Annotated in this window: 61 protein-coding genes, 10 tRNA genes, 1 pseudogene and 1 riboswitch (1 of these 73 running past the window's edge); of the genes and pseudogenes, 21 read left to right on the forward strand and 51 right to left on the reverse strand. The window is 38.1% G+C overall.

Features of this window, described 5'->3' with window-relative positions:
• Positions 1–533 (reverse strand): annotated as a pseudogene (locus CD152_RS10675) (hypothetical protein); the annotation flags it as partial.
• A 92-nt stretch (positions 534–625) separates the two neighbouring features.
• On the opposite strand from CD152_RS10675, the gene CD152_RS10680 reads away from it, so the two are divergent.
• Positions 626–1,411, forward strand: a complete 786-nt coding sequence (locus CD152_RS10680; protein WP_101141747.1) for a putative hydro-lyase — start codon at positions 626–628, stop codon at positions 1,409–1,411.
• Between the two features lie 19 nt (positions 1,412–1,430).
• Here the strand turns inward: CD152_RS10680 and CD152_RS10685 are convergent, their stop codons facing one another.
• The 6 genes from CD152_RS10685 to CD152_RS10710 all read right to left on the reverse strand — a co-directional run bounded on the left by CD152_RS10685 (position 1,431) and on the right by CD152_RS10710 (position 5,229).
• The gene (locus CD152_RS10685; protein WP_101141745.1) at positions 1,431–1,619 is read right to left on the reverse strand and encodes a hypothetical protein; all 189 of its coding nucleotides are present in this window, start codon (positions 1,617–1,619) and stop codon (positions 1,431–1,433) included.
• Positions 1,620–1,721: 102 nt separating this feature from the next.
• On the reverse strand, positions 1,722–2,360 hold the full coding sequence (locus CD152_RS10690) for an ABC transporter ATP-binding protein (protein WP_103214774.1): 639 nt from the start codon (positions 2,358–2,360) through the stop codon (positions 1,722–1,724).
• Positions 2,357–3,130 (reverse strand): ABC transporter permease, encoded by a 774-nt coding sequence (locus CD152_RS10695; protein WP_101141741.1) that lies wholly within the window; start codon positions 3,128–3,130, stop codon positions 2,357–2,359. Before CD152_RS10695 ends, CD152_RS10690 begins: the two co-directional genes overlap by 4 nt.
• Positions 3,127–3,576, reverse strand: a complete 450-nt coding sequence (locus CD152_RS10700) for a nitrous oxide reductase accessory protein NosL (RefSeq protein WP_157821024.1) — start codon at positions 3,574–3,576, stop codon at positions 3,127–3,129. The genes CD152_RS10695 and CD152_RS10700 overlap by 4 nt, the downstream gene beginning before the upstream one ends.
• Complete coding sequence (locus CD152_RS10705) at positions 3,573–4,664, reverse strand: right-handed parallel beta-helix repeat-containing protein (RefSeq protein ID WP_101141737.1); 1,092 nt, start codon at positions 4,662–4,664, stop codon at positions 3,573–3,575. Before CD152_RS10705 ends, CD152_RS10700 begins: the two co-directional genes overlap by 4 nt.
• Complete coding sequence (locus tag CD152_RS10710; RefSeq protein ID WP_103214775.1) at positions 4,627–5,229, reverse strand: nitrous oxide reductase accessory protein NosL; 603 nt, start codon at positions 5,227–5,229, stop codon at positions 4,627–4,629. The genes CD152_RS10705 and CD152_RS10710 overlap by 38 nt, the downstream gene beginning before the upstream one ends.
• A 331-nt stretch (positions 5,230–5,560) precedes the next feature.
• On the opposite strand from CD152_RS10710, the gene CD152_RS10715 reads away from it, so the two are divergent.
• From CD152_RS10715 to arsC, 3 genes are read left to right on the forward strand one after another with little or no spacing between them, the layout of a single operon-like run.
• A complete protein-coding gene (locus tag CD152_RS10715) occupies positions 5,561–5,878 on the forward strand; it encodes an ArsR/SmtB family transcription factor (protein WP_099483765.1) in 318 nt (105 codons plus the stop codon).
• Positions 5,878–7,167: an arsenite efflux transporter membrane subunit ArsB gene (arsB, locus tag CD152_RS10720; RefSeq protein WP_103214776.1), complete on the forward strand. Its 1,290-nt coding sequence runs from the start codon at positions 5,878–5,880 to the stop codon at positions 7,165–7,167. The genes CD152_RS10715 and arsB overlap by 1 nt, the downstream gene beginning before the upstream one ends.
• A gap of 17 nt (positions 7,168–7,184) precedes the next feature.
• Complete coding sequence (gene arsC / locus CD152_RS10725) at positions 7,185–7,577, forward strand: arsenate reductase (thioredoxin) (protein WP_103214777.1); 393 nt, start codon at positions 7,185–7,187, stop codon at positions 7,575–7,577.
• Between the two features lie 287 nt (positions 7,578–7,864).
• Here the strand turns inward: arsC and CD152_RS10735 are convergent, their stop codons facing one another.
• From CD152_RS10735 to CD152_RS10745, 3 genes are all read right to left on the reverse strand, one after another.
• Positions 7,865–11,395: a S8 family serine peptidase gene (locus tag CD152_RS10735; protein ID WP_103214778.1), complete on the reverse strand. Its 3,531-nt coding sequence runs from the start codon at positions 11,393–11,395 to the stop codon at positions 7,865–7,867.
• A gap of 94 nt (positions 11,396–11,489) precedes the next feature.
• Positions 11,490–11,684, reverse strand: a complete 195-nt coding sequence (locus tag CD152_RS10740; protein WP_101140915.1) for a hypothetical protein — start codon at positions 11,682–11,684, stop codon at positions 11,490–11,492.
• A gap of 104 nt (positions 11,685–11,788) precedes the next feature.
• Entirely contained in the window at positions 11,789–12,499 is a 711-nt protein-coding gene (locus CD152_RS10745) for a transaldolase (protein WP_101140916.1), read from the reverse strand.
• Between the two features lie 134 nt (positions 12,500–12,633).
• On the opposite strand from CD152_RS10745, the gene CD152_RS10750 reads away from it, so the two are divergent.
• The 3 genes from CD152_RS10750 to CD152_RS10760 are packed head-to-tail and all read left to right on the forward strand — an operon-like array spanning position 12,634 to position 13,633.
• Positions 12,634–12,930: a hypothetical protein gene (locus CD152_RS10750; RefSeq protein WP_101140917.1), complete on the forward strand. Its 297-nt coding sequence runs from the start codon at positions 12,634–12,636 to the stop codon at positions 12,928–12,930.
• A 38-nt stretch (positions 12,931–12,968) separates the two neighbouring features.
• The gene (locus CD152_RS10755) at positions 12,969–13,304 is read left to right on the forward strand and encodes a fluoride efflux transporter FluC (RefSeq protein ID WP_101140918.1); all 336 of its coding nucleotides are present in this window, start codon (positions 12,969–12,971) and stop codon (positions 13,302–13,304) included.
• Positions 13,301–13,633 carry a fluoride efflux transporter FluC gene (locus tag CD152_RS10760; RefSeq protein WP_103214779.1) on the forward strand — a complete coding sequence of 111 codons (333 nt, stop codon included), beginning with the start codon at positions 13,301–13,303 and terminating at the stop codon, positions 13,631–13,633. Before CD152_RS10755 ends, CD152_RS10760 begins: the two co-directional genes overlap by 4 nt.
• Before the next feature lie 138 nt (positions 13,634–13,771).
• Here CD152_RS10760 and CD152_RS10765 read toward each other — a convergent pair whose 3' ends face one another.
• On the reverse strand, positions 13,772–14,686 hold the full coding sequence (locus tag CD152_RS10765) for a nuclease-related domain-containing protein (protein ID WP_169926206.1): 915 nt from the start codon (positions 14,684–14,686) through the stop codon (positions 13,772–13,774).
• A 217-nt stretch (positions 14,687–14,903) separates the two neighbouring features.
• Between CD152_RS10765 and CD152_RS12000 the strand changes: the two genes are divergently transcribed.
• Positions 14,904–15,074: a hypothetical protein gene (locus CD152_RS12000; protein ID WP_157819830.1), complete on the forward strand. Its 171-nt coding sequence runs from the start codon at positions 14,904–14,906 to the stop codon at positions 15,072–15,074.
• A gap of 41 nt (positions 15,075–15,115) precedes the next feature.
• Here the strand turns inward: CD152_RS12000 and metK are convergent, their stop codons facing one another.
• Complete coding sequence (gene metK / locus CD152_RS10770) at positions 15,116–16,306, reverse strand: methionine adenosyltransferase (protein ID WP_101140921.1); 1,191 nt, start codon at positions 16,304–16,306, stop codon at positions 15,116–15,118.
• 88 nt (positions 16,307–16,394) lie between these two features.
• Positions 16,395–16,505, reverse strand: a riboswitch (SAM riboswitch).
• Between the two features lie 187 nt (positions 16,506–16,692).
• Between metK and pckA the strand changes: the two genes are divergently transcribed.
• Positions 16,693–18,276, forward strand: coding sequence for a phosphoenolpyruvate carboxykinase (ATP) (pckA, locus tag CD152_RS10775; RefSeq protein WP_103214781.1), 1,584 nt, complete (start codon positions 16,693–16,695; stop codon positions 18,274–18,276).
• Positions 18,277–18,324: 48 nt separating this feature from the next.
• On the opposite strand, the gene CD152_RS10780 is transcribed toward pckA, so the two are convergent.
• Positions 18,325–19,083, reverse strand: a complete 759-nt coding sequence (locus CD152_RS10780; RefSeq protein WP_165980826.1) for an alpha/beta hydrolase family protein — start codon at positions 19,081–19,083, stop codon at positions 18,325–18,327.
• A complete protein-coding gene (gene ytkD / locus CD152_RS10785) occupies positions 19,061–19,540 on the reverse strand; it encodes an RNA deprotection pyrophosphohydrolase (protein ID WP_101143351.1) in 480 nt (159 codons plus the stop codon). Before ytkD ends, CD152_RS10780 begins: the two co-directional genes overlap by 23 nt.
• Positions 19,541–19,577: 37 nt before the next feature.
• On the opposite strand from ytkD, the gene CD152_RS10790 reads away from it, so the two are divergent.
• Together CD152_RS10790 and yidD are read left to right on the forward strand one after the other, a co-directional pair.
• Positions 19,578–20,336 (forward strand): hypothetical protein, encoded by a 759-nt coding sequence (locus CD152_RS10790; RefSeq protein WP_101143352.1) that lies wholly within the window; start codon positions 19,578–19,580, stop codon positions 20,334–20,336.
• A gap of 9 nt (positions 20,337–20,345) precedes the next feature.
• Entirely contained in the window at positions 20,346–20,570 is a 225-nt protein-coding gene (gene yidD / locus CD152_RS10795; RefSeq protein ID WP_041636114.1) for a membrane protein insertion efficiency factor YidD, read from the forward strand.
• Between the two features lie 35 nt (positions 20,571–20,605).
• On the opposite strand, the gene CD152_RS10800 is transcribed toward yidD, so the two are convergent.
• The 6 genes from CD152_RS10800 to CD152_RS10825 form a co-directional block, all read right to left on the reverse strand.
• A complete protein-coding gene (locus tag CD152_RS10800) occupies positions 20,606–21,565 on the reverse strand; it encodes an enolase C-terminal domain-like protein (protein WP_103214783.1) in 960 nt (319 codons plus the stop codon).
• On the reverse strand, positions 21,552–22,934 hold the full coding sequence (gene menE / locus CD152_RS10805; protein WP_165980827.1) for an o-succinylbenzoate--CoA ligase: 1,383 nt from the start codon (positions 22,932–22,934) through the stop codon (positions 21,552–21,554). Before menE ends, CD152_RS10800 begins: the two co-directional genes overlap by 14 nt.
• Positions 22,935–23,104: 170 nt before the next feature.
• Entirely contained in the window at positions 23,105–23,926 is an 822-nt protein-coding gene (menB, locus tag CD152_RS10810; protein ID WP_181451708.1) for a 1,4-dihydroxy-2-naphthoyl-CoA synthase, read from the reverse strand.
• Positions 23,916–24,704: a 2-succinyl-6-hydroxy-2,4-cyclohexadiene-1-carboxylate synthase gene (gene menH, locus CD152_RS10815; RefSeq protein WP_101140927.1), complete on the reverse strand. Its 789-nt coding sequence runs from the start codon at positions 24,702–24,704 to the stop codon at positions 23,916–23,918. The genes menB and menH overlap by 11 nt, the downstream gene beginning before the upstream one ends.
• Positions 24,691–26,343 carry a 2-succinyl-5-enolpyruvyl-6-hydroxy-3-cyclohexene-1-carboxylic-acid synthase gene (gene menD / locus CD152_RS10820; protein WP_012657412.1) on the reverse strand — a complete coding sequence of 551 codons (1,653 nt, stop codon included), beginning with the start codon at positions 26,341–26,343 and terminating at the stop codon, positions 24,691–24,693. Before menD ends, menH begins: the two co-directional genes overlap by 14 nt.
• Positions 26,336–27,610, reverse strand: coding sequence for an isochorismate synthase (locus CD152_RS10825; protein ID WP_157820991.1), 1,275 nt, complete (start codon positions 27,608–27,610; stop codon positions 26,336–26,338). The genes menD and CD152_RS10825 overlap by 8 nt, the downstream gene beginning before the upstream one ends.
• Positions 27,611–27,752: 142 nt before the next feature.
• Between CD152_RS10825 and CD152_RS10830 the strand changes: the two genes are divergently transcribed.
• On the forward strand, positions 27,753–28,673 hold the full coding sequence (locus CD152_RS10830; RefSeq protein ID WP_101143355.1) for a 1,4-dihydroxy-2-naphthoate polyprenyltransferase: 921 nt from the start codon (positions 27,753–27,755) through the stop codon (positions 28,671–28,673).
• A gap of 71 nt (positions 28,674–28,744) precedes the next feature.
• Here CD152_RS10830 and CD152_RS10835 read toward each other — a convergent pair whose 3' ends face one another.
• From CD152_RS10835 to CD152_RS10895, 13 genes are all read right to left on the reverse strand, one after another.
• Positions 28,745–29,008 (reverse strand): hypothetical protein, encoded by a 264-nt coding sequence (locus CD152_RS10835; RefSeq protein WP_103214785.1) that lies wholly within the window; start codon positions 29,006–29,008, stop codon positions 28,745–28,747.
• A 14-nt stretch (positions 29,009–29,022) separates the two neighbouring features.
• Entirely contained in the window at positions 29,023–29,484 is a 462-nt protein-coding gene (locus CD152_RS10840) for a PH domain-containing protein (protein ID WP_086039060.1), read from the reverse strand.
• 112 nt (positions 29,485–29,596) lie between these two features.
• Positions 29,597–29,685, reverse strand: a tRNA-Ser gene (locus CD152_RS10845).
• Between the two features lie 40 nt (positions 29,686–29,725).
• Positions 29,726–29,797 (reverse strand) — tRNA-Glu (locus CD152_RS10850).
• Positions 29,798–29,872: transfer RNA gene (locus CD152_RS10855), tRNA-Asn, on the reverse strand.
• Positions 29,873–29,876: 4 nt separating this feature from the next.
• Positions 29,877–29,950 (reverse strand) — tRNA-Gly (locus CD152_RS10860).
• Positions 29,951–29,957: 7 nt separating this feature from the next.
• Positions 29,958–30,033: transfer RNA gene (locus CD152_RS10865), tRNA-His, on the reverse strand.
• Between the two features lie 22 nt (positions 30,034–30,055).
• Positions 30,056–30,128 (reverse strand) — tRNA-Phe (locus CD152_RS10870).
• 5 nt (positions 30,129–30,133) lie between these two features.
• Positions 30,134–30,209 (reverse strand) — tRNA-Asp (locus CD152_RS10875).
• An 8-nt stretch (positions 30,210–30,217) separates the two neighbouring features.
• A tRNA-Met gene (locus tag CD152_RS10880) sits at positions 30,218–30,291 on the reverse strand.
• A gap of 209 nt (positions 30,292–30,500) precedes the next feature.
• A tRNA-Ser gene (locus tag CD152_RS10885) sits at positions 30,501–30,588 on the reverse strand.
• Position 30,589: 1 nt separating this feature from the next.
• Positions 30,590–30,664 (reverse strand) — tRNA-Asn (locus CD152_RS10890).
• Between the two features lie 85 nt (positions 30,665–30,749).
• Positions 30,750–31,295: a competence protein ComK gene (locus CD152_RS10895; RefSeq protein WP_157820992.1), complete on the reverse strand. Its 546-nt coding sequence runs from the start codon at positions 31,293–31,295 to the stop codon at positions 30,750–30,752.
• A 258-nt stretch (positions 31,296–31,553) separates the two neighbouring features.
• On the opposite strand from CD152_RS10895, the gene CD152_RS10900 reads away from it, so the two are divergent.
• The gene (locus CD152_RS10900; RefSeq protein ID WP_041636143.1) at positions 31,554–31,760 is read left to right on the forward strand and encodes an IDEAL domain-containing protein; all 207 of its coding nucleotides are present in this window, start codon (positions 31,554–31,556) and stop codon (positions 31,758–31,760) included.
• A gap of 64 nt (positions 31,761–31,824) precedes the next feature.
• On the opposite strand, the gene CD152_RS10905 is transcribed toward CD152_RS10900, so the two are convergent.
• The 4 genes from CD152_RS10905 to hemE are packed head-to-tail and all read right to left on the reverse strand — an operon-like array spanning position 31,825 to position 36,193.
• The gene (locus CD152_RS10905; protein WP_101140934.1) at positions 31,825–32,814 is read right to left on the reverse strand and encodes a lipoate--protein ligase; all 990 of its coding nucleotides are present in this window, start codon (positions 32,812–32,814) and stop codon (positions 31,825–31,827) included.
• 12 nt (positions 32,815–32,826) lie between these two features.
• The gene (gene hemY / locus CD152_RS10910; protein ID WP_169926207.1) at positions 32,827–34,197 is read right to left on the reverse strand and encodes a protoporphyrinogen oxidase; all 1,371 of its coding nucleotides are present in this window, start codon (positions 34,195–34,197) and stop codon (positions 32,827–32,829) included.
• A 14-nt stretch (positions 34,198–34,211) separates the two neighbouring features.
• On the reverse strand, positions 34,212–35,132 hold the full coding sequence (gene hemH / locus CD152_RS10915) for a ferrochelatase (protein WP_101140936.1): 921 nt from the start codon (positions 35,130–35,132) through the stop codon (positions 34,212–34,214).
• A 14-nt stretch (positions 35,133–35,146) separates the two neighbouring features.
• A complete protein-coding gene (gene hemE / locus CD152_RS10920; protein ID WP_101140937.1) occupies positions 35,147–36,193 on the reverse strand; it encodes a uroporphyrinogen decarboxylase in 1,047 nt (348 codons plus the stop codon).
• A gap of 134 nt (positions 36,194–36,327) precedes the next feature.
• Here hemE and CD152_RS10925 point away from each other — a divergent pair, with 134 nt between their 5' ends.
• A complete protein-coding gene (locus tag CD152_RS10925; protein ID WP_101140938.1) occupies positions 36,328–36,822 on the forward strand; it encodes a hypothetical protein in 495 nt (164 codons plus the stop codon).
• Between the two features lie 58 nt (positions 36,823–36,880).
• On the opposite strand, the gene CD152_RS10930 is transcribed toward CD152_RS10925, so the two are convergent.
• Together CD152_RS10930 and CD152_RS10935 are read right to left on the reverse strand one after the other, a co-directional pair.
• Positions 36,881–38,092 carry an ABC transporter permease gene (locus CD152_RS10930; protein ID WP_101140939.1) on the reverse strand — a complete coding sequence of 404 codons (1,212 nt, stop codon included), beginning with the start codon at positions 38,090–38,092 and terminating at the stop codon, positions 36,881–36,883.
• Complete coding sequence (locus CD152_RS10935) at positions 38,085–38,819, reverse strand: ABC transporter ATP-binding protein (RefSeq protein ID WP_165980829.1); 735 nt, start codon at positions 38,817–38,819, stop codon at positions 38,085–38,087. The genes CD152_RS10930 and CD152_RS10935 overlap by 8 nt, the downstream gene beginning before the upstream one ends.
• A 132-nt stretch (positions 38,820–38,951) precedes the next feature.
• Between CD152_RS10935 and CD152_RS10940 the strand changes: the two genes are divergently transcribed.
• The 5 genes from CD152_RS10940 to CD152_RS10960 all read left to right on the forward strand — a co-directional run bounded on the left by CD152_RS10940 (position 38,952) and on the right by CD152_RS10960 (position 42,114).
• Entirely contained in the window at positions 38,952–39,368 is a 417-nt protein-coding gene (locus CD152_RS10940; RefSeq protein ID WP_012657457.1) for an HIT family protein, read from the forward strand.
• 61 nt (positions 39,369–39,429) lie between these two features.
• Complete coding sequence (locus CD152_RS10945; protein ID WP_086039065.1) at positions 39,430–39,786, forward strand: YtxH domain-containing protein; 357 nt, start codon at positions 39,430–39,432, stop codon at positions 39,784–39,786.
• A 173-nt stretch (positions 39,787–39,959) separates the two neighbouring features.
• A complete protein-coding gene (locus CD152_RS10950) occupies positions 39,960–40,511 on the forward strand; it encodes an HTH-type transcriptional regulator Hpr (RefSeq protein WP_232237445.1) in 552 nt (183 codons plus the stop codon).
• Between the two features lie 34 nt (positions 40,512–40,545).
• Positions 40,546–41,121, forward strand: a complete 576-nt coding sequence (locus CD152_RS10955) for a DUF3267 domain-containing protein (RefSeq protein ID WP_086039067.1) — start codon at positions 40,546–40,548, stop codon at positions 41,119–41,121.
• 81 nt (positions 41,122–41,202) lie between these two features.
• On the forward strand, positions 41,203–42,114 hold the full coding sequence (locus tag CD152_RS10960) for a peptidylprolyl isomerase (protein ID WP_012657461.1): 912 nt from the start codon (positions 41,203–41,205) through the stop codon (positions 42,112–42,114).
• Positions 42,115–42,147: 33 nt separating this feature from the next.
• Here the strand turns inward: CD152_RS10960 and yhaM are convergent, their stop codons facing one another.
• From yhaM to CD152_RS11000, 8 genes are all read right to left on the reverse strand, one after another.
• Positions 42,148–43,089, reverse strand: coding sequence for a 3'-5' exoribonuclease YhaM (gene yhaM, locus CD152_RS10965; protein ID WP_103214786.1), 942 nt, complete (start codon positions 43,087–43,089; stop codon positions 42,148–42,150).
• Positions 43,090–46,011, reverse strand: coding sequence for an ATP-binding protein (locus tag CD152_RS10970; RefSeq protein WP_103214787.1), 2,922 nt, complete (start codon positions 46,009–46,011; stop codon positions 43,090–43,092). It abuts the gene before it with no gap.
• The gene (locus CD152_RS10975) at positions 46,001–47,185 is read right to left on the reverse strand and encodes a metallophosphoesterase family protein (protein WP_086039071.1); all 1,185 of its coding nucleotides are present in this window, start codon (positions 47,183–47,185) and stop codon (positions 46,001–46,003) included. Before CD152_RS10975 ends, CD152_RS10970 begins: the two co-directional genes overlap by 11 nt.
• 160 nt (positions 47,186–47,345) lie before the next feature.
• Entirely contained in the window at positions 47,346–48,815 is a 1,470-nt protein-coding gene (locus CD152_RS10980) for a coproporphyrinogen III oxidase (RefSeq protein WP_103214788.1), read from the reverse strand.
• A 90-nt stretch (positions 48,816–48,905) separates the two neighbouring features.
• Positions 48,906–49,262 carry a YlbF/YmcA family competence regulator gene (locus CD152_RS10985; RefSeq protein WP_041636153.1) on the reverse strand — a complete coding sequence of 119 codons (357 nt, stop codon included), beginning with the start codon at positions 49,260–49,262 and terminating at the stop codon, positions 48,906–48,908.
• Between the two features lie 54 nt (positions 49,263–49,316).
• Positions 49,317–50,447, reverse strand: coding sequence for a DUF445 family protein (locus CD152_RS10990; RefSeq protein ID WP_101140943.1), 1,131 nt, complete (start codon positions 50,445–50,447; stop codon positions 49,317–49,319).
• 134 nt (positions 50,448–50,581) lie between these two features.
• Positions 50,582–51,046, reverse strand: a complete 465-nt coding sequence (gene xdrA / locus CD152_RS10995; RefSeq protein ID WP_012657468.1) for an XRE family transcriptional regulator XdrA — start codon at positions 51,044–51,046, stop codon at positions 50,582–50,584.
• A 176-nt stretch (positions 51,047–51,222) separates the two neighbouring features.
• Entirely contained in the window at positions 51,223–52,518 is a 1,296-nt protein-coding gene (locus CD152_RS11000) for a dicarboxylate/amino acid:cation symporter (RefSeq protein ID WP_103214789.1), read from the reverse strand.
• A gap of 178 nt (positions 52,519–52,696) precedes the next feature.
• On the opposite strand from CD152_RS11000, the gene CD152_RS11005 reads away from it, so the two are divergent.
• A complete protein-coding gene (locus CD152_RS11005) occupies positions 52,697–53,569 on the forward strand; it encodes a cation diffusion facilitator family transporter (RefSeq protein WP_165980820.1) in 873 nt (290 codons plus the stop codon).
• A 40-nt stretch (positions 53,570–53,609) separates the two neighbouring features.
• Here CD152_RS11005 and CD152_RS11010 read toward each other — a convergent pair whose 3' ends face one another.
• From CD152_RS11010 to CD152_RS11025, 4 genes are read right to left on the reverse strand one after another with little or no spacing between them, the layout of a single operon-like run.
• Positions 53,610–54,038, reverse strand: coding sequence for a hypothetical protein (locus CD152_RS11010; RefSeq protein ID WP_101140946.1), 429 nt, complete (start codon positions 54,036–54,038; stop codon positions 53,610–53,612).
• A 51-nt stretch (positions 54,039–54,089) separates the two neighbouring features.
• Entirely contained in the window at positions 54,090–54,719 is a 630-nt protein-coding gene (locus CD152_RS11015) for a response regulator transcription factor (protein ID WP_101042102.1), read from the reverse strand.
• On the reverse strand, positions 54,716–55,825 hold the full coding sequence (locus CD152_RS11020) for a GAF domain-containing sensor histidine kinase (RefSeq protein ID WP_407943916.1): 1,110 nt from the start codon (positions 55,823–55,825) through the stop codon (positions 54,716–54,718). The genes CD152_RS11015 and CD152_RS11020 overlap by 4 nt, the downstream gene beginning before the upstream one ends.
• Positions 55,826–55,830: 5 nt before the next feature.
• On the reverse strand, positions 55,831–57,369 hold the full coding sequence (locus tag CD152_RS11025; protein WP_012657473.1) for a bifunctional GNAT family N-acetyltransferase/carbon-nitrogen hydrolase family protein: 1,539 nt from the start codon (positions 57,367–57,369) through the stop codon (positions 55,831–55,833).
• A 108-nt stretch (positions 57,370–57,477) separates the two neighbouring features.
• Between CD152_RS11025 and CD152_RS11030 the strand changes: the two genes are divergently transcribed.
• On the forward strand, positions 57,478–57,671 hold the start of the coding sequence (locus CD152_RS11030; protein ID WP_103214791.1) for an RluA family pseudouridine synthase. Its footprint extends 628 nt past the window's final position; 194 of the gene's 822 nt are visible here — the first part of the coding sequence; the start codon lies at positions 57,478–57,480; its stop codon lies off the right edge, out of view.

The following is a 57,671-nucleotide window of genomic DNA, read 5'->3' on the forward strand; positions in this document are numbered from 1 at the left end:
TTCTTATTGTCTAAATAATTCATTTCATTCTTTTTTAATATTATATCAAATAAAGCACTGTTCTCATTATCATCTATTTTAATAAAAGATAATTTCCAAAATGCTCTTAAAATTTTAAAACTTGATGGATTTGAACTTAATATTTCATCCATATCCACACCTTTCGAAAAAATATAAGGGGATCCTTCAAAAGAAATTAAAACTCTATAGTTTTCAAATTCCATATCGCTATTGTAGATGACTTCATTACCTAATTCTTGATAATTATATATTTCAGGCAGGTCCGCATCTGGAAAGTTTAATAACTTAACATCTAATTTTATTTTCTTCAACTTACCTATTCCGTATATTTTGCGATTTTGAAAAAAGTAAATATTATCATTTTCTTTCATTGTTATATAATCGGCTATCGTTCCTTCTTGTTGAGCAGTCCAATAACTTCTAATATGTTTAAAGTTTGTACTAAATACACCTTTCTTCATAGCATCTAATATATTAATTTCTTTACCTACACTAAATATATAGCCCGCCATTCTTTAAAACACCTCTAATCAATTCATAAATTTTGCAAATATTCTATTATCTATATACTATTATTATAAACTATTAACAAAGGGGTGCCACAATGAATTTACAATCTGCTCTACCATCTGAAATTCGCGCTATGATTCGCGACAACAAACTCATCCAACATACGTCTGGCATGGCTAAGGGGTACATCCAGGCGAATGTTGTGATTTTACCTGAGCGTTATGCCTACGATTTCCTGAAATTCTGTTACCGTAATCCAAAGTCTTGTCCTTTACTTGATATTACTGAGGTTGGGGAATTTTCTTTTCCGAAGTACAGTCCTGATGCGGATATTCGTACGGATGTGGGTGAATACTATGTCTACCGTGATGGCGTGCATGTTGAAAATCGTCATGATATTAAGGATTTATATCGTGAGGATATGGTAGCTTTCATCATTGGCTGTAGCTTTACATTTGAGCATGCGTTGCTTGATGCTGATATTCCTGTGAGACATATAGAAGAAGGTCATAATGTGCCGATGTATATCACGAATATTCCTACTGAACAAAGTGGTGTCTTCCATGGACCTACAACAGTGAGTATGCGTCCAATGACAATGGCTCAGGCGATTCGCGCGACTGAGATTACAACACATTTCAAAGGAGCGCACGGTGCCCCGCTTCATATCGGCAATCCTGCTACAATTGGTATTAAAGATATTAATAACCCTGACTTCGGGGAAGCTGTAGCGATACGCGAAGGTGAGGTTCCTGTATTCTGGGGATGCGGCGTAACACCTCAGTCAGTGTGTCTGAATGTTAAGCCTGAACTGATGATTACTCATGCGCCAGGGTACATGTTTATCACCGATATTAAAGAAAGTGAATTGCTGTATTAAAATAAGAAAAACCCATCACTTATTGTGGTGGGTTTAGCTTTGCTTCAAGATATGCAATTCTTTCTTCTAATTCTTTAATTTTTATATTTTGCTGTAGTATCATATTTTTATTTGGTAGATTTTTAATATATTTTTTTATGAGATACACAACTGTTATATAAATCCACAACATTAATAATAGAAATGCAATGAGCATTATCCAATCCATATATTCAACTCCTAATATTTTGCTTATTATACAGTTAATTATATAAGAGTGTTTTTGTAATATCTATCTTGAAATTGGCGTAGTACCAATTCCACTCCCCTATCATATGCCACGATAGAGCTTAATCAGCGATTCCACATCCTCAAAGTGATTCTCAGATTGATGGACGATTAGCCCATCTCTCAGAACATACAGTTCATCTGCGATAGCCTGTGCGAAATCGAGCTGATGTGTCGTTATGAAGAGCGTCTTCCCTTGTGCTTTTTGCTCACGAACTATATCCTGCAGCTTGAATATCCATAATGGATCTAAACCATTTGTCGGTTCATCCATAATGATAAATGCTGCGTCTCCAATTAAGCTTTGTGCGAGATTGAGGCGTTGACGCATACCTTTAGATAAGGATTTAACAAATTGTTCTCGATTATCATCTAGTCCAACTTGTGCTAATGCATCATTTGATGTGCTGCCTTTAATTCTTTGAAGCATCTTAATGATTTCGCTGATTTTCAAGTATGGTGGAAACTGCAGGTCATCAGGCATATAGTTGATTTGTTCTGGTACTTGCAATGAGCCTGCCTTCGCTTTCAGTTCACCGAGCATGAGTTTGATGAGTGTACTCTTTCCGGCACCATTCTCTCCTATCATCACGTGCACTTTACCTGCGTCAAGATGCATTGTGACGGGCCCGAATGTCTTCTGTTTATTATATTTGAATTGTAATTGCTGTACGTCTATCATTTACTTCTCCTCACCCTTAACATCGTAATATAGCTCAATACGAGCGGTACACCGATAAATAACATAATGTTGATATATAGGATGTAGTGACCAATGCCTTTCAGCCAGTTACTGTAATTGTAGAATCCTGGTCCAAGTAGTGCGAGCTGATCTGTCCAGTAATAGTACAGCATGCGGATAAGGTCGACTGGATTGAGATGAATATTTGCTACTAATGCTTGAAAGAGCATCTGTCGGTTCAATTGATCATTCAATGCAATGATTGTAAATGGGATGATAAGTAGCCACAGGGTCCAGAAACAGAGTGCAATACCAATTGCGCTGAGTCGATTTCTTGAGATGATGCCAATCCATACTGCAATACTTGAGAATATGAGAATCATGATGAATGATAGTAATATGAAGACGAGTTCCATATGTACACCGATAATGATACCCATCACGATACTGATGGCGAGCATCATTGTATAGAGCAGCACGATAGTAATATAGTGGCCGAATATATAGCTTCTATAACGCATCGGATAAGTCTTCAGTAACTTCAGCCATCCTGTTTCATTGTGATGCGCTACGGTCATACTGCCGATAGCTAGAATGAATAATGGGACGATCAGCAGTTCAATACTGAGCGCATAGTTCATCTGAAATAGATTGGAGTGCTCTGTCCCTGTTTGAAATAAGCTTGCGAGTATAAATGTAATAATATAGATGATTGCTGTGATATAGAACACTGGATTACGCAGACTTTGCTTCAGTTCCATCCAGATCATGTGTGAATGCCCCACTTAAATGATTTCAGATCATTGAATTGCAGCTGTTTGCTATTTTTATACTTTTTCATAAAGGCATCTCTATCTGCTTCAGTTTCAAATGCTGCTACACCATAGTTCATCGGAGTCCAGATGTCTTTGTTGTAAATGTAGAATGCTTTCGTTGCGTCTATCCATTTATCCTTCTTATAGTCTTTCACATACATCATACCGATATCGTCTTTATTCTCTTTATTATAATGTTCCATCATACAGCCGATATCATCAAAGATCAGATGATCTTCGTTGTTGTAGACCATCTGCGTTGCCTGCTCCGGATGATCGATCATCATATTGCATACGACACATTTATCTGTCTTCTGATTGATGTCACGTGGACTTAAGTCAGGTTTGCCACAACCTGCGAGCAGAATTGCTGTAATCAATAATGTAATGATATATCTCATCGTATCCTCCTTAATGTTAATAGAATGATTGCTCCGCTGCATAATAGAATGGGGAGCCAAATGTGAAGTTGTATATTGCGAGATAGCATTTGTGGACGCGTGTCCTGATAACCAGATTCTAACGTAATACTCTTATCTTCTATCCATTGCAGCAGAATGTGAAGCGGGCCATTCTGAAAGAAATTTAATGTTGTATCCTTCACCATTGCCTCACCTAACAAGTTGCTGAACCGCTTCGGTGTATCTCCTGTTCCATCGCCATCTAGATCCATTATGGATGGGTCGTCATACATATTATCTCGGAACTGATGCTGCTGTTCATCGATATTCGCAATCGAGATATTATTGCTGAAACGATTGTCCTGTATCGGGATATCCGACTGATAAATTTCGATACTATTGAGATTACGTTCGAAATCATTTTTAGTAATCTGACTCTTTGTCATCTCTTGTATGCTCAGTGCTGTACTGTTCTGAATGAACTGATTGTTCTTTACGTGTATATCCGTACTCTTATAGAGCGTCATCCCAGTTGCGTTCAATACTTGCTGATCCGCAATCTTATTATGTGTAATCTTAATGCTGTCAGATACCATCAGCATAATACCTGTAACGTTATTGCGTACGACACTGCGCTCTAGTTCACCATTTTCTACATACATGAAATGGATGCCATATCGATTATTTCTAGAAGACAAATTGCGCATATTAACGCGTTCAACATGTTCAAGGTAGACGCCGTCCTTTGTATGAGAGATATCGATATTATCTAGTTTTATTTGTGATGAATTCTCAATATGAATCCCATTTGCTTTTCCATTACCGATTATCTTAATATTTTTTAGTGTAACGTCGCGGCTATTCGAAATGGTGATCGGTGGTGCATAACCAGAATAACGTATCGTTATATTTTCAATCGTCGTATGATCCTTAGTAATATGAATTGGTTCTGTCACAATCTTCTCGCTATGCACGTTCGCATGTGCATCGATATGACACATAATAATCGCAAGAAAGAGACAAATAAAGATTATCTGTCCCTTCGTTGTTCTATTCACTGTGACTGTCGTGACTTTCGTGATTTTCATTCATATCTTTCATCTTTTTATGCTTCTCCATAAAGCGCATCATCGCTTTCTGATCAACAGCAGCAAGCTGCTCTACTTCAGTATGATGCTCATGTGCGAATGCCTGTGCATCCTTCTCTTCTTTAAAGCTTGCGATACCCACATTCATCGGTGTCTTAATCTCACCTTTAACAAACTTCGCATCGCTGACATTGATCCATTCTGATGTCTTGTGGTCACGCACAAACTTCGCTTTCATCTTCTTGCCCGACTTACGCTCATAGTTCAAGAGACAGAACAGGTCATCGAAGAAATAGTTCTTACCATCTTCTCCTATCGCTTGTGCTGAATATTTACCCATAGCATCAGACTTTTGATACACTTTCATATCACAAGCAGCGCATTTTGTATCTTCTTTCGGCTCTTTTAAAGTATAGCCGTCCACTTTTGTCGTCTGCTGGTCCGCTTTAACCTGCTCAGTCTTAGTCGCCGTCTTGTCTTTCGTCTGTTCCGATTGTTTCGTTTCTGCGTTACCACACGCAGCAAGTAGTAATGATGTTGCAAGTAGCACTGTTGCCTTTTTCATCTGTATTCCCCCTAATAAATAATTACAATGATAATTTTATAGGAAGTAAGATGCCTTATTTGTATATAAATGTGAATAAATCATGATGAAAGTAAGTCAAAATTTTAAAAATTAAAATCATCTCGTGTAAATTCATGATTTGTCTATAGACATTTGTAAAACCTAGAACAATACTAGGAATTAATGGAATATTGGTTGAAATTGTTTTATACTTCGAAATTACCGTCATTCACAGCTAACCCTTAGTCATACGAACAATTTTTCAGATTTATATAGACACTTATCTATATAGATGTTAATCTATGTATGTATCAAATCAAGGAGGTTTATTATGACTTATAAAGCATTAGCATCAACACTGAAAGTATTGTCTGACGCGAGTCGTCTTGAAATATTGGATATACTTTCTTGTGGTGAACGTTGCGCTTGCGATCTACTGGAACACTTCCAGTTTTCACAACCCACACTCAGCCATCATATGAAAACACTCGTAGATCAAGGTTTCGTAACGACATTTAAAGATGGTAACAAACGCATGTATCAGCTGAATCACGATAAGCTGAAAGAGATTAACGATCACTTATCTTCACTGAACGCATCGCAGGAAGCATGTATTTGTAACACGATGAAAAGAGGTGCGTGCCAGTGATGACAGCAGTCGCAATTGCCATATTTCTTATTACGTTAGTCTTTATTATCTGGCAGCCGAAAGGTCTAGACATCGGTATTACAGCAGTTGTCGGTGCAATCGTTGCAATTCTTACAGGTGTCGTCAGTTTCTCTGATGTACTTGAGGTTACAGATATTGTATGGAATGCCACGCTTACGTTTATCGCAGTGATCATCATCTCGCTTATATTAGATGAGATTGGTTTCTTTGAATGGGCAGCCATCCATATGGTCCGCGCTTCACACGGTAATGGTTTCAAGATGTTCGTCTATATTATGCTGCTTGGCGCTATTGTTGCAGCGTTTTTTGCCAATGATGGTGCGGCACTGATATTAACACCGATTGTTCTCGCCATGGTGAGACGTCTCGGGTTCAATCAGAAGGTGATCTTCCCGTTTATTATTGCAAGTGGTTTTATCGCAGATACGACGTCTCTGCCTTTAATCGTCAGCAATCTCGTGAATATCGTCTCTGCGGATTACTTTAACATCGGATTTGTTGAATATGTCAGCCGTATGATTATTCCGAATATCTTCTCGCTTCTTGCAAGCATCGTTGTTCTATGGTTATATTTCAGGCAATCGATACCCCGTACATTTAATACGGATAATATTGGGACACCTGAAAGTGCAATCAAAGATATGAAACTCTTCAAGATGTCATGGATTGTGCTATTCACTCTCTTCATCGGTTACTTAAGCAGTGAGTTTATCAATATCCCTGTTTCACTGATTGCAGGAGTCATTACAATTATCTTTATTGTATTAGCAAGCAAGTCCCCTGCTGTTGACACGAGACAAGTTATTAAAGGTGCACCATGGAACATCGTATTTTTCTCTATCGGGATGTATCTCGTCGTCTTCGGGCTTAAGAATGTTGGTATCACGACAGTGCTAGCAGATGTGCTTTCTACGATTTCTACATATGGCTTGTTCAGCAGCATCATGGCTATGGGCTTTATCGCTGCCTTCTTATCATCTGTGATGAACAATATGCCAACTGTGTTAATTGATGCCATTGCAATTGGTCAGTCCGATGCAACTGGATTATTAAAGGAAGGTATGATCTATGCGAACGTTATCGGTTCGGATCTAGGTCCTAAGATCACACCGATTGGCTCACTTGCAACACTGCTATGGTTACATGTACTCTCACAAAAAGGCGTGAAGATTTCATGGGGAACATATTTTAAAACAGGGATTATCATCACGATTCCAGTTTTATTTGTTACATTATTTGGACTTTATTTAACATTAATTTTATTTTAAAGAAATGAGGGATTTTCATGAAGAAGACCATTTATTTTATTTGTACAGGAAACTCCTGTCGCAGTCAGATGGCTGAAGGATGGGGAAAGCACATTCTAGGAGATACATGGAACGTTTATTCAGCAGGAATTGAAACACATGGTGTGAATCCTAAAGCCATTGAAGCAATGAAAGAGGTAGGAATTGATATCTCTCATCATACATCAGACTTGATCGATCAGGATATTCTGAACAACTCAGACCTCGTCGTTACTTTATGCAGTGATGCGGATAATAATTGTCCAATTCTGCCACCCAATGTAAAGAAAGAATACTGGGGATTTGATGACCCTGCTGGTAAAGCATGGTCAGAATTCCAGCGTGTCAGAGATGAGATTGGTCACGCAATCGAACAATTTAAATTAAGATAGCAAAATGACTGTGCTTGTTATAAGCACAGTCATTTTTTAGCTATATAATCCTAAATATTCAGCTATTCCATAGATCAATCAGTGCCTGGATTGAGAAGAATCCAGCGCCGATAGTAGCAAACACTGCAATAACACCGAGGACAAGCAGCCATTAACGCGTTAAGGCGAATATAGAGGCGCAAAGAGAAAGCGAATTTGGCCAGGCTAATTTCATACATCAATTCTCTTCCCTCTAAAACAAAATAAAAAACCCTCCCGACATAAATTCGGGAGAGCTCATATTACTACTACTTCAATCCAAATGTATTAAATTGTGTAGTCTGGATACCATATTGCCCAAGCTTCTTATCGTACTTACTTGCGACGCGTTGGTTAGCGTCTGCATTATATACATTCAGTCCTCTGTTTCCTTTAATATATAACGCATAAGGCTGTACTAATGATTTCACTTCTGAATCTCCAGCTTTAACCAGAACTCGAACTGCATTATGATATGTGCTGTCTACTTTTTTAATCTGTATCGTTACATCTCCATATTTGCTCAGTTCTTTCATGTTTGCAACTTTCAAAGTGACAGCGTGCAGCGATGTATTTAATACGATACTTTTATTCTTCTTCATCTGTGAAAGTTTAGCAAGTTGTGCTTTAGTAAATGTTACAGCTTTGTCGCCTTCCACTGTTAATACTTTCTGCTTTCCGTTAACAAATTGATTGACTTCGCTGTCTGTTAACGTCTTAGCTTTATCAACTGGTGTACCAGTGTTATCTTTGATTTCTTTATGTCCTTCTGAGACTTCGTTCGTATTCGTGTTCACCGTATACTTAAAGCTAGCTTTATTTCCTGCAGCATCCTCAACGTTTAATGTGAGATGATATTCACCTTTATCGTTGATATCGATCGTACCCTCACCACTGTCAGATATTACGACTTCACCTGTTTTGCTATTGCTTAGTTTATAGCTAGCTTTTAGAAATTTAGAGACATTGTAGTTGATATCATAACTTGCAAGTTTTTCTTTAGCATTGATGTACAGGTCATCAAGTTTAAATGATAGCTTTCCATTATTTAAAGCTAATGATTTTATCTCTGCTGGTTTCGTCTTAATAAATAATGGATAGTCATCTGCTGTGGCATTTCCATTATCACTCCTTGTAATGGCATCTACTGCATATACACCGTCTGCAAGCTTCCCTTCAACGCGATTTGAGCCTTCAATATTGTACAGCTTACCGTCCAGTACAACTTCCTTCTCTCCGTCTAAACCAGGGAATAGATCAATACTTCCTACGTAACCGTCACCCGCTGGTCCACTCTTCTCATTCAGTAAATCATAATATTTTAACAGCGTTAAGTTTTGTTTATTATATACTTTCATCTGTACTGAAGAAGTGTCATTATTACCATCACCGTTTGGCGACATATGGTAGTTTGTCAGGGCAAATTTTTCAAAGCCTTTCTTCTTCACTTCAGATAAGTTCGCTGCAAATGGCAGAGCATAGGAACGATTGCCTTTAAAGTGAATATATCCTTGAATTTCGTCACCTTGAACTGGTGTTCCTGATGGTATATTTAAGTTCACAGCAACCTTACCTGACTGGATTGATTTCACATCTGTAGTGACTGTCGCACCAGATTTTGAAGGTCGTGTTGTTTCAACTTCAATTGCATAGTTATCATCAGATGATAATTTCTGCACATCAATAGTCTTCGTAATTACTTGTGCTTTACTTGTCGGAACTTGGTTACCAAATGCAATCGTTCCACGTGTATGTGTTTGTTTCACGCCATTTACTTCTGTTTCATGCGCCACTTTGAAAAGTGATGTTGCAGTTGCAGCTTCAAGTGGCTGAACTAGACCCGCACCTTGACTGAAGACGTCATATTTAGATTTATCAAGGTGTTTCGCTGTATTGCTCAGTGCACTCTTAATATCAAATGGTGTCCACTCTGGGTGTAATTCTTTCAATAGGGCACTCACCCCAGAGATATGTGGTGTAGCCATCGATGTTCCTGTGTATTGTGCGTATGCCTTACTATAGTTATCGCCTACTGCAAACGAAGGAATTGTCGACAAAATATTTGTTCCAGGTGCACTCACGTCAGGCTTAATATCAAAGTTTGGCAATGACGGTCCACGAGAAGATGAGTCATTCATGTCATCTCCTGGTGTCGTCGTAACGTTGAATTTAGTGAAATCAATCATCACCTTCTCTTTTTCAAGTTTCGCTTTCAGTGCTAAACCTTGCGTACGGTCCATATCCACCGTCGGGATATAATCGAATGAAGCACCTACGAAGATATCTACCGGTCCTGGGCTATTTGAACCTGTCTCTGAATTGTAAACAATAACCGCCTTTGCACCTGCGTCTTTTGCATTTTTAATCTTCTCTACAAATGCAATTTCCCCGCGTTCTACAAGTGCCACTTTATCCTTCACATTCACTTGCGCAAAATCTTCTTTCTTTCCAAGTCCTGGTATATTTACAAGTTCATATTGATCCTTTAACGTTGTTTCTGGATTACTTCCAAACTCATATGCCATCAACTTGTAATTCTTTGTTTCTTCACCTAGCTTTAAATCAACATCTATACGTTCTTCAGGTAGTGTTGTATTACCTACGCCGATGCCTAACGGGCTCGTTGCTGGTCCACCAATTGTTGAACGCTCTGGTCCGGAGTTTCCTGTTGCAACGTTCGCCGTTACACCAAGGAGCATCGCATTGTTCACTGCCATCGAGTTCGCTTGATTTTCTTCTGGACTTGAATTACCTAGCGATAAGTTGATGACATCCATATCATCCTTCACCGCATCTTCAATGCCACCAACAATCCATGACGTACTTCCACGACCGTACGCTCCAAGCACACGATATGCATATAAATCGACATTCGGTGCGATACCATACATTCCGAATTCATTCTTACCTTGTGCAGCAATCGTCCCTGCAACGTGTGTTCCATGGGTTGTATAATATTCGCTGCCGCTTTCATTAACTTCCGGCAGGTGGCCTGGACGTTCTTCCGGTTTCGTTTCATAAGGGTCATCTGCATTACGCTTCGTATTGTAGTCGCCACCACCAACATAGTTACGGCCACCCTTATAGACATCCTTTAAATCTGGATGGTTATAGTCGATTCCTGTATCAATTACTCCGACTTTAACACCTTTACCTTTATTACCTAGCTCCCATACTTTATCTACCTTCAAATGTGTGATACTCGGAACCAGCTTTAAGTTCAGCTCATCACCCATCGTATCTTTAGCCACATCTTGTTGTTTTGAAGCCTGCATTTCAGAAGGATCGATTTGGATGACATCATCTTTTTCGACGAGTGCGACATCTTCAATTTGAGCAATCTTTTCAACATCTTTAGCATCAACCGTCATTGCCTCAGCATTAATTACCGTTTGATATGAACGATTCTTCTTATATTTGATGCCTTTATTCTGCATCTTGCTGTTTGCCTTCTGCTGCTGTTTTGCAATCTTTTCTTTAACCTTTTCATCTGAGAGCTTTGACCATTTCTTGCTCTTCGTCTGTTTTAACCCACGTTCTAGTCCCACAGAAGGTTCGTCATAATGTACGATAACGTTGACTTGTCCGGAAACCCCCTTTAAGTCCTTATCAATTGCCCCTTGTTGGCTCAATACTTTCAGCTGACTATCAATCGCTTCATTCTGAGCAATGCTTGTACTATTTAACTTTGGTGTTCGAGGTTTCTTGGTGTCAAATTCTGCACCTTGAACAGGTGACACTAATGTTGTAACAAGTCCGATTGATAATAATGCCGCACTTAATTTAAACTTCTTCGTCAATGAAATTCCTCCAAATCATATAATAGTCTGAAAATTTTGTATGTTTATTATATTATATCGATTTTCGAAAGAAAGCAATAACTATTTTTTTATTTTATAAAATTGTGTTGTCATTATGATCACATTCAATATGTAGAACATAAGGATGCTGGACAAGCAGGTTAAATTCCTCATCATTCATTTCTACTAAGTATTGCTGCATCATTTCGTAATGACGAATGACGTCTATATGAGCATCTTCAAAAAAAGTGGCACTTGCATCAGGATGCAGCTGCACTAAATATTTCATAAAATCACCTCACTTGTAAAAAAAGTCTGAGACATTCTGGTCTCAGACTAGTGTTATTTTGTATGAGTGGCCGCATTGTGGTGCACCTACTCGTCACAGATTAATTATAAAATACTCAATCCGCTTGCTTTAATGTCTTTTTCGAAGCCTTTTACAGTATCTACTGACAGTTCATTAATGTCACGCCCGATGTTCGGGATCTTGTTTACGACATCTGCTGGACATGTAATAATATCACAGCCGATTTCATCTGCCTGAATAACATTGTATAACTCACGACAGCTCGCCCATAGTAGTTTCACGCCTTCTTTACTGTGACAAACTTCAACAGATTGTTTCATTAAAGGCATCGGATCTACACCTGTATCGGCAATACGTCCAGCAAATACTGATACGTAAGACTCAACACCAGGTTTAATCGCTTCTACAATGGCTTCTACTTGTTCAATCGTATATACAGCAGTAACATTCAATTTAATATCTTGTTCAGATAAGCGTTTGATGAGCGGAATCATTGACTCTCCCTTTGTGTTCACTACGGGAATCTTAACAAATACATTCTCACCAAATGACTGGATGATGGCTGCTTCTTTCTCCATCATCTCCATATCATCACCGAAAACTTCAAATGAAATCGATGCATCAGGAATCGCTTCTACTGCAGCCTTTGCAAATGAATTATAATCTTCTACACCTGCTTTAGCCATTAATGACGGGTTTGTCGTAAACCCATCCACTGTCTTGTTCTGATACGCCTCTTTCATCTGATTGATGTCGGCGCCATCTGCGAACACTTGAACATTTAACTTAGTCATAATTGACCTCCTCTTAATTGATATCTTTATTATAACAATTTCTTTCGTGTACGCTACATTGACAACTTATAAAAAAACAATACGGAACAATATAAATATGATAAAATATAATAATTAAAATATGGAGGTTTATTATGAAAGGAAATAAATACGTCTATCTGTCCATATTCTTCGTCCTTTTAAGCATTATATGTAATGGCTACAATCCTTTGATGTCCATGCTATTTGGTTCTTTAAAGTCTATCGTCTTATTCACAGGTATCTCCAACTGCATTATGCTGATCATCAGTATCATAATGATTGATAAAGGGTTAAAAAGTGAACTCTCTTCAGGCATTCGTAAAGTTGCAAAAGTATGGCCATTTGTCATACTGACCGTTATTTTATTACAATTATTAAGTATTTTGATATTATTCGGCATTCTAGGATAGGACTGAGGTCCTGTCCTTTTATTATAGGAGGTTGAAATATGCTATTTATCGTGATGAGCATGCTCGGTGCCGCGAGCAGATATGGGCTCAGCTTAATATTCGAAAATATATGGGCTACACTGATCGTCAATGTTATCGGTGCTTTCTTAATGGGTTATAGTTCCACTGCGTTAAAAACACGCTTAGAGCCCCATCATTATAAAGCAATTACGACTGGGTTTCTTGGCAGCTTCACAACATTTTCCACGATGAGTAAAGAGACGTATGTATTATTGTCAACAGGCGCGTATAGGATGCTTATGCTTTATCTAGTGCTTACCATCATTGGTGGATTTCTGCTCTGCCTTCTCGGTGTAAAGGCGGGTGCGCGATGATCCTTGTAATGCTTGGTGCTCCAATCGGGGCTTATTTAAGATTATTACTCAGCAAATATAACGATGCATATCCGATAGGGACGCTTGCTGCTAATATGTTTGGGTCATTGCTGCTCGGACTATGTGCAGCATTAAGCGATGGCTGGAGCTTGATGATATGTATCGGCATTCTTGGCAGCTTCACAACTTTTTCAACGTTGAACCTCGAACTCGTTACACTATGGCAATCGCAGAGACGAAAGTGTCTTACCTATGCCCTTTCAAGCTATATATTCGGACCACTGTTGTTTACCATCGGCTATTCGCTAATACATATTATAACCTTATAATTTATTAGGAATACAATAGTAAATAAGATGGAAGCGTAAAGAAAGTACCAGATTAATCGATAATCTGGTACTTTCTTTTCATTTTTTATAAATTTCTTTACGCAAGTAGGACGTGGTACTTGCGCATCTGAATGCACCCTACGGATTCAAATGTTCAATTGCCGCACGTACTTCTTCTAATTCTTCAACTTTATACTGGAATCTGCCATGGAAGACAAACTTCTCGAAGAAATGTTCTAATTCTTTCTCACCGACAATTACCTTCACACTATTATCTCGAGAGTAGTTCGTTATATGTTCTCTTCCTACTCCTTCTGCATTGTAGTAAGCAATCGGTGTAACCGGATATGGTAGTTCGAATACTTTCTCTAATCGTTCTGCCTTTAGCTTCAGCTCTTCTATCGAATGTTTATATGACTTGAACTGTGCGGAACCGTCTTCTGCTTTATCGAGACAGATTGTCTGTTCAGATTTCGGATCCAGTTCTAATATGTTGAAGACTGTTTCGAATATCGGTTCTCCATCAAACTGCATCTCACTAATACCGTGATACAGATGTCCTGTCCAGTAGTTAGAATCAATCACGTAAATTCCTGTACGTGTTAAAATAACATGATCTAACCTATCTGTGCTTTTCACACGTTTCCCCGGAATATAGATATTCGCTAATACGTGCATATCTTCTGGACGGATGCGTTCTTGTGCGACAAGATTATCTTTGAGATTAATCAATGTTAAATCCGTTAAATATTCTCCCTTGTCTCTAGAAAATAATTTCAGTGAATCAATCTGCGCATTTTGTGTCGATAACTGTGCTTCGTATGTATCTTTCTGTTCAGCAAGTTCCTTCTTAAACGTTAATCTTGATTTTTCACTAGATTCCTCGTAGTTACTTTTCATTTCTGAACGTTCTTTGTTCAATGCTTCTTCCTTTGCACGTATTGCTTTCCTCTTGCTCGATAGTGCATATATAAAGAGTACGATGAATAACAGCAGTGCTGCTGCTAATCCTAATGCTATATAATGCATGGGTTGTAAATTTGATAAAGACATAGCTCTCACCTTTCTAATGTTTAATAGTTTCATTATAAAGAAAAACATGTCCAACTTCATTGTTTTAGATAAATTAATTAAAAAATAAAACTGCAATTCACATCTTAATAGAAATTTCACACTATTTTATAATAGATTAACAATACCTTAATATCTAAATGGAATATTTGCATTGTCCATACCTATATTCGGACAAAATACATTGGAGGTTTTGATAATGGCAAAGTACAAGCAAATGTTACTGGCAGGATCATTCGCGTCAACTTTACTACTAGGAGCTTGTGGTAATGAAGAGAAGACAGATGATACTAAAACTGAAGATGCGTCAAAAGAGGAAAGCACTGAAGAATCTACTGAAGAGGAAACAACCGAGGAGTCAGCTGAATAATAACAAAAGCTGTAAACCACATTGGTTTACAGCTTTATTTATTATGATAAGCTGGCTTTTAATGTATCGACGCGATCTGTCGCTTCCCACGGTAAGTCAACATCAGTACGACCGAAGTGACCATACGCTGCTGTCTGTTTGTAGATTGGACGACGTAAGTCTAACATCTGGATAATTCCTGCTGGACGTAAATCAAATGTTTTACGTACCGCTTCAACAAGCTGCTGCTCCGTGTAATCTGAAGTACCATAAGTTTCAACAGAGATAGATACAGGCTGTGCTACACCGATAGCGTAAGCTAACTGTACTTCACATTTATCCGCAAGACCTGCTGCTACGATATTCTTCGCAACGTAACGTGCTGCATATGCACCACTACGGTCTACTTTAGTAGCATCCTTACCACTGAATGCACCGCCGCCGTGACGTGCATATCCACCGTATGTATCTACAATAATCTTACGACCTGTAAGACCCGCATCCCCTTGAGGACCACCGATTACGAAACGACCCGTTGGATTGATGAAGTATTTTGTTTCATCGTCAATTAAATCCGCTGGAACAACCGGCTTGATTACATGTTCTTTAATATCTGTCTGAATTTGTTCAAGTTCAATCTTCTCATGGTGTTGAGATGAGATAACAATCGTATCGATGCGTTTCGGTTTCCCCGCTTCATCATACTCAACAGTAACTTGTGTCTTACCATCTGGACGTAGATAATCTAACGTACCATCTTTGCGCACTTCTGTTAAACGACGTGCAAGTTCATGTGATAATGAAATAGGTAATGGCATTAAGCTCTCTGTTTCGTTACAAGCAAATCCGAACATTAAACCTTGGTCACCTGCACCGATTGACTCGATATCTGAATCTGTTAATGTATCTCGGTCTTCTAACGCTTTGTCTACACCTTGGGCGATATCTGGTGACTGCTCATCGATTGCAGTCAGCACTGCCATCGTCTGGAAGTCATAACCAAACTTTGCACGCGTATAACCAATTTCTTTAACTGTTTCACGCACGACTTTAGGAATATCAACATATGTCGATGTTGTAATTTCACCTGCGATTAACGCCATACCTGTTGTTACAGATGTTTCACAAGCAACACGTGCTTTAGGATCCCCTTTTAGGATTTCATCTAAGATAGCATCACTAATCTGGTCAGCAATCTTATCCGGATGTCCTTCTGTTACTGATTCCGATGTAAATAATTTACGATCTGTCATATATATTACACTCCTTGAATTTAATTACGGGACTAAAAAATAGCCTTCTCTCCTATTAAGAGAGAAGGCACAATAAACGACCATTCTACTCTTATCGTTCAGAAATTAATCTGCAAACGGTTTGGCACCTTACTTAACAGTATGTTAAGGGTTGCTGGGCTTCAAAGGGTCCATGTCCCTCCACCACTCTGGATAAGAGAATCCGCAAGTTAGATAATACTAAACTTCCTGTTCACTGTCAACAATACGACTTATAGATATAATTTTCTGAATTATTTATTATATAGATTAAATACATTTATTATATGAAACCATCAAATCGATATGTTATACTATTCCATGAAACTGCTTACAAAAGCAGAACAATAACTTTTTGGAGGCTGACCATGGGGGAAAATACTCAAGTAATTGAGCAACTGAACAAATTAAACACTGGGAATTTAAAACGTCAATTATCAAGAACACAATTGATTACGGAAATTCTATTCAACGGTGAAGGTGTGTTAACAGAATCCGGTGCGGTACGTAGCGAAACGGGTAAATATACTGGACGCTCACCGAAAGATAAGTTCATCGTGCGTGAAGCTGAAACTGAAGATAAAATCGACTGGGGCACAATCAACCAGCCTATCGAAGAAGAAGTATTCTTAAACCTACTGGATAAAGTGACAGACTACTTAAACAAGAAAGAAAAAGTCTACGAATTTCAAGGCTATGCAGGTGCTGATAAATCATCACAACTACAACTGCGCGTGGTGAACGAACTTGCTTGGCATAACTTGTTTGCACGTACAATGTTTATCCGTCCTGAAACAACAGAAGAAGGATTAAACATTACTCCTGACTTCACAATTATCTCTGCACCACACTTTAAGGCTGATCCATCAGTTGATGGCACGAAATCTGAAACATTCATCATCACAAGTTTCCGTCATAAGATCATATTAATTGGTGGCACAGAATATGCTGGCGAAATGAAAAAGGGTATCTTCGGTGTGATGAACTACTTATTACCGACACAGGGTATTATGAGTATGCACTGTTCAGCAAACGTTGGAGAGAATAAGGACGTTGCGTTATTCTTCGGGTTATCTGGAACAGGTAAAACGACATTATCTGCAGATCCACAACGTAAATTAATCGGTGATGATGAGCATGGTTGGAACGACAACGGTGTATTCAATATCGAAGGCGGCTGCTATGCGAAGACTATTGACTTATCACGCGAGAAGGAACCTCAGATCTACGATGCAATTCGTTACGGTGCCATCCTCGAGAATGTTAAGGTCGATGAAGAAGGTGTCCCGGACTATACGGATAAATCTTTAACTGAGAACACTCGTGCAGCTTATCCAATCGATAATATCGTTCTACCATCAATTGCAGGACATGCGAAGACGATTATCTTCTTAACTGCTGATGCGTTCGGCGTGTTACCTCCAATCTCTAAATTAACGAAAGAACAAGCGATGTATCACTTCTTAAGTGGATTTACATCTAAATTAGCAGGAACAGAACGCGGTGTAACAAGCCCGCAACCAGTATTCTCTACATGTTTCGGTTCACCGTTCTTACCATTACATGCAACAGTGTATGCGAACATGTTAGGGGATCTAATCGATAAACATGGTGCAGCAGTTTATCTTGTGAATACAGGATGGACTGGCGGAGAGTATGGTGTTGGTAGCCGTATGAACTTAACACATACACGTTCTATGATTCGACGTGCGATTAGCGGCGAACTAAAGACAGTTGAATATCATCAGGATGAAATCTTCGGACTTAATATTCCGAAGCATGTACCAGGTGTACCGGCTGAGATTCTGTATCCTCGTCATGCATGGGTATCCCAAGATGCATATGATGAGAAAGCAAAAGATTTAGCATTACGCTTCCAGGAGAACTTTAAGAAGTTTGGTGAGAAGTCAGCTGAAATCGAAGAAAAAGGCGGATTTAATTTTAGAGGTTAGCATAAAAAAACGTCACTTTTTTAAAGTGGCGTTTTTTAATCTATTAATTTATAAGTTTATTTCCTTCTCCACTTCTTCCATCCACTTTTCAATTTCCTGCAATACATAGCGCTCATTATCTGGTCGCATCACATGCTGCTCCCCTTCAATAAATAATACTTCATGCTTAATTCCGAGCTGTTTTAATTTATCAATCAGCATATAAGCATGCTCTATGCTGACAAGTTTGTCTTCTGTCCCATGAACGATCATGATTGGCGGGCTGTCTTTCGTTACGAGATTAATCCCTTCTCGTCGGTCATACGCTGCTTTGTTACTGATGGGTCCTACGATACGTTTCAGCATACTGCGAAGATCTTGTCGTTCATCATACATATAGTAGATACTTGACACCCCACCCCATGTGATAAAGGATGTCACGCCTGCTTCCTGATATGTTACTAACCCTTGTATTCCGCCCCTTGAGAATCCGACGAAGTGTATCGGTACGTCATGCTGTGCTCTTAACAGCTTTACGAGTGCATAGACATCTTCTCTATCTGCACCTGCGAACTCATCTTGTCCATTCTGATGTGTACCGCGATAATAAGGTGCTGCAACAAGTGTATCCTTATACGCAAACTGCATCAGTCTCGCTGGTCTGACGGTTCCGACAGCACCTTTACCGCCTCTTAAGTAGAGAATGATGCGTTTCACATGTTTCGGTTCATAGATCATTGCTTTAACGACATAGTCATCTGATTGATAGTCAAACATCTCAAATGGAATGCCACCGAGCTGTGCGTTAATCCTCGTTCTGTTGAACATTATATTCCCCATCTTTCTGTAATATTCCTACGATATAATTAATGCAATCATCTTTCAATATAAAGCTTCTGTCGCTTTCTGCCACTTCATCAAGTTTAGTCACGATTACAGGCCCGTTCGTTTCCATATAATCGTCTTGTTCTTCTATTGTACTGATGCGTGCATAGTAAACATCTTTTTTAAAGGATGGCTCTGCATAAACGGTATATGTCCCGATGTAACGTATCGTGTCGATTACCCCGCCTGTTTCTTCATACAGTTCTCGTTTTGCCGCTTCAAGTGACGTCTCCTTCTGTTCAACTTTGCCACCTGGAAACTCTACACCACGAAATTTATTATGCGTGAGTAAGTATTTCCCGTTATAATTTGTTATGATAAGTACATGTTTATTATTGCTATCTGGCTGATCATCTAAAGTCAGTATGACTTTATTTCCAGCATGGTCATGAAATTCCATAGCAGTCTCCAATCTATTATTATTAAGAGGTTATTTGATGAAGAAATTTTCTATAGTTATATTTATTTTAGCATTAATTCTCGCAAGTTGTTCAACGAAAGAACAAGAAAAGAAGCTGACGAACGATGAACTGTTATCAAAGATTCAGCAGCGTATCAAGAAAACAGAAAGCCTAACACTTCATTCTGAGAATGAAACGATTGCGATGTATGATAAGTTCACAACAAAGTTTACACAGACGACAGACTCTGAATACGATTCCATCAATGAAAGTGCGCTGAAGATCGATGCCAAATCAAACCATGCGAAATATGATGTTAAATCTGTTATCTTTAACTTAGATAACGGGGACGTTACAACATATCCGAAAGCGAAGTATTTGAATTATCGAGCACGTAAGGCAGATAATGATTACTTCTCAGGTGTGCAGTCACAAATCGTGAATATTACGCACCTACTCCAGGATGTCGTAAAACCAACGATTGATAATGTAAAGCAGCAGGAGAACGGATTAACCTATCAAGGAAAGTCTAGAGCACTGTTAGCCCTTTATCAATATGGATTTCATCAATCAAGTATGAATCAGATTGAAGTATTTAATGATATTACAGACTTGAGGGTTGAAAACGGCAGCTATGACATAACGTATAATGCGCAGTATGAACCAGAGACGATGAGCTTCAAATTGAAAGTAAGTGGCAAGCATGGTAACAAGCCAGTTCAGATCTTAATGGAGCAGACGACAGATTATTCGAAGCTTAACGAAACGAATGTACAAATGTATAGTGAAGAATAGAGGAATGTTATGAAACAACTATTATTATCTCTGATTAAATTTTATCGTAAATTTATATCGCCGATGACACCCCCAGCATGTCGCTTCCATCCGACATGTTCTCAATACGGATTAGAAGCGATAGAAACACATGGGGCAATGAAAGGCGGCTACTTAACCGTAAAACGTATATTGAAATGCCATCCCTTCCACCCAGGAGGATTTGATCCAGTACCGCCGAAGAAAGAATGTTAGAGTAAAACGCTCACTAATCATTGTAGTGAGCGTTTTTATAGTTGTGTCAATTGTTCTTTCTGTACTATGGGCGGTGTCATTGTTAAACAGCCGTCTGATACTGTTTCATGATAGGTTGTAAAATCATACTCAAAATAAGTACCTCGCTTAGTAACGTCAGGCACTGTGCCAAACTGTTCTCCGAGCATTGCGGTCATATATTTGCTGAGACCAAATTCATACATACCGCCTGATACGTAAGTCATTTGCTTTGGTAATGACTGGACTCTCGTAATACCACCGATACGACTATATTTCACGACTGCTGTCGTCACACCGATATCTCTAAATGATTGAATCGCAGCATCATCCGTCGCACTTTCGTCGATGGCCAGCGGAATATGCGGGTGACGTTTCAGTAATGCATCGTACAGTTTAATGTGCTTAAACGGCTGTTCGATATATGATATGTCGTATTGTGATAATGTATTAAGTAATTCGAAGTGATCTTCCCGTAACAGTCCGTTCGCATCGATTACGAGCGGTATATTGCTCGACTCACGTATTGTTTGCACCTGTTCGGCAATGTGATGATGCATCTTTAATTTAATACGCTTTGCGTCATGACTGAATGAATGAATACCTTGATGCAATGTCTCACCGATTGGTACGGTAACATTCTTTAATGTATTGAAATATTGATAGGCTATGACATCAAATGCACTGCTTGCGTTCGGGGCATCCGCTTTTAAATAAGGCTGCAATGCTTCGATTGATGGTATATTAATATGCTTTAAGTTATTAAAGATTACTTTACAGTTTTCAATCGACGTTGCAATCGTCTCGTAATGATACCATGGTGTCTCAAAGCTGTTCACTTCAGCAAAGTATTCCACATCGTCAATCACAACACCTACTACAAGTACTTTTCGTTTACGCATTTGTACGAGATTTGTCTTAATCGGTACTTTAAACGGTGCGTCATATGTATATAGATTAAGTTCAGTACATTTCATCAAACCATTCCTTCACTTTATGACGTGATACTTTACCGTTTGATGTGCGTATGAGTGAATCTGTTCTGACAAATTGTTTCGGGTGTTTATATTTCGCAAGACGGTCATATAGAACATTGGTAATCGCCTCTTCCAGATCTTCATCCGCTTCATATACACATACCGGTACTTGTCCCCACTGTGCATCACTTTTTGGTATAACAGCTATTGCATGAACTTCTGTATTGTTTAATATGACTTGCTCTATCTCACTCGGATATATATTCTCCCCACCTGATATAATCAAATCTTTTCTGCGGTCTAATATATATAAGTAGTCGTCCTGTATATAACCAATATCACCTGTCATAAAGAATCCGTCACGAAAGGCGTGAACGTTTGCTTGTTCAGGATATAAATAACCGTGCATCACATGCTCACCACGCACGCCAATTTCGCCGATGCCATCTACACAGTCAAACAGTTTAAAGTTATCATTAATACGACCGACACTATTACGGGCTTGTGCGATGTCATCAGGTGTTGCTGTGATCATTTGAGAGCACGTTTCTGTCATTCCAAACGACGTATAGATTGGAATGTTACGCTTAAGCGATTGTGTTAATATACGTTCGTCCAGTTTCGCGCCCCCTATAAGAATTCCTTGTAGATTGTATGGCTCAAGTCCGTGACGTAATAATCGTTCGAGCGTCTGAGGGACGAGTGATAGATGTGTTACCTTATATGTATTCAGATCATTTATAATGCGTGATGCGTTAAACCCATCGTGCAGCACGACCGTACAATGATCCATTACCGCGCGCAGCAATATGCTGAGTCCACTAATATGAAACAATGGCAGTGTATCGAGCCATACGGACTGACTCGTATACGTAAACGTCTCTTTACAAAGTGCGGCACTTGCCTCGTGGTTACCGTAAGTTTGAGGTACTGCTTTTTGCACCCCTGTCGTACCGGATGTGAACATGATTGATAATATGTCATCTTTATTATTCTCAACTGATGTGTAAGTCGTAGATGCACGTAGCGCATCGTTTACAAAAGCATTCGTATTAACAGCGTCTATCGTCATTTCTTTAGTCGTAAACAACGTATCAACATGCACTGAATCCATCTGACGCACGACTTCAGCTGTAGTCAGATGTTTGTTGATCATCACAATTTCAGTCCCGGCAAGCATCGCGCCATGAATCATGTAGATATTATCCAAAGTATTCTCCGCCATTAATGCAATACGATTATAACGATGTAGCGCATGTGCAACTTTCAGTGCATGTCTATATAAAGTAGCATACGTAATTGTATCGTCGTTATAAATAATCGCTGTCTTATCTGGCGCGTTCAATGCACTATCCTTTAGCCACTCCATGACCATCATCCTTTTGTATAAAGATTAAAATATAAACTTGCAATCCAATAAACGATAGAACAAATGTTGCCCCGTGCGGCAAAACCCGGATAACGCAGAAAACAAAAAGCATTTTCTTAGCATTATCCGGGTTTTACTTCGGGTCAGAACACATTAGTTCCAACCTCTCTTTATGGGAATTTCGGGAACTGATCAAAGTTCGGTTCGCGTTTCTCTTTGAATGCGTCACGGCCTTCTTTCGCTTCATCACTTGTGTAGTAAAGTAATGTCGCATCTCCTGCGAACTGCTGTAACCCAGCTAATCCGTCAGTATCAGCGTTCATCGCTGCTTTTAAGAAACGTAATGCTGTTGGTGAGTGCTGTAGGATTTCTTTACACCATTTCACTGTTTCATCTTCTACTTCAGCTAATGGTACAACTGTATTCACAAGTCCCATATCCAATGCTTCCTGCGCATCATACTGACGGCATAAGTACCAGATTTCACGTGCTTTCTTATGCCCGATAATACGTGCTAAGTAACCTGAACCGTACCCTGCATCGAATGATCCTACTTTAGGTCCTGTTTGACCGAAGCGTGCATTATCTGCAGCAATCGTTAAGTCACATACGACGTGTAATACGTGTCCGCCACCAATCGCATAACCACGTACCATCGCGATAACTGGTTTAGGAATTACACGAATTAAACGTTGAAGATCCAGAACGTTTAGACGTGGAATGTTATCATCACCTACGTATCCGCCGTGTCCACGTACTTTCTGGTCTCCACCTGAACAGAATGCCATATCGCCTTCACCTGTTAAGATGATGACACCGATTCTTTGGTCATCACGTGCACGTGAGAAAGCATCGATCATTTCCATTACTGTATTCGGTGTAAATGCGTTACGTACGTGTGGACGGTTAATTGTAATCTTACCGATCCCTTCGAAATATTCATATTTAATTTCGTTATATTCTTTAATTGTTTCCCAAACTCTAGTCATGATTTTCCTCCTTGATAAACGATACTATTATTGTATCAAATATTTGTGAATTCTCCACATGAATTGTATGACCTGCGTCAATTATTGTATGTGTGCTGTTTGGCAGCATTGTATGCATACGCTTTGCGATAGCGCAGAATTTCGTGTCGAGACTGCCGGTCAGTAAAAGTACCGGCAGTTTAAGCTCAGGTAAATGCGGCCAGAGGTTCGGCTGCTTGCCTGTTCCATATTCTATGAGCGCCTTGGCGACGGCTAACGGTTCATGATTGAGTCGTGTATTGTGCTGCCTTGCTTCAGCAACGTGTGTTAATGGATGGTATGTCTTGAACAGCGGTAACTGTTCCCAGCGTTTAACGAAAGCTGCGTAATCCGTTATCATTGATGCTGACTGCTGTAAGTCTTGTTTAATGCGCGCTATTTGTGCATCCGTAGTTTCCAGTCCTGGTGTCGATGATTCTAATATGAGCTTATGAATATGGTCTCTATAATGGATGGCTGTATATAGCGCAATGCGTCCACCCATCGAGTAGCCATATAAGTAGACGTTGTTATAGTGAAACTGCGCGATGGTTTCAATAAGTGCCTGACTGATATATGGAAAGTCCCACGTTGCTTTAAAGTCATTCCCTTCTCCATGCCCGGGACATTCAATCAGTATGATATCAACATATGCTTCAAACTTGGAGATGTAAGGCTCAAAGGTGTGTACATTGCCGAGAAAGCCATGGATCATGACAAGGACATCGGAGTGGTTATGCGTAATGCGTTTATAGTTCAGCATTGAGCTTTTCCTTTAATGTATGCTGCAGCTGTCTATGTGCGCTTAAGTTCTCTTCTCGGTCTGTAATGACTTCGATAATATTTGCCCCACTTTTTGGTAGTGTGATGTTGTCGAACGCATTATATTTATAGTAGTTAAATTCATAGAGTGCCGCTGCGTGTTTAAAGTCAATGTCCAGCGGTGTGCCAAACAATCGCTCGAAATGCGTGTCATCCTCTTTTTGTGGTAGATAGCTGAAGATGCCGCCACCATTATTGTTGAACACGACAATATTTATATCAATAGCTTCAAGCTTCTTCATAATGAGTCCATTCAGGTCATGGTAGAACGATATATCACCGATAATGAGCGTGACCTTTTTGTGAACTGCCATCCCCATCGCCGTACTGACAACGCCATCAATGCCGTTCGCACCACGGTTACAGAATGGTTTACCATTAAAGTGTGTAAAGAAAGTATCACAGTCGCGTATCGGCATGCTATTGCCGAGAAAGAGTACTTCATTATCTTCTATCTGACCGAAGATACGATAGATGGCACGACCCTCATCCGTTACAACTTGCGTATGCTGATGAATCTGATTTGTAATGAAGTCATTCAGCGTCTGCCAGTATTTAAGCCATTCTCGATTATCAACAGGCTGCTCCTCTGCCAGCTGTCTGAAGAAATCATTAGCAGTCATCTCGATAAAGAGATCCGGCACTTTCGGGAAAGTATCCGGTGTCGTGCGTGATTGCACAAGTACTTGCGGGACATCAAGTGCTCTTAGCCACTGATTGATCGGCTTTGATACGACAGCGTGGCCCACACGAATGACGTAGCCTGGCTGAACATTTGTCAATGCTTTAAATGCGCTATCACCTGTCGTTATCACGTTCGGGTGTCGTGTATCACGCAATTGACTAAGCGGATCTGCAATAATTGGTATATGATGAATCGTCGAGAAGATGAGAAGCTGCGTCAAGTCTTCCTGCTGTGCATCTCCTGCAATAATTAATCCATTACCTAATGAAAGTATCGGGCGCATCAGATGCACATTGAAAGATTTCTGGTAGAGTACTTCAGGCACAGGCATGTAGCTGAGCAGATGCTTCTGTGTCATGTCTGGCATCAGCGGTTCTCTAAAAGGTATATTAAAATGCACAGGTCCACGCATCGGGCCTTTGAAATGTGCACTCGCCTGCTGCATCACATGTTCAATAAAATCTACCGTGCCGGTCGTATCATCTGCAATCGGAAAGTCACGCTCATACATAACAAAGTTCCGGAACATGCCTACTTGATTGATTGCTTGTGGTGCACCGACATTGCGCAGTTCATGCGGACGATCGCTCGTCAGCACTACGAGCGGCAGATGACTGATAAACGCTTCTGTAACTGCCGGTACGTAGTTGCTTGCAGCAGTACCAGAAGTGCATAATATGGCGACGGGCTTATTTGTTGCCTTAATCAGCCCAAGGGCAAAGAAAGCAGCACTACGTTCATCCGGATGAATATAGGTCGTAATCTGCTCATGCAGTTCACAGGCGATGGCTAATGGTGTCGAACGCGATCCCGGTGAAATCACAACCTCTTCAATCCCGTAATCACGCATACGTTTAACTAAATGAAATACTTGTTGCGTCAATGCATCATTCATGATGTGGCACTCCTAACATTTGTAACATCGGTTTAAATTTAATCTCTGTCTCATACACTTCACTCTCAACTTCACTGTCCCGAACAATTCCACATCCGGCAAACAGTATCGCACGATTGTCTTCAATAACCATCGAACGAATCGCAACGATAAACTCACCGTCACCTTGTGCATCCACATAGCCGACTGGTGCACCATATAGACCACGGTGCTCTCCTGCTTTTTCTAGAAATGCTATCGCCTCAGTTTTCGGATAACCGCCTAGCGCAGGTGTCGGATGCAGTGCACGTGTGACACGTAGCGTGCTACCATTATTCAGCTTTGCTTTGATCGGAGTATAAAGATGATAGAGAAATTGATTCTCGAGAATTTCAGGATACTCTTTCATGATAATATTCTGACTAAAAGGCGCTAAATCCTGCTCAATACTTTGTACGACGATACGATGTTCATGAAGATTCTTCTCATCGCTCTGAAGTAAATCTTTAGCATCACTCACTGTCTTCGGCATCGTTCCAGCGATTGCATTCGTATAGATGACACCATCCATGACTGCGACAAGCTGCTCTGGTGTCTTAGAGATAAATGTCTTACTCCCTGACTCCATCACCATCGTATAGCTCAGCTCATGATTGCGTGATGCTGCATCAATTAACGTCTCAACTTCAATCGGTGACGTCATCGTCAGTTGTCGCTTACGGGACAGCACTACTTTATCGAATGCACCTTGCTGCATCTTTTGAATCGCTTCTGTCGCATTCATTCGAAAGGTCTCTAATTCCATATCTTCACTGTCCAGAAGCGTATTGTGCTGAATGTCCAATGGAGGGAGCGATGTGAGATCAACGCATATGCGTTCACGGTCAAGCGTATGATCAGTAAAGATGATCCATGAGCCCTCTTCTTCTATAACAATCTGTATTTTCGGGATTACGAAATGACTTTTAGAGAACGTAGCGAAGTCAGGACTCTCTGCTTCATCGAAATAAAATCCTCCAAACAGCTTCAAATGCAGTTTGGAATCCCCATGAATCTGGGCATCCGCGATTTGATTATGAAACGCCTCTTCTACACCTTCTGGATCAATCGTACTGTATTCAATCAGTGACTGAACACCAATACCGATAATCTTTAATGATTTATCTTTATTAATATATAGAAATCTTTCCCCTTTATATTCGGCAAAGTGACGGAAGATTGCAGCTTCGTGGGTCACTCCTTTATAAAGGTATTGATATATCGCCTTTAAAGTTAGATCTACTGGCACAAAAAACACTTCTTTCTAAACGAAATAATATAATTCCTATTTTACCATTATTCTATAGACTTATGACAAATTATATACTTATTGACTGAAACGTATTTTATGCATAAAATTTAATCATCACATAATAAATGAGGTATATAAAATGTCGGAACATCTTCAAACTCAAACCGGGTTTAAAAAGTACTATCATCTTATGCGTCCACACACGTTAACTGCAAGCTTCGTTCCTGTATTAGTTGGTACCGCTTGTGCCAGATATTTTACTGAGATACGTATGGATATGCTAATATTGATGCTCATCGCATGTCTCTTAATTCAGGCAGCAACAAATATGTTCAATGAATACTTTGATTATAAACGTGGTTTAGATGACCATACATCTGTAGGTATCGGAGGCGCGATTGTACGTAACGGAATGTCTTCGAAATCGGTCTATAATCTCGCAGTAGCATTCTATATTATTGCAGCAATCATCGGTATCTACATCTGCGCAAATTCATCATGGCTCATTCTGCTTGTAGGTATCGTCTGTATGGCTGTTGGTTACTTCTATACGGGAGGACCTGTTCCAATTTCATGGACACCGTTCGGAGAAATCTTCGCAGGTTTCTTTATGGGGTATGTCATCATTATGATTACGTTCTATATTCAGACAGGTCACTTACATGCCTACCCTGCAATCGCCAGCATTCCTGTATCTATTAATATCGGTATGATAAATATGGCAAACAACATTCGTGACCGCGTGAAAGATAAAGTAAGCGGTAGAAAGACATTCGTTATTCTTGTCGGCAAGACGCTTGCAATCTATACGATGGCTGCACTTTACCTTGTCAGTTTTCTCGCAGTCTTCTACTTAGTATTTACAAAACCTTATGGTTCGCTATTTATGTTGCTTGTACTTCTGAGCTTTAACTTACCGATTAAGGCAGTACGTCGATTCTTACACGGTAATACACCGATTGAACTGATGCCAGCGATGAAAGTCACTGGACAGTTCAATACAGTATTTGGCCTGCTGTTTGCACTTGGTCTCTACATGGCAGGCTTGACAGCAATTTAATATTATCAACAACAAGAGCGATGTTAGAAATTATTTTCTAACATCGCTCTTTCTATTCTTATGATAACATTTTACGCATGATCAAAAAATTCGTTTAAACGCTCCACCACTTCTTGGATATCGCTTTCTGTTAACGCATCTTTTAAACCTGCTTTATTTAAATCGATTGTATATTGATCTGAATGATAATGTACAATGATATTTGTCCCACTCACTTCGTATGAAGAAGGCTCAATCTCATGTGTTTCTTCTTCACCATGATGTTCTCTATAATCCTTACCAATTTGACCTAATTTTAATTCTGCATATGATACAAGTTTATCAATATTCGCCATATTCTCCTCCGAAATTAGTTTTCTGATATTTTTATTCTAATAAATTGTGTCATTTCAGGCAAGTCATCATTCTTAATCATACGAATGGTATAAGTCTTGTCACTTAAATGCTCACGACTGATCTTTAAGAATAAGTTACCAAAATCATCCTCCTGCTTTTCGAAATCTACATCTACGACATTATGATACGGAATAACATCATAATACTTACGCTTTGATTTCGGTTTGCTGTGAATGAGCACGATTCTGTCATTAAGCAACAGAATCAATCCTGACTGATTTAAGTTGATCTGACTATAAGAAGCAAAGTAGATCAGCTCTTTATTCTTTATATCCTTACATATTACTTTAAGTAATTTGATAAAGAACCTACGTTCAGACTTTCTAATTCGTTTAAAGATTTTGGAAAACCTTTTATATCGTACCGGATATGTAAGATTCGCGAGAACCTTTCGTGTCGATAATTTATCTTGCATGACGCCCACCTTTTATTGTTAGTTTATTCATAAATTATACATAGATTAAATACAATACGCATTAAATAATTGCAGTAAAAAAGAGATTCTTTCGCAAAAGAATCTCTGTTAGCGGAAGGTAAGGGATTCGAACCCTTGAAACGCGGTTAGCGTTTACACACTTTCCAGGCGTGCTCCTTCGGCCAGCTCGGACAACCTTCCTAATAAAAAAATCAGAAGCGATATTTCACTTCTGATTATATGACCCCTACGGGATTCGAACCCGTGTTACCGCCGTGAAAGGGCGGTGTCTTAACCGCTTGACCAAGGGGCCTGGCTCCACAGGTAGGACTCGAACCTACGACCGATCGGTTAACAGCCGATAGCTCTACCACTGAGCTACTGTGGATTAATGGAGCGGGTGATCGGAATCGAACCGACGACATCAGCTTGGAAGGCTGAGGTTATACCATTTAACTACACCCGCTTAACAATGGGGCGACTGATGGGAATCGAACCCACGAATGTCGGAACCACAATCCGATGCGTTAACCACTTCGCCACAATCGCCTTACATAATAAAATTAAAATATGGCTCAGGACGGAATCGAACCGCCGACACAAGGATTTTCAATCCTTTGCTCTACCGACTGAGCTACTGAGCCAAACATGGCGGTCCCGACGGGAATCGAACCCGCGATCTCCTGCGTGACAGGCAGGCATGTTAACCGCTACACCACGGGACCACTAATAATTGCGGGAGGCGGATTTGAACCACCGACCTTCGGGTTATGAGCCCGACGAGCTACCAGACTGCTCCATCCCGCGATAATAATAAATAATACCTCAAAAAGATTACTTATATAATATAGCACTTTAATTTTGTGAATGCAATATTAAAAAGGTGTAAATAAACCCTTAACATGCATTAATATAACAAAAATTTTATAAACAATAATATGTTTTTCTGTATCTTTAGCTATTGGATGAATAGAAACATAAAAATAAGAACAAGGCGTTCGCCTTGTTCCTCATAACGGAGATGGAGAGATTTGAACTCTCGCGCCGGTTACCCGACCTACACCCTTAGCAGGGGCGCCTCTTCAGCCACTTGAGTACATCTCCATGGCTCCACAGGTAGGACTCGAACCTACGACCGATCGGTTAACAGCCGATAGCTCTACCACTGAGCTACTGTGGATTAATTAATCAACAAATACTATTATATCAATTCAAAGCAATTGGTCAATAGTTTTAGTAAATTTTTTTATGTTACTTTTACACTATTAACTCAATAATGAATACATTGATAGTATTTCGATGAGTTTTGGATTCATTTGCTCATCTATATTGCGTTTATGTAATCGATCTTGCTTCTTAAGCTTTGTCCTAAGTGAGTATTCCAGCTTAATGGTATTGATGAACTGTGAATTAAACACATACTTACTGATTGGTACAGAAATATTCGACTTATCATCAAAGTAGACAATTGTATCTAGAAACTCCCCTGCTTTGTAATGATCGACATATTGCAAGTTAATCCAGCTCTGTTCTTTAGAACGATCACTATGAGTCGGGAAGAAATAGGCATTACACCCTGGGTCAACGACAATAGGGGGCTTCGTCGTAATATTGGCAATAAGCTTTGTGGCAAGCTTACGATTATTATAGGATGAATGATAAAAAACACATGAAGTCTCTATAATTGAGAGTGGTCTTTCTTCTACGATAAATGGGGTTTCATTAAATTCTCCGACAAGCGACAGATGCTGTTTCTGTTCAAAATGACTTTTAATATACATTGTACGTTCTGTAATAATATATTTTGCCATCATTAATCTCCTTATCAAATGAATATTAACTTTATTATATGTGATTTTATTTAACATTTGTTAAATCATCAAATAATTTTAAGAAATTTACATTATGTTAGTTTTCTTATTTTTTTTTAAATATATTGCCATTAACGTTTATTAATCTTACCAGCAGGCTATATTATAATATAAAATAATTTAAATTTTCAGAATTATATTGCAATTTTGTTTTTACTGTTTTATACTCATTTATAATCACTAAAGGAGGTTCTTACTATGAATCAATATCAAGCTCAACTAAGCGGTCTGGAAACATTTGTATCTAATTTAAATTCCCTCTATATTGAACTAATTGTCGATAATGCAGTAAGATCACACAATATCAAAGAGCTGAAAGTAAAGATTGATGAGGCGCTAATACATAATGACAAAGAAGCTTTCTTTAATTATACAAATGAACTAAAAGCGCTGGAGGAACTGTAATTGAATACCGAAATAATAAAATGAGCGTATATTCACTGTTATCATGTGAACATACGCTCTTATATTATATTGCGATTAAACTTAAAAACTCTTCCGCTGTCACTCTGCCAAAATAATGAGTAAAATCTATCTTCTCGATTGCCGCTTCGACAGACTGCTTTTGATGCGGTAATCCCTTTAACTTCGATTCTACGTCTGCAATCTCTCCAACACCAAAGAAATCTCCGTAGATTTTAACATCTTGCATAATACCATTTCTTACATCTATTTTAAGTTCCAGCATTCCACCTGGAAACTTCTGTTTAACTTCATAATTGTATTTCGGATTCTTACCATAATTCCAGTCGAAGTTGCGATATTTTTCATTGCTGAGCGCATCAATTTGCTTCCAGTCTTTATCAGTCAACACATATTGCTCTACTGCTTCACCTTTGAATATCGAATGTAGCAATGTCTTCTTAAACGTTTCCATATCCATTGGCTCGTCGAGAAACTCCTGGATATTAGCAACACGTGAGCGAATAGACTTAATACCTTTTGTAATCAGTTTCTTCTCGTTAACTGTTAAGCTCTTGACAACTTCTTCAATATCACTATCCAGCATTAACGTTCCATGGCTGAACATGCGATCTCCTGACTGAAACATTGCATTTCCAGATATCTTACGTTCACCAACTTGCAGGTCATTACGACCACTCATTTCAGCGTCAACCCCTAAACGGTTTAACGCTTCTACGATTGGCATCGTAAACTTCTTAAAGTTATGGAAACTCTCTTCATCTGCTTTAGTGACGAAACTAAAGTTAAGATTACCAAGGTCATGATACACTGCACCACCGCCAGATATACGGCGCACTACGTGAATGTTGTGTTCATCGACATAGGATTGATTAATCTCTGCAAATGTATTCTGATTCTTACCGATAATAATAGATGGTTCATTCACATAAAATAAGAAATATGAGTCATCTTTTGGCAGATACTTCAATACATATTCTTCCATTGCAAGATTGATTGTTGGGTCTGTTATGTTATTGTTATGAATGAATTTCATATCGTCCTCCTCTTAGCGATGCGCGATCTTTAATGCCGCTTTTTGTGCCTGTGAGATACAGTCAGGTAATCCAACTGCTTCAAATGAGGCACCTGTAATTACCAAATTAGCATAATGTGTCGATACGTAGTGTTGAATGGTATGAATCTTATCGATATGTCCTACTTCGTATTGTGGCATGCTGTTATATAATCTCGTAACGATAGAGAACTCTGGTTCCCCGGTAATTTCCATCATCTTGTCTAAGTCTTGACGGGCAAGCTTAACAATAGCTGCATCATCATGATCTTGAACGACAGTATCTCCTGGTCTCCCTACATAGGCACGCAGTAACGTCTTACCTTTAGGTGCCGCATGAGACCATTTCTTATCTGTCCAGGTGCATGCGGTAATAACTGTATCTGAATTACGTGCGATAACAAATCCAGTGCCGTTAGCCTTATTATTCACTTGCGATTCATCAAAGGCCATTACGACTGTTGCTACGCTTGTTGTTTTCATCGTCTGGAAGTAATCCAGTGGTCCATCCTTAAACCAGTCTTTAAATACTGTATGTGGTACAGTTACAATAACACTGTCATAAAAATGAGTTTCTCCATTCATTGTAATCTCATAGCCTTGTGCAGTCTTATTGATTGCTTCAACTTTGTGGTTATATTTAATTGCAACTCCTCTGTTGACAAGTACTTCAGCAAGACGCTCTATAAAACTTTGCAAGCCGTTTTTGAACTGACGGAACTGCCCTTGTTTTGGCGCTGATTTCGTCTCTTTACGGCTGCTTCGCATCCCTTTTATTAAACTTCCGTAAGCTTCTTCTGTCTTTTTGAAATCTGGGAATGTTGACTTCAAGCTAAGTTTATCGATATCTGCTCCGTATATACCAGACATCAGTGGCTCAATAAGATTCTCAAGCGTTTCATTACCAAGACGACGTCTGAAGAATGCTCCGACTGAAACATCCGGATTCATTGGTTTCGGTTTGATGATATAATCCATTGCTGCTCGAACTTTCCCAATTGGTGAAATCAATCTTGTTGTAATAAAAGGGCGCAGTTCAGTAGGGATACCGAGAATAGCACCACCTGGTATCGGATGGAGCTTATTCTTTGCATATATATAAGACTGGCCAGTATTGTTAACAACGAGATCATCTTTCATTCCAATATCTGCGGCAAGTTCTGTCATAATTTTCTTTCGGCCTAAATAAGATTCTGGTCCTAATTCAATCGTATAACCATCTTTGCGATATGTTTTAATCTTACCGCCTGGAACACCACTTGCTTCAATAATATCAATCTCAAAATCGGGTGACTCCTGTCCAAGATAATATGCAGCTGACAGTCCAGTGATACCCGCTCCGATAATTGCACATTTCTTCATAATATAACAGCTCTTTTCTATGAATTAATTACTGACACTATTTCGTCTACCATAGCCCCGACAAATAATGGATGTGTGTCTGGCATATCTGGTCTATAGTACTTAACGCCTAGTGCATCACATACAACTTTGCATTCGTAGTCATTATCATAAAGTACTTCCAGATGTTCACATACGAACCCCACTGGTGTGTAAATAAAATGCTGATAATGCTTCTCTTCATAGATTGCTCTGGTTAAATCCTGAACATCCGGACCGAGCCAAGGATCAGGTGTATTTCCTTCTGACTGCCAACCAATTTCTACATGCTTAATGTCTGATCTGTCCTTAATCATTTGCGCCGTTTCTTCTAACTGAGCTGGATAAGGATCTCCCATCTCTTTAATCTTCTCTGGAAGGCTGTGAGCACTTACGATAAGCACAGTATCATCCTGCTCAGATTCAGGGATATGGGAAAGTGTCTGATTTACTTGTTCCGTCCAGTACTGGATAAACTTCTCCTGTTTGTAGAATGCGTCTACATGATACAGTTTAATACCTTTCATTTCCGCAATCTCACGTGCACGTTTATTGTAGCTACCAACCGAAAAGTTCGAATAATGTGGTGCAAGTACTATCGTTACCGCTTCTGTAATTCCGTCCTTCGCCATCTGTTCCACTGCGTCCTCGATGAATGGTGCGATGTGCTTTAAACCGATATACAGTTGATACTGTTCGCCTGTTCTTTCATTTAAGGCTTGCACAAGCGCTTCAGCTTGACGTTCAGTCGTTCCTGCAAGCGGAGAGATACCACCGATTGCTTTGTAACGGTCCTTTAAATCCTGCAGTGCTTCTTCACTTGGCTTTCTACCGCGTCGTATATGTGTATAGTATGGTTCAATATCTTCTTCTGTATATGGCGTACCATATGCCATTACAAGTAGTCCTTTTTTTGTCATAGTTCAATTCCCCTTTATGATTTTGCTTTATAAGCGCGTGAATAATCATGTACAAACGTACTTACACGTCTTAACGTATCAGGTTGTACTTCTGGAAATACTCCGTGCCCTAAGTTAAAGATGTAGCTATCTGATTGTAGTCCTTGATCTAGAATACGCTTAAGATGAGACTCAATTACTTCCCACGGCGCCATAAGAATTGCGGGATCTAAGTTACCCTGAAGTGTCTTTGTAATGCCTAACTGACGTGCTTCTTCAATCTGCAATCTCCAGTCGAGTCCTAATACATCTACAGGTAATGCGTTCCACTCTTCGATTAAATGGCTTGCACCAACTCCGAACGTTGTAACTGGTACACCTTTCGCTTTAATTTCTTTGAATATACGTTCCATATGTGGTGCAATAAATGTATGATAATCTGCGCGATTTAATGCACCCACCCACGAATCAAACACTTGGATCATCTTACATCCGGCATCGATTTGTGCATGTGTATATGTGATACACATATCTGCGAGTTTATCCATCAGCAAATGCCATGCTTCAGGCGCCTCATACATCATCGCCTTTGTCTTATTATAGTTTTTAGAAGGACCACCTTCAATCATATAGCTCGCTAACGTAAAAGGTGCACCTGTAAAACCAATCAAAGGAACATTTAGCTGTTCAGTCGTTAATAATTTAATCGTATCAAGAATGTAAGGTACATCCTGTTCTGGATGTATTTCACCTAACTTTTCTACATCCTTCTTTGAACGGATTGGGTTATCGATAACAGGACCGATACCCGATTTGATTTCAACATCCACGCCAATAGCACCAAGAGGACTCATTATATCCTTATATAAAATTGCAGCATCTGTATTATACTGATCAACCGGAAGCTTTGTTACGTAAGCACACAACTCCGGATCATGCGTAATTTCAAATAAACTATGTGTCTCTTTAATCTTTCTGTATTCTGGCTGACTACGTCCGGCCTGACGCATAAACCATACCGGTGTATGCTCCGTCTTCTCTCCACGTGCAGCTCTTAAGATAGTGTCATTAAATTGATTCAAGCGTATTTCCCCCTATTATTCATATATATTCGATTTTATCATACAAACAGATTAGAATAACTATTATTAAACAATGTCATAAAACTGACATATCTCTTTTAAAATCGGGTAGTGTATATAAAGGAGGAATTATTATGAAAACGTATATTACGTATGGAACAGAATATTTTCTTAAACAGATTGTCAATAATAATAAAACACGTGATATCTTTACTTTTGTTGCAGAAGATAACACGTATTTATATGAAGAAACAGATCAAGAAACATTATTCAGCGCACCTCAGACATTCGATGTCATTCGTCAAGATGGAGTGTTGCTTGAGCTGCCGATGTTAATGATATACTTTGTTGTCAGTGACACAAGACAGGACGTATTCGATACCCGTGAATTACCTCTCGAAGACTTACACCAATATGAAGGTTATCATGCTTTGCGATTACTTAAACCCGTACGTGGTGAAACTTACGCTTACGTGTTGCAATTTGATTCAAAAGCACATATGACTGACTTTAAGAAAAGTAGTTTCTTCCGTAAATATTTAAGCGAAGACGCATTAAAACAATATCAGTCTGCAGACTTCATCAATAACATTTATTATACGAAGCATCTGTTTCCACTTGAAGACTAGAATATCAATAAAACTATCCTTTCCAGACCGCTGGAGAGGATGGTTTTATATGGATACTTCAGTCTCTTAAAAGGTTCATACGCTTCTCAATCTTCGCTGCAACACTATTCAATGCAAAGAACATCATCACATAGAGGATGAGAGCGAAATAAAAGTGCGATGGATAGATAAGGATATAACAGACGGTGATCACTGTCGTTGTGACTATCGAAAGTTTATGTATAAACTTTCTGAATCCTTGAAGAACGAGCGCTTCAGGTGTCGGCCATACTTTCGGCCAGAGACTGAACGCCTGCATCTTATAGAACTGAGATGCTTGCATAATAATCGCATAGCTAAAGAATAAACCGATGATAAGGCCTACTATATAATGGTGTACGAGCCACATAAGAACGCAGCCGACAACAATCAGACGCACTACAATCCACATACTATCATTACTTCTCACAAAATTTCTGACGAATAAATACTCAAACATATGCTGCTCAGTATAGTGCGATTTTCGTGGAAGTAGTATATCAAGGTATCGTCTCCGTACTGCTTTATCCTTCATCCCTTTTACATCTGTAAACATATTGATCAGCTTATTCTGGGCTTGATTCAGCTGGTGTTCATAATCTATATAGTAATCAAAGTTTAGCAGACGGTGTGCTGCATTCTTGTTCAATAGATAGATTAAACTTATTGTAAACAAAATAATAGAAATGATCGTGACCGGTAACCCTTCAAGTGCAGTATAGATCCCAGATAGTGCCATTAAAAAAATAAGTAAGCTGATGTATCCATTTGTAATGCCAAGCATCATCATCAAATGACGCATAATAAGCCCACTATAAATCATCCACACCCCTAGAACAATTGCACATATAAATCCTGTCACTGATGCTGTTCTTTCCATATATAGCGGCACCAATATGCCTCCCGTAACGATAAATAATAGTGTGCGCAGACGACCGCTCCTCATAACGGCATATTTAAAGTAAGCGGGCATATCGCGTTCAAAATTGAGCAGAAAGACGCTATCTGCAGATTTCATAAAAGTTCTAAGCGGTGTAACTGTAAGCGTTGCGAGTATTACAGCGATGATCAGATTATAATTGACATTATCCGGAAGATTCTTGAGCAGCTGAGAATATTGCAGCATCAATGCGCCAAATGCAATCGTCAAGAAAACAATAAAATGGCCATTAAAGATAAACTTACTATAATAAGCGACCTCTTTATCGTTTCTTACCTTCCTATCATAAAATAATTGGCGTGCTTTACTCATGTGCGTCACCTGTCACATGAACATAGATGTCATCCAGGGATGCATGCGGCATATTAAACTGATCTTGCAAATCATTAAGGGTCCCATAAGCAATAAGCCTGCCGTGATGCATCAGTAAGAAGCGGTCACAGTACTTCTCAGCTGTTGCAAGAATATGTGTACTCATTAATACAGTCCGATTGTTCCGACGTGCTTCAACCATAAGTTCCAGCATCGTTTGAATACCTAGTGGATCGAGTCCGAGAAACGGCTCATCGATAATATATAGTTCAGGCTGAACGATAAATGCACATATGATCATCACTTTCTGCTTCATTCCTTTAGAGAAATGTGCTGGAAAAGCTTTTAATTTATCTTCTAATCTAAAGACTTTCAATAATGGGCGTGCCCGTTTCATTGCTTCATCTAACGAGATGTGATAAGCCATTGCAGTCATATCAATATGTTCTGCTAATGTCAGTTCCTCATATAAGACAGGTGATTCAGGAATATAAGAAAGCTTACTTCTATATTCATAAGGATGTTCTGCTAATGATACGTCGTCTATCTGTAACGTTCCTGAGATGGGTCTCAGCAATCCAAGCAGGTGCTTGATTGTCGTACTCTTACCTGCTCCGTTAAGCCCGATAAGTCCGATGATTTCACCATTTTGAAGTTCAAAATCTATATCATGTATGACAGGCTGATTGCCATAGCCACCTGTCAAGTTCATCACTTTCACTGTCACGTTCATTCTCCATTCTACAAACTTTTTTCATCATTGTATCAAATGTATGATTGTTGCTACAATTATAACGTATGTTGTGAATATTTTAATAAAATCTTATATAATAGAGAAAATTGCATAGGAGGCCATACAATGTCAGAAACAGTATTTAGTAAAATATTAAAAGGTGAAATCCCATCATACAAAGTCTATGAGGATGAATATACGTATGCATTCCTCGATATTTCCCAAGTATCTAAGGGGCATACGCTTGTTATCCCTAAAACTGCTGCAGCAGATATGCTGTCAATCGCACCTTCAGACTTACAGCATGTCATCACATCAGTACAGAAGGTTGCTAAAGCAGTAGATAAAGCATTTCAGCCAGACGGTATCAATGTCATTCAGAATAATAGAGCTTATGCAGATCAATCTGTATTTCACCTGCACTTTCATATCATCCCACGTTATAAAGATGATATAGATGGCTTCGGCTATATTTGGGAAACGCATCCAGATACGCTTGATATGGAATCATTAAAAACAAATATCGCAAATGCAATTGAATAACTTTCTTTACATAATAAATAATTATATGGGTATACTATAATAAAAACAGGAGGCTATAATTATGAAATTATCTCAAATTGCACTTGGTTTCGGTGTCGGCATCGTCGCTGGAGGCGTCACTGCGATACTGAATACACCAAAGTCAGGAAAAGAACTTCAGCAAGGATTCAAATCCACTGCTTATGATACGAAAGCGCAGGTCAACCAACTGAAGGCTGAAACGAACGAAGTGAAGGATTCAATCTTAAACACGAAAAATGTTTCTCAAGAGACAATGTCTACTATGGTTGATGAGATTAAAACGATGATCAGCAACTACAAAGCAGACATTTCACCTAATATCGATAATATTAAAAATAATGTAGAAAACCTAAACAATCGAAAGAACGAAATTACACAGGAACTCTCCAAAAAATAATATATTAAAAATTCAGAATAAATATTCATAAAATTTTTGTACTATGCTAAAATAATATTATTAATCACTAGAGTATGATGTTACCATCATACTTTTTTTATATTACTATTAGTATATTATTAAATGATAATTGTTATGTGAAATGCATGAATATTCTGGAAGGTGGAACCGACATGAAACGTGAACGCGAAAAAGAAATTATCGATAAAATGTTATTTACGCACAAAGTGTCTCAATTAAGTAAAGCACTTTGGAAAACAGTAGAAAAAGACTGGCAGAACTGGATTAAACCATACGATTTAAATATCAATGAACATCATATTCTAGTCATTATAAGGAACCTTGAGAAGGCAACCATCTCAGAAGTAAGTCAGTACGGTGTGATGCACGTATCTACGGTGTTCAACTTTGCAAAGAATTTAGAAAAACGCGGTTATTTGAAGATGCCTAAAAGCAAATTTGACAAACGTAATACATATCTTGAACTCACTGAAAGAGGAAAAGAAGTACTTTATGAAACATACAAAGGGTATAAAGAGTCTGATGACCGTATTTATGACGCTGCGAGCAATTATCAGGAGTTAATGTTTGACCTTCCGGCATTCACTGAGCTGAAATTTATCGTTGCACAAATCTACGGCTCAGACTTCATTACACACCTTGAAAAAAGTCACGATGACCTGTTAAAAATATTACTTGACGAAAACAATGAAGATAATGCATAATTGCTAGGTAAATTAACCGAGTAAGGAGATTGCCATGTATTTATGTAATAAAAATTTTAATATCAGATCGACATACGGAATCCAGAGAATCATGCTCATTTCAGCATTACTTGGAATTATTGTTTACATTGTCAGCTTTGAAATTTTCTCCTCTATATTCGGGAAAAAATTCTCAGATGACAATTTTTTATTATTCTTAATCAGTCTGATTTGTCTCTATCCTATCCATAAATCATTGCATATGCTGCCCTTTATATACGATACGAAATCATTAATTATACAGAAGACAACGAAATCCAGATTTTTTCCGCTCATTAATACACGCGTGAATCATCCGGTCCATAAAGTACATTTTGCGATTGCATTACTCTGCCCTGTTGTCATCATTTCAGTGATAACACTTATATGCGCAGTTGTATACCCAATGTTCGCCCATTACTTCCTATTTATATTTGCGGTGAATATCGGATTATCATTTATAGATTTTGTATATTTACGTTATCTATTCAATACTCCGCAGTGTTCCTATGTTGAAGAGCGTAAATACGGCTTTGAAGTTTTGAGTAAACACGATCTACCGTCAGACTTTTATCATTCAGATGTAAGATAAATGTATTCTAAATCATTTTATGTTAGAATTTATCATTAGTTAGAACATTTACTAAACAGTGCATTTAAAAGGAGCAGTATTATGACAAACTTAAAGAAAATTATGATGCCAGCAGCACTTTCTGTATCGATCCTAGGATTAGCAGCATGTGGAAATGGTGGCGGAGAAACGCTTGTTTCATCTAAAGCGGGTGATGTAAAACAATCAGACATCATGAAAGAGCTCGGTAATGAACAAATCGCTAAAACGTCATTCCAATTAATTTTCAATGACGTACTTAAAGAGAAATATGGTAAGAAAATTGATGAAGATAAAATCAATAAGGAAACAGACAAAGAAATTAAGAAATATGGCGATGAGAAAACGTTCGAACAAATTTTACAGCAGCAAAGTTCTGGAATGACAGTTGAACAATACAAGAAAAAGCGCGTTACTGATGAATATCAGAAGCAGTTTCTAAATGACACAATCAAAATTTCAGATAAAGATATTAAAGATAACGCTAAGAAAGCTTCACATATATTAATTGCAGTAAAATCTGATTCTAATAAAGACGGATTAAGCGATAAAGAAGCGAAAGCGAAAGCTGAAGAAATCTTAAAACAAGTTAAAGCTAATAAAGATGATTTCAAGAAAATTGCTAAAAAAGAGTCAGATGATACACAATCGGCGAAAAATAATGGTGAGCTTGGCTATGTCGTAAAAGGTCAAACTGTTGAAGCATTCGAAAAGGCATTATTCAAACTAAAGCCAGGTGAAATTTCAAATATCGTAAAAACTGAATTCGGTTACCACATCATTATGGCTGAAGACGATAAAGACATCGCTAAAGAAAAAGACAAACTCGCGCAAACGATTCGTCAGAACAAGTTACAAGATAATCCGAAACTATACGTACAAGCAGTCCAAAAATTATTCAAAGAATATGATGTAGACTTTAAAGATAAAGACATCAAAAAGTATGTTGATGATCAAATCTTAAAAGCAAAATAAAAAAGAAATGAAGCCTTTGCTTCATTTCTTTTTTTAGTCCAGAGAAACCGGCTTATAAAACTGACGATTTTCTAAAGCAAAAATACGCTCTGTATATTGTCCTTTTTCCACTTTCTTCATATGCTTATCAAACATCTGCATACGTGCATCGATATTATCAATAAAGTGAAGCATCTCTGCTTCTTTTAACATCGGTAATTTCGGTGATCCATACTCATACTTTCCATGATGACTTAATATCATATGGCGTAGTAACATTACTTCTTCCCCTTCAATATTATGTTCACGTGCAATATTCGCCACTTCATCGCTCATAATTGAAATATGGCCGAGTAAATTCCCTTCAACTGTATACGTCGTTGCAACAGGCCCGGATAATTCTTTAACTTTCCCCATATCATGTGCAATGATACCTGCATAGAGCAGACTTCGATTTAAAGTCGGATAGATATCACATAATGCTTTCGCCTGCTTCAGCATCGTTAGTACATGGAATAATAATCCTGACACGAAGTTATGATGATTGCTGCTGGCAGCAGGGTATACCATAAATTGATGTGCATACTTCTTAAGCAATAGACGAATAATACGCTGTAAATTCGCATTTTCAATTTTGATGACATAATCCATCAGCTGCTCCATCATATCATCTTCATTCACCGGTGCACTTTCTAAGAAATTTTCTAGTTTCACACCGTCTTCGGGTGTAACAAGCCTGAATTGATTTACTTTCATCTGTTTACGACCTCGGTAATCAATCACGTCACCTTTAACACGAATTAATTGTTCAGGCTGTAACAGTTTTATATCTTCTTCAGAGACCGTCCATACCTTTGCTTCGATTTCTCCGCTTTTATCCTTAAGATAAAGTGTTAAATATGGCTTACCTTGTCCCGTTACCCCTTGAATTGACTTATGAATTAAAAAGTAATGGTCTACTTGAGATCCTGGTTTTAATGTTTCTATCGTTCTCACTTATTTAACCTCCTTCTTATTACGTTCCAGTACAATTGTCTGCTTATTGTTAATTGTAGAAGAACGGTTGCAAGTGTAATAGATAATTTGATTATGCTGCTGTTTAAGCATATATTCAAGTATACGCTCACGTCTGTTTTTATCAAAGTGAACAAACGCATCGTCAATAATGATTGGGAATGGATAATATCTTCTTAATGAATGAATTAAACTCAGTCTTAATGCTATATACAATAACTCTTTCGTAGACTGTGACAATTCTGTCGGATGATACACTTGTCCATCAGCAGCCATAGTTGTCAGGTGTTCATCATAAACAATCTTCGTGTATCGTCCTTCAGTTAGATAGGTAAAGATTTCTGTCGCATCATCAATAACGAACGGCATGCGTTCTTCACGTACCTCTTTAATATGCGCCTGAATTAACGTATCAATATAATTTACAGATAAATATGTTGCCACGAGTTTATTAAATTGATTGTTCTTTATTTCATATTTAAACTTCAGTCTTGATAACGTATCATCGTCACATATTTGATGCATTGCATGTTCCAGTTCTCTTAACTGTTGCTGCACATTACTGCGTTCATCAGCCAAAGATTTAATATGTGCATTAATATCTATCAACTGCTCATTCAGTATGGCTGCCGGCACTTCAGCAAGATTCGTATTATCCTCATACGTGAATGCTTGATTTCTAAGCATTTCACTTAAAACATTAAAACGCTCTAAATTTGTGTTATAACTCACGTATTCAGCCTCTTTAGCATAATAACTTGAAGTATCCTCTACTCCTGCTTCTTCAAACAATGCATGCTGCTCATCAATATTCTGCTGTAACGATGCATTAATAATTTTGATTTCTTTCTTTAATAAATCTCGTTGATCTGCATTTTTACTGTACTGGAATTTCTCTTTCTCATCCGTCGTTAACATATTCTTTAGGTCATGGAATATAGAAGCTGCCTCTGTTTTCACAGGTAATTTCGGAATAAGCGTTAATATGCTCTGATCGAATGTAGCAAGACGCCCTTTCATTTCCTCAATTTTCGCATTACACTTTGAAATTTCATCATGAATGCGTACAATTTTATGAATCGCACGATATGCAGAAGTTAATCGGTTATTCGGATAGTTGCTCTCTATTTTAAGTGCTGTTTTGTATTGCTTGAGCAATTGATGTGTCGCTTCAATCTCTTTATGTGAAATGTCTAAATGTTGCTTTAAAGCTTCTTTTTGAGACTGCTCGCGATTTAGCTGCGTGACAACATTTGATAAATTATGGCGTAATACTTTTTGTTCATTTAAATCAAAGGATAAATCAAAGTCATGTTCAAGTTTATAAATATTATCCTCTAATTGTTTTACTTCATCTGCCAGCTCATCATTGAAGCGTACGTCCGGCTTTTTATTGAATATAAGCATCAGTAATGCAATCACACATACGACTGAGAATATACTGCCTGGTATCCATAGTGCATTCATAAAGCTATAGACAAGTGCTACAACACTAATGACTGTCGTTATCGCATAGATTGTCTGCTGCAGCTTATGTTTCTTGAGTTCACGTGTTTCATAAGCTGTTGCTTCTTCGCTCAATTTACGAAAAAGCTTCGATTTACTTTCAAGTTCCTTACGCTCATCGTGCAGTTCCTGCGCTTTGTTAAAACGTTCGTCGTGTACTTTCTCTTTATTTAACGCTTTAGATTCATCAGATAATCTATCTACATTCAACGTGACAAATTGCAGTTCTCTGTTAATTTGTGTACGTTCGAGTTCTTGTTTCTCAAGCTCATTTATTGCTTCAGTGATATCAGATTGAATTTTCTGATTCAGTTCGACTGTTTCAAATTTCTGCCATCCGATATCCTGCATTAAAGTATTCATTTCAGTCGTCAATGCATCGCGTTGCTGTACTAAACTTCGAATATCACCATGCAGCTGTTTAATCGGATGTTCTCTTTTGATAATGTCTCTTGAAGCTTCAATCAAGTGTTCGGGTAATAGTTGAATACTATCCATCTCTGATGTTATTTGGCTTAACTTCTCTTCACGTAGCTCAAGATCCTTACTTAATTTCTGGGCTTGATGCTTCAACGTCTCAAATCGATTAATTCCTTGCTCAGGAAAGTGCGGCGGCTCTATGTTTAATTGTATTTCTAAAGCTTTCCATTCCTGTGCTTGACTCTGATATTTAATTTCTCTTTCTTTATGTCCTTTAACTTCTTCAAGTTCTTTAATTTGCAATTCAATATGTTCAACTCTTCTAGAATCTTTCTGATACGTATCATATATTTGTGCATAGTGTAATTTTATATCATCCTGTGCTCTTATATCTGCTTCAAGCTGCTGTAATTCTCTTGCTTTCTCAAAAATGATACCAGTATCTTCATCAGTATTAAATAAACGTACTTGTTCCTCATTTATCGTCCTTTGTAAATCTGTAAATTCCGTAGAACCGAATGAGCCTGCCTGAAGTAAGTAAGCTTCAAGTTTTTCTTGTGTCAGTTTACGATGTACTTCTTGCAAACCAAGTACATCAAATGAAAATATTGATTTATATGTATCTTTTTTCATGTAATTCATGAGTTGATTAAACCATTCAATCGATTTCTCTACACCATCATGAATGACTTTTACCTTTTCTTTACCGTGAACAAACACACGTTCAATCTTAATCGTAGTACCATCTATATGTTCCAGTTCTATATTACCACCATATTGAGGTGCGAATCTCGGTTCTAGACGCGGTTCATACTCACCATCTTTCGGAAAACCGAAGAGTAATGCGTGTATAAATGCCTGCATTGTAGATTTACCAGCTTCATTCTCTCCGAAGATCTGAACAAACTCGTGATTGAACTGAAACTTTCGATGTTCTAACCTTCCATATCCATATATTTCTAAAGTCTTAATCTTCATGGCGGTCACCTTTCATCAACATTTTGAGATGCGCTTCTCCATAATCTATCAACCGCTCTGTATTAACCTCACCAAAAGAGACAAATTTCTGGATGTAGGATTGTTGTACAGGTTCTTTCGCTAGTGTTAAATAAGACAAATCATGAAGGACATCACTAAACTCATCTTTTAATGTATGTGGTGCGTGCTTTTCATCGGTATAAATGTCATCTATCCATACAAATTGCTCTTCTGCCATCTCTGCAATTTGAATCTGTTCCTTTATTTGCGCTAACATTTGCTGATCTATTAAAGTCTCACCGTCATTTTTAAGCGTTAAACGATAAAGTTGTCTGCCGTTTGTACGCACGGATTGTTTAAATGCTTCAATCTCCTGGTACACTGCGTGGCGCTCAATACTCGTTAAGTTTAATACTGTCTCGTGGAATGTAATCATGTTTACCGGCACAAAAGTCGCATTCAGCTGACTGCTATCTCCTTCAACATACATGTATCCACTATCTCCACTTTCCATAAAGCTTGTTGCCTGAAGCTTACCAGGGTAATGCATATGCGGCAGTTCGTTTAAGGTCATATGCCTATTAAAACCACCAAGTGCCCAATAATGATATAATTTGCGATTCAATTCCTCGATATGAAATTCTGTATGTGTGTCTTCCCCTTTTAACTTGTGATGTAAACCATTCAATATGCCAATATGAATAGTCTGATTAACTTCATTTACAGGATACTGATCGAGCTTATACTCATAATGAGAATGTTCTTTATAACTGAACCCATGAAAGAATACACGTGATTTGTTTTTCGTAACAAGTTCATAAGTTTGAACTTCATCAGAGAAAACAATTACATTATCAGGAAACTTATAAAATGATTGCATGGACATATTGTCCTCTATACCCTGTATATAATAAACGTAGATATTCTCTTCCTTTAATCGGGCGAATTGCTTTGCAGCGTAATCATCGGCTTTAATGTTACGATTTTTACTTGAAAATAAATTTCCACTTATAATAATAAAATCAACTTTCTTTTCAATCGCATCATCGACAACGCGTTTTAAACTTTGAAAGCTTGAATTACGAATCGACTTCATTATATATTCAGGAACATTTCCAACTAACTGAAACGGTTCATCTAATCGTATGTCTGAGCAATGTATAAATTTAATCATCATAACCCTCACTTTAATTGATACTCTAATTTTACAACAAAATCATATATATATGTAATGAAACTACAAAATCGTCTATATTTATAATCTTCATTCATAAAAAACTCATCCATAAGATAAGCATTATCGTCATATCTTACGGATGAGTTTCGAATATTATTTATTTGTCTTTTTGATCATAAAGCAGGTTCAGTTTATCAATTTTCTGATGTGTATAATCTTTATATGTCTTATTGTAGCTCTTTGGATCTTTAGGGTTTAAATAGTTTTCAATCTTCCCGGTCTCTGGATGAATCAGCTTGCTGGAGGCCCCACATCCGATTCCGATAATCGTCTGTACTTCTTCCATAATCAAGATGTTATAGAGCGATGCTTCTCCTGCTTTAGAATAACCGATATTCTCAAGATTACCGAGAATGTTCTTCTGACGGTATAAATAGTAAGGGATATAATCATGCTGTTCAGCGAAAGTTTTTGTCAAATTCATCATATATATAATTTCATCTCGTGCTGCAACTGGATACTTCGATTTATTACGTGTCATCTCGCTCGCTGTCTTAAAACTTAACGTGTGCACTGTAAGCGATTCAGGATTCAGCTTCTTAGTTTCATTCAGCGAATGGATTACTTCTTTGCGCGTTTCGTTCGGTAAGCCAATAATCAGATCCATATTGATGTTATTCATATGATATTCACGAGATAACTTGAATTTATCGATTGTTTCCTGCACACTATGATGACGACCAATTGCCTTTAAAGTTTCATCGGTAAAGCTTTGTGGATTAATGCTGATACGATTGATATCAAATGCATTAAGCATTTCTAATGTCGCTTCATCGATTGTATCCGGACGTCCTGCTTCAACAGTAAGCTCTCGCACATGTGTCATATCAAAGTGTGTATACACCGCTTCCAGTAACAACTTTAAATCTTGTGCACTGATAGAAGTGGGTGTCCCTCCACCGAAATAGATAGATGTTACTTTAATATCATGCACTTTAAGCCACTCACCGATATGTTCAATTTCATATAGTAATCCAACAAGGAACTCTGGCACGTCATTTTTATGGACTTGAATTGCATATGCCGGAAATGTACAATATGCACACTTCGTCGGACAGAATGGAATACCGATATAGATGCTGACTTCCTGCTCTAGCTCATATAGGTCTGGAAGTGCGTTAAGCTGCGTCTTCGTGATACGGTCCATCAGTTCAAGCTTGTCATCTGCAACCAAATAGTCACGCTTCAATCTTTGTTTAATAGCATTGTCTGAATGTCCTTGTTTTAAATATTTGTGATATAGCTTAAGGGGTCTGATACCTGTCAATGTGCCCCAGCTCTGTGTTATACCGGTATGTGCGGTTAATATTTCAATCAACGTCTCACCGAGCGCCTGCTTCATTGCACGTTTATCTGTCTGTTTGCGTTCAGCACGCTGTGTATAAGTAGTACCTTCTATCGTCAATGTTGTTGTCACAAGAGTGCAGCTCTCCTGATTGATATTTATGGTAATGCTGTTATCCCCTTGACCTTCGAATAAATACGCATCTTCGAAATAGAGATTCAGTATATTGCGAATATAGAGCTGCAGCTGTTCAAACTGATCGTGTTCTAAATAAAATTTCATAATCTACCTCTCTTGCACTATGCAAAAACCGAACAGTGCGAAATATCTGCACTGTTCGGATATATTAAATATTATTATCCATATAAAGCATTAATCTTCAGCTTTAACACCATATAATTCTTCTAAAGGTTTCATGATGATGCGGTTTAATTCTTGAATAATAAAGCTCATACGTTGTTCAGCTTCCATTAATTTCGAGATATTTTCATCTTTTTCAATTAATTCAGCTGAAGATTGTGCTTTATTTAAATCTTCTTCAGTAATTTCTTGACCTGACATTTGTTTTTCTTGAAGTGTTAATTGAATTTCTCTGAATTCATCGAAGATTTTCTTTGATTCAGGGTTATTGTTAACGGCTTCATAATGATTCTTAATCGCATTATATTCATCACTCTGACGTAATGAACTTTCTAATTTATTCGCTTCATCATAAATATTAACAGACATATTCATTCTCCTTTATGTTTAATGTTCCTAATCAATATACCACGAATACAAATATTATACAAAAATCGCGATTATCCCCTGTAAGATACCGATAATACCGCCTAAGAGAAAGCCAAGCATTGTGATTAACTTCAATTCTTTATTCGATATTTCAATAACGAGCTGTTCAAGGAATGAAAGTTCAAAATTATCAATCTGGTCCTTAATGATTTCAGCAATACGAATCTTCTCTAAGATGACTGCAACATTGTCAGCTGTCTTCGTCATTATATAATGAATTAAACGGTCTCCACCTTCAGCTTCAATGTAATGAAACACCTTCGGTACAAGCGTATAGAGCGGTGTCTTCATATAATAATCAATATGCATTGCACGCACAATATTTGTATTTAGCTCACCTTTGAAATGAGCGATATCTTGTGCAGCAACTAAAGCTTCCGGCGTCATCGCCATTATACGTGCGTATTCTTTTTTAAGCTCCGTTTCAATGATGGATCTAATTTTAGGCTCTTCACTTAAAGCATTTGCCTCTTTTATAACACGGTCTGCAATCATCTCCTGCGTCATAAACATTTGAATCATGCTGACAAACCTTCCCTTCTCCATAAAAAAGCGGTCGATCATCTGCATAATATCGTTGTATCCTGATTCGCTATTAACGTAAGCTCTGAGCTTTTCAATGATCATTGTAGGTGCCGCTTCAACCTTACTGTCTATCTTATCCTTTAAATCTTGTGGAAGTAATGCATCGATAGATTGAGACTGATACATCTGAATCTTCTCTTCAAGCAGTTCATTTACCTTATCGCGAACCTTTTTCTCAGCAACATTTGTAATATCAATGTTAAAACGTTGTGCAAAGTCATCAATGCTATACTGTCCTTCTTTTAAAGCCTGAACTTGTTTATTCAGCATACTTTTTAACAGCGCTTCAGTCTGACTTGTCATTAATCTCTCTTTAAATACTTCAGGTGTGAGTAAATGATGTGTGACCATCTCTCCAATCTTCAGTGAGAGTTCATTGCGTCTTTTCGGTATCAATCCTGGGGTAAATGGGAGCTGCTTCCCAAACAGAAATTTCGGTTCAAACGGTCTGAATAACATCTTTATCGCAATAAAATTTGTAAATCCACCAATCAACGAGCCGATAAAGCCCATAAATAATATTATTCCTAATACGTACAATTCATCACCTTTTTCTATAATCTTTCATTACAATAGTTTATACCACTCTGTTCCAAAAACAAACCAGGAGACACCATTCTAATAAAATAGCGAGACAAGTGTCATTAAGCCACCTTGTCTCGCCTATAAATTAATTATACAGTGATCAGCTGTTCGTTTCTTTTCTTGTTGTAGAACATTTCTGCTTCACGTGCCTTATTAGAACCATATAATGGTTGCATAGAACCATCTAATACACGATAAAGGTTCGAAATCTTATTTTGCTGAAGAATGATATCACGATCTGCTTCAATCGTTGTCCACCATAATTCATTTTTATTATCTTGATCCGGATATGCACAAGCACCTCTTGAGATTACTTGAATGACCTCTAGAGGGTCTCCACCTAACGTATTTTGCAGTACTTCAGAATCTCTGAATAATGCGCAAAGTGACACGCACGTTGTCCAGTTTGGAAGTACACGCTCTTTTTCAATCTGAACTAGTGTCTTCTTAGACAATCCGATAGTTTGTGCCATTGTATCTTGAGTGTATCCCGCTTCGATACGAACCATTTTAAACTTTGTTTGTAATAAATCTGTAAATTGTTGCTTATCCATGCTTCTACGACCTTTCTTGTATATATTATTATGTTTAGATTGTTCATTTAATAAAATAGAAATAATACACTATTCATTTAAGGGACTTTACCATCTTAATATAATTTACAAAAAATTAAAAGAGGAAAACCTCATGATTTTCCTCTTTTCTTATAAATTTTACTTCTTAGACAAATTTATGCAACTTTTTTTACAAGTTTTTGCTTTTCTCTTTCATTAATGACCACCGCGCATGCAGCATCACCTGAAATATTTACTGCTGTTCGTGTCATGTCTAATAGACGATCGATTCCTAAGATAATACCGATTGCTGCTGGATTAAGCCCAACAGAAGTAAGGACCATCGCAAGCATTACAAGTCCCACACCCGGTACACCTGCTGTACCGATCGTGGCAATTACAGCAATTGCGACAACTGTAACCATCTGCATAATAGTTAAATCTACACCAGATATTTGAGCGATAAAGATCGTTGCAACCCCCTGCATAATTGCTGTTCCATCCATATTGATCGTGGCGCCAAGTGGTTGAACGAAAGAAGAGATTTCTTTACGTACACCTAAATTATCTTGAGCGCATTCTAATGATATTGGCAATGTTGCATTGGAACTCGAAGAGCTAAAGCCTACAGTCATTGCAGGTGCGAAACCTTTAAAGAACCATATTGGACTACGTCTCGCTAAAAACTTGATAGCCCCACCATATACTAGAATCATATGTAAGAAAAGCGCTAATAATACGACAAAGAAATACATTCCAAGCTGTTTAATCGCACCAAAACCGGCATTAGTAAATGCTGTTGCAACTAAACCAAATGTACCGATTGGTGCAAAGTATTGCATTATTGCTGTGACGATGAACATCAATATATCGTTTGTCTGTTCAAAAAGCAGCTTTACTGCACTTACCTTTTCGCCGAGTGCAATCATGCCGATGCCGATAAATATGGCGAAAGTAATCACTTGCAGCATGTTTGTTTCACTCATCGCGAGTACTGGATTTTTAGGAATCAAGTTGATCAAAGTCTGATCGAAAGTCTGCTGCACGGACGTTCCTTCCGCTTCCGCTGCTTTTTCTTTTTGTTTCTGCTCTAACGCGTATTTCTTCACATCATCACTATTTAACAGATCTGCCTTACCTGTACCAGGTTTAAACACGAGAGCTAAACACATCGCAAGTGTGATTGCGAGTGCTGTCGTTACTAAAAAGAAACCCAATGTCTTTAGACCAATAGATCCCAGATGCTTTGGATCCCCTACTCCTACGACACCAAGTACAATTGACACAAAAACAACCGGCACTACAAGCATGAAGATTAAGTTCAAGAAGATTTGTCCGATAACATTAAATACGTATTGATTAAACCATTTCACCCATGAAGCATCCTGATATAAATTAAAGATAGAACCTACAATAATACCGAATACCAATGCAATGATGATTTTAAGCGTCATATTTCCTTTAATTTTCATACGCACACCTCTTTAACTGAATTTTCTAACAATTATATTTATAATTATAAATAAAGATTCACTATAAGTAAATAAGGTTTACCTAATTTTCTAAAAAGTCGCACTTCGCTGCCATCACTATACATTTACCGACCTTTGATTAATAATAGAGATAATCATTATTTAAAGGGTGAACAAGATGCAGGTTAAAGATCAGTTACAACAAGCTCAAAAAGGAGCTAAAGTGAGTATTATTATGTATGTACTGCTCACAACTTTCAAGTTGTTATTCGGCTATATCCACGGATCTCAGGCGCTTGTCGCAGACGGTCTTAATAACGCGACCGATGTTGTAAGCTCAGTAGCTCTGCTTATTGGCCTGGCGATCAGCATGAAACCTGCTGACAAAAACCATAACTACGGGCATTACCGTTCTGAATATATCGGTTCATTGATTGCATCGTTTATTATGTTTGCTGTGAGTGTACAAGTTATATTACAAGGAATTAAAAATTATATCCGTCAGGAATATTCAAATCCTTCCATTGAGACTGCAGTTGTAGCAATACTATCATCGTTTGCGATGCTCGCCGTATACATTTATAATCGTAATCTTGCGAAGAAACTGGATTCCAGTGCACTCAAAGCAGCAGCAGCAGATAATTTATCAGATGCGCTCGTATCGCTTGGCGCATTTATAGGAATCGTCGGTGTATTCTTCGGATTGACATTTTTAGATACGGTTGCCGCAATTATTGTCGGCTTACTCATAATGAAGACCGCTATCGAGATATTCTTTGAAACAGCAATTACATTAACGGATGGATTCGATGCAGATACACTGGACCATATGAAACGTATCGTGTTGTCAGTAGAAAATGTAGAAAGCTGTGTTGATATCAAAGGAAGAAACCATGGAGTTATGACATTTGTAGATGTGACTGTTACAGTAAACCCTAGTTTCACTGTTGCTGAGAGTCACGATATAACAGAACACATTGAATATGCGATTAAAGAAGAATATGGCGCTGTTGAAACAATCGTTCACCTTGAACCCGGAATAAAAAAATAAAAAATTGCACACCTTAACATGAGGGTGTGCAATTTTCTCTTCATTCTTCATCTTTTACAATCAATTTAGCGATATCGGATTGTTCATTAAATCGATTATCAAATTTAATCAGGATCCAGACAATCAGCACTGTTATCCCAATTCCTATAAATTTATACGAAACACTTACATACATCAGACAATAATAAATTAATAAAAATATAAGAAGCATAAAAAAAGGTCTGGTGACTACATAATATTTATCAAAATAACAGCCACGATAAAATTCACTTTGCCTTAAATCCATTCTTTCAATATCCTGCTTAAGATTGTACATCGATATACACACTCTAATTACTATAAACACAATCAGGAGTGTCATAAAATAAACTACACCTTTATGCTCTCCAAAAATATATTTAAACAGTTCAGTAATCGCAATTGTCGCAAATGCGATTATCCAGCTATTATTCCACCATCTTTCAATCATCGCCCCACCTCATTTACCATATTACAACAAAAATGTAAGGTGTATGCTTCATTAAATCAACTTATATTTCACGCCATACATCGATGCTTGTGTACGGTCACCCACTTCCAGCTTTGCAAATATATGACTGACATGTGTTTTCACCGTTTTTTCTGAGACAAAGAGTTTTTCAGCGATTTCTTTGTTCGTTAAGCCTTCGCTCATCGCTTTTAACACTTCAAGCTCTCTTTTTGATAACGGATTTCTTAAATGTGCAAGGTTCATGCCACTTTTTCTGACTTTCATAACATCTGGATGAAATATCTGTTCACCTGCTGCAATCTGTTTTATCGTAGTGATCAGCGCTTTCGGTTCACTGTCTTTCATCTCATAGCCATCTGCACCTGCATCCATCACGCCAAGGACATGTTCTTCATCGATAAAGCTTGATAATACGAGTACTTTAACGTCTGGATACTTTGCTTTTATTCGTCTTGTTGCTTCTATTCCATTAAGTTCAGGCATCACAAGGTCCATAATAATGAGATCAGGTAATTGCGTTTCATCTAGATGTTCAAGCAGCTCTCTGCCGTTATTGAAATCAGCAATTACATTAAAACTTGCTTCTGTTGAGAGTAGAAATTTCATCCCTTGCCTTACGATATGGTGGTCATCCACGAGTATAATATCCATGCGTTTCATCCTTTCGGGTAAGTGAATTTAACCGTCGTCCCTTGCATTAATATGCTTTGAATTTCAAGTATACCACCAATCTCCTGTGCACGTTGCTGCATATTCTTCACTCCATGTGTCGGTAATGCTTTCGTATGTTTATTATTATATCCTTTACCGTTATCATGGATTACAAGTATAAAATGTTTATCATCCTGCTTCATTGATATCATTACTTCTTCTGTTTCTGCGTGCTTCTTCACATTATTCAGCGCTTCCTGAACGATTCGAAATGCACTGTTTTCAATTTTATTCTCTAAATTAATGAATCCTTCCACTTCAATTGTTACATCGAGGCCGAGTACATTACCATAGTTCTGTACTGCTTCAACGAGTCCGTGTTCAAGCCCGACTGGTTTCAGCTGCCAGATTAATGCGCGCATCTCACTTACTGCATCTTGACTCGTCTTCTCGATGATCTGAAATGCAGATTTCGCACGATTGTCATCGGTCATACTTTCTGCAGCATGCGCCGTAAGTTTCAGTGAAAAGAGCATCTGATTGACCGAATCGTGCAAGTCTCGTGCAAGCCTTGTACGCTCTTCCTGCAGTGCATTCTCTCGCTCACGTTCTGTAAGATATATTCGCTTAATTGCACTACCGATTTGAAAAGCGACGGATTCAAGCAATGCTAAGTCTTCATCAGAATATACTTTGGTAAACGGTGTAGCAACGTTAAGTAATCCGAAATGTTCTTCTCCAGATTGCAAAGGAACTGTCGCGTGGTGTGTAATATCATCTGTCATGTCACTATATTTTTTATTTGCTTTTACGATTCGAGAACAAGTAATGATGTTCGAAGCTTTCGTTAATTTCTTCTGATGATAACGTGATACGCACCAGCATGGGCCTTCTGTCATATAGCGACATGACTCCATCTTCAGTGCTTGCGGGAGCTTATAATCAGATACGAGTGTATGTTTGCCATCATCATCGATGAAAAATATCCATCCAGTAGAAAAATTGGTCCCTTGAACAAGTCTGTTCAAGGCACCATTCATCATTGAATATATATCTGTCTCCTCATTCAAGAATTCCGCGATTTCTTTCAGTAAAGCTGTACTGTTCTGCATCATATCACCTATTTTTTATATTCAACGTTGTATAAATCATGTCTTCTATCTCTTAATTGTCTTACTGTTCCATTCTCTCGTCCGCGACGTAATACTTCAAGATCAATATCACCAATCACGACCATCTCTACGTTCTCCCCTGTTTCACCTACAATACCATCTCTTGCAAATCCAAAATCGCTCGGGGAATAAATGCCTGAACCTGAATACTGGATATCCATATTTTCAGTTTGTGGTAAATTCCCGCATGTTCCACTTGTTACTGTGTAGATCTGATTTTCAATCGCACGTGCCATCGAACAATACTTCACGCGTAAATAACTTTGTCTATCTTCAGTTGAGAATGGTGTGAAGATGATCTTAGCACCTTTCTCTGTAGCAATACGTGCCATCTCAGGAAACTCAGAATCATAACAAATCTGAATCGCAATCTTACCACAGTCTGTATCGAATACTTCTACGTTATTGCCTGGAGAAATTCCCCACCATCTACGTTCATTCGGTGTAACGTGAATCTTGTACTGTTTCTCGATTGACCCGTCACGACGGAATAAGTACGAAATGTTGTAGATTTCATCTTCTTCTTCAACAAAGTGACTGCCACCTATAATATTAATATTATAACGTACGGCAAATTCATTAAACATCTCAATATACTGTTCAGTATATTTCGTAAGTTGACGAATAGATTCTGCTGGATTACGTTTCTCATCAAAACTCATCAGTTGTGTCGTAAGTAATTCAGGAAATACAACGAAGTCGCTTTCAGCATCGTATGCCACATCAACAAAATATTCAATTTGGTTCGCAAACTCTTCAAACGAATCAATTTTACGCATCATATAGTTGACGGTACAAATACGGACAGGATCGCTTGTCTTAAAGTGAATGTTTGATTTAGCAACGTAGTCCGGGTTGTTCCATTCCATTAATGTTGCATACTTACTTGAATTCACATCATCCTTTAGATAATTTGGATTGATACGCATCAAGGTAAATCCATTCATATACTGGAATGTCAATACTGGGTCTTTAATTTTGTGCTTCATCACATCGTTAACATATTCTCTTGGTGTGAGTTCATCCTGATACTTATGATAATTTGGAATGCGTCCACCAATAATGATTGATTTTAAATTCAATTCATAAGCAATTTCTCGACGTGCTTCATAAAGACGTTGACCAACTCTCATCCCACGGTAATCAGGGTGAACCATGACTTCTATACCATATAAATTATGTCCGTTATCATTGTGGTTCGTAATATAACCATTATCTGTAATACTATCCCACGTGTGACGATCATCATACTCATCGAAATTAATGATTAAACTTGAACAACTTCCGATAATTTTACCATCATATTCAATAACCATCTGTCCACGTGGAAACAAGTTAATATGGGACTCAAGATGTTCTTTCTTCCACGGTTCCATCCCCGGGAAGCAGATGTTTTGTAAGGCGATAATCTCGTCGATATCATCTTTGGTCATCTGACGCGCCTCGATTGATTTATTAAACTTATCTAAATTTATTTCTTCTGTCATGTATATTCTCCTTTATTTGCTCTATAATAATAAATAGACAAATCATTTTATTAGTCTATAATTTATACCCTATTATTATAGTCGATAAAAGTGAATAGGAGAAAATATATGAAATTACGTGTAATAGAAGAATGGAATAATATGACGATAGAGGCATTGCTTAAACATTTACAAATACCAAAGAAAGCGACACATGAGCTACGTATGTCTAAAGCAATTACGATAAATGATGCAGCTGCTACATTTCACGATACGTTAAGTACTGGAGATGAACTTTACTTACCTATCGCACAAGAAAAGAG

It is taken from the genome of Macrococcoides caseolyticum (assembly GCF_002902665.1).
Taxonomy (GTDB): domain Bacteria; phylum Bacillota; class Bacilli; order Staphylococcales; family Staphylococcaceae; genus Macrococcoides; species Macrococcoides caseolyticum.

Bases quoted from the DNA above. Each gene is read 5' to 3' on its own strand.
- CD152_RS10840 (WP_086039060.1), bottom strand. From the start codon at position 29,484: ATGCAAGATAAATTATCGACACGAAAGGTTCTCGCGAATCTTACATAT.
- metK (WP_101140921.1), bottom strand. From the start codon at position 16,306: ATGACAGATCGTAAATTATTTACATCGGAATCAGTAACAGAAGGACAT.
- CD152_RS10800 (WP_103214783.1), bottom strand. From the start codon at position 21,565: ATGAAATGTACTGAACTTAATCTATATACATATGACGCACCGTTTAAA.
- hemH (WP_101140936.1), bottom strand. From the start codon at position 35,132: ATGACAAAAAAAGGACTACTTGTAATGGCATATGGTACGCCATATACA.
- CD152_RS10925 (WP_101140938.1), top strand. From the start codon at position 36,328: ATGAAAACGTATATTACGTATGGAACAGAATATTTTCTTAAACAGATT.
- pckA (WP_103214781.1), top strand. From the start codon at position 16,693: ATGGGGGAAAATACTCAAGTAATTGAGCAACTGAACAAATTAAACACT.
- CD152_RS11010 (WP_101140946.1), bottom strand. From the start codon at position 54,038: ATGATTGAAAGATGGTGGAATAATAGCTGGATAATCGCATTTGCGACA.
- CD152_RS10980 (WP_103214788.1), bottom strand. From the start codon at position 48,815: ATGAAATTTTATTTAGAACACGATCAGTTTGAACAGCTGCAGCTCTAT.
- CD152_RS10975 (WP_086039071.1), bottom strand. From the start codon at position 47,185: ATGATTAAATTTATACATTGCTCAGACATACGATTAGATGAACCGTTT.
- CD152_RS10745 (WP_101140916.1), bottom strand. From the start codon at position 12,499: ATGACTAAGTTAAATGTTCAAGTGTTCGCAGATGGCGCCGACATCAAT.
- CD152_RS10790 (WP_101143352.1), top strand. From the start codon at position 19,578: ATGAAGAAATTTTCTATAGTTATATTTATTTTAGCATTAATTCTCGCA.
- CD152_RS11020 (WP_407943916.1), bottom strand. From the start codon at position 55,825: ATGATGCAGAACAGTACAGCTTTACTGAAAGAAATCGCGGAATTCTTG.
- menD (WP_012657412.1), bottom strand. From the start codon at position 26,343: ATGAATGATGCATTGACGCAACAAGTATTTCATTTAGTTAAACGTATG.
- CD152_RS10780 (WP_165980826.1), bottom strand. From the start codon at position 19,083: ATGTTCAACAGAACGAGGATTAACGCACAGCTCGGTGGCATTCCATTT.
- ytkD (WP_101143351.1), bottom strand. From the start codon at position 19,540: ATGGAATTTCATGACCATGCTGGAAATAAAGTCATACTGACTTTAGAT.
- CD152_RS10705 (WP_101141737.1), bottom strand. From the start codon at position 4,664: ATGAAAATCACGAAAGTCACGACAGTCACAGTGAATAGAACAACGAAG.
- yidD (WP_041636114.1), top strand. From the start codon at position 20,346: ATGAAACAACTATTATTATCTCTGATTAAATTTTATCGTAAATTTATA.
- CD152_RS10835 (WP_103214785.1), bottom strand. From the start codon at position 29,008: ATGGCGAATATTGATAAACTTGTATCATATGCAGAATTAAAATTAGGT.
- arsB (WP_103214776.1), top strand. From the start codon at position 5,878: ATGACAGCAGTCGCAATTGCCATATTTCTTATTACGTTAGTCTTTATT.
- CD152_RS10695 (WP_101141741.1), bottom strand. From the start codon at position 3,130: ATGATCTGGATGGAACTGAAGCAAAGTCTGCGTAATCCAGTGTTCTAT.
- CD152_RS11000 (WP_103214789.1), bottom strand. From the start codon at position 52,518: ATGAAAATTAAAGGAAATATGACGCTTAAAATCATCATTGCATTGGTA.
- CD152_RS12000 (WP_157819830.1), top strand. From the start codon at position 14,904: ATGGCAAAGTACAAGCAAATGTTACTGGCAGGATCATTCGCGTCAACT.
- CD152_RS10985 (WP_041636153.1), bottom strand. From the start codon at position 49,262: ATGTCTGTTAATATTTATGATGAAGCGAATAAATTAGAAAGTTCATTA.
- CD152_RS11015 (WP_101042102.1), bottom strand. From the start codon at position 54,719: ATGAAACGCATGGATATTATACTCGTGGATGACCACCATATCGTAAGG.
- CD152_RS10930 (WP_101140939.1), bottom strand. From the start codon at position 38,092: ATGAGTAAAGCACGCCAATTATTTTATGATAGGAAGGTAAGAAACGAT.
- CD152_RS10685 (WP_101141745.1), bottom strand. From the start codon at position 1,619: ATGGATTGGATAATGCTCATTGCATTTCTATTATTAATGTTGTGGATT.
- CD152_RS10970 (WP_103214787.1), bottom strand. From the start codon at position 46,011: ATGAAGATTAAGACTTTAGAAATATATGGATATGGAAGGTTAGAACAT.
- CD152_RS10765 (WP_169926206.1), bottom strand. From the start codon at position 14,686: ATGTCTTTATCAAATTTACAACCCATGCATTATATAGCATTAGGATTA.
- CD152_RS10895 (WP_157820992.1), bottom strand. From the start codon at position 31,295: ATGGCAAAATATATTATTACAGAACGTACAATGTATATTAAAAGTCAT.
- CD152_RS10960 (WP_012657461.1), top strand. From the start codon at position 41,203: ATGACAAACTTAAAGAAAATTATGATGCCAGCAGCACTTTCTGTATCG.
- CD152_RS10740 (WP_101140915.1), bottom strand. From the start codon at position 11,684: ATGAAATATTTAGTGCAGCTGCATCCTGATGCAAGTGCCACTTTTTTT.
- CD152_RS10945 (WP_086039065.1), top strand. From the start codon at position 39,430: ATGAAATTATCTCAAATTGCACTTGGTTTCGGTGTCGGCATCGTCGCT.
- CD152_RS10950 (WP_232237445.1), top strand. From the start codon at position 39,960: ATGAAACGTGAACGCGAAAAAGAAATTATCGATAAAATGTTATTTACG.
- CD152_RS10755 (WP_101140918.1), top strand. From the start codon at position 12,969: ATGCTATTTATCGTGATGAGCATGCTCGGTGCCGCGAGCAGATATGGG.
- CD152_RS10900 (WP_041636143.1), top strand. From the start codon at position 31,554: ATGAATCAATATCAAGCTCAACTAAGCGGTCTGGAAACATTTGTATCT.
- CD152_RS10750 (WP_101140917.1), top strand. From the start codon at position 12,634: ATGAAAGGAAATAAATACGTCTATCTGTCCATATTCTTCGTCCTTTTA.
- menE (WP_165980827.1), bottom strand. From the start codon at position 22,934: ATGGAGTGGCTAAAGGATAGTGCATTGAACGCGCCAGATAAGACAGCG.
- xdrA (WP_012657468.1), bottom strand. From the start codon at position 51,046: ATGGATAAGCAACAATTTACAGATTTATTACAAACAAAGTTTAAAATG.
- CD152_RS10905 (WP_101140934.1), bottom strand. From the start codon at position 32,814: ATGAAATTCATTCATAACAATAACATAACAGACCCAACAATCAATCTT.
- CD152_RS10955 (WP_086039067.1), top strand. From the start codon at position 40,546: ATGTATTTATGTAATAAAAATTTTAATATCAGATCGACATACGGAATC.
- CD152_RS10700 (WP_157821024.1), bottom strand. From the start codon at position 3,576: ATGAGATATATCATTACATTATTGATTACAGCAATTCTGCTCGCAGGT.
- CD152_RS10760 (WP_103214779.1), top strand. From the start codon at position 13,301: ATGATCCTTGTAATGCTTGGTGCTCCAATCGGGGCTTATTTAAGATTA.
- CD152_RS10710 (WP_103214775.1), bottom strand. From the start codon at position 5,229: ATGAAAAAGGCAACAGTGCTACTTGCAACATCATTACTACTTGCTGCG.
- CD152_RS10690 (WP_103214774.1), bottom strand. From the start codon at position 2,360: ATGATAGACGTACAGCAATTACAATTCAAATATAATAAACAGAAGACA.
- CD152_RS10680 (WP_101141747.1), top strand. From the start codon at position 626: ATGAATTTACAATCTGCTCTACCATCTGAAATTCGCGCTATGATTCGC.
- CD152_RS11005 (WP_165980820.1), top strand. From the start codon at position 52,697: ATGCAGGTTAAAGATCAGTTACAACAAGCTCAAAAAGGAGCTAAAGTG.
- CD152_RS10830 (WP_101143355.1), top strand. From the start codon at position 27,753: ATGTCGGAACATCTTCAAACTCAAACCGGGTTTAAAAAGTACTATCAT.
- CD152_RS11025 (WP_012657473.1), bottom strand. From the start codon at position 57,369: ATGACAGAAGAAATAAATTTAGATAAGTTTAATAAATCAATCGAGGCG.
- CD152_RS10940 (WP_012657457.1), top strand. From the start codon at position 38,952: ATGTCAGAAACAGTATTTAGTAAAATATTAAAAGGTGAAATCCCATCA.
- CD152_RS10715 (WP_099483765.1), top strand. From the start codon at position 5,561: ATGACTTATAAAGCATTAGCATCAACACTGAAAGTATTGTCTGACGCG.
- menH (WP_101140927.1), bottom strand. From the start codon at position 24,704: ATGCTGAACTATAAACGCATTACGCATAACCACTCCGATGTCCTTGTC.
- arsC (WP_103214777.1), top strand. From the start codon at position 7,185: ATGAAGAAGACCATTTATTTTATTTGTACAGGAAACTCCTGTCGCAGT.